At 52.4% G+C, this 57,671-nt stretch carries 39 protein-coding genes (2 of these 39 cut by a window edge); 14 read left to right on the top strand and 25 right to left on the bottom strand.

The genetic code is table 11. The annotated features are described in order from the left end of the window. Positions 1-919, bottom strand: the 5' portion of a protein-coding gene (gene cysK / locus ACIDF8_RS07460; RefSeq protein WP_412009986.1) for a cysteine synthase A. 65 nt of this gene lie to the left of the window's left edge; only the first 919 of its 984 coding nucleotides appear in the window; the start codon lies at positions 917-919; its stop codon lies beyond the left edge, outside the window. Positions 920-1,226: 307 nt separating this feature from the next. Between cysK and epsC the strand changes: the two genes are divergently transcribed. The 4 genes from epsC to ACIDF8_RS07440 all read left to right on the top strand — a co-directional run bounded on the left by epsC (position 1,227) and on the right by ACIDF8_RS07440 (position 6,442). After that, on the top strand, positions 1,227-2,129 hold the full coding sequence (epsC, locus tag ACIDF8_RS07455) for a serine O-acetyltransferase EpsC (RefSeq protein WP_412010052.1): 903 nt from the start codon (positions 1,227-1,229) through the stop codon (positions 2,127-2,129). 28 nt (positions 2,130-2,157) lie between these two features. Next, positions 2,158-3,072 carry a family 2A encapsulin nanocompartment shell protein gene (locus ACIDF8_RS07450; RefSeq protein WP_412009985.1) on the top strand — a complete coding sequence of 305 codons (915 nt, stop codon included), beginning with the start codon at positions 2,158-2,160 and terminating at the stop codon, positions 3,070-3,072. Further along, on the top strand, positions 3,059-4,957 hold the full coding sequence (locus ACIDF8_RS07445) for a family 2A encapsulin nanocompartment cargo protein cysteine desulfurase (RefSeq protein ID WP_412009984.1): 1,899 nt from the start codon (positions 3,059-3,061) through the stop codon (positions 4,955-4,957). The genes ACIDF8_RS07450 and ACIDF8_RS07445 overlap by 14 nt, the downstream gene beginning before the upstream one ends. Positions 4,958-5,116: 159 nt before the next feature. After that, positions 5,117-6,442 (top strand): TAXI family TRAP transporter solute-binding subunit, encoded by a 1,326-nt coding sequence (locus tag ACIDF8_RS07440; protein ID WP_412009983.1) that lies wholly within the window; start codon positions 5,117-5,119, stop codon positions 6,440-6,442. A 49-nt stretch (positions 6,443-6,491) separates the two neighbouring features. Here ACIDF8_RS07440 and ACIDF8_RS07435 read toward each other — a convergent pair whose 3' ends face one another. The 12 genes from ACIDF8_RS07435 to ACIDF8_RS07380 all read right to left on the bottom strand — a co-directional run bounded on the left by ACIDF8_RS07435 (position 6,492) and on the right by ACIDF8_RS07380 (position 21,427). Then, complete coding sequence (locus ACIDF8_RS07435) at positions 6,492-8,123, bottom strand: EAL domain-containing protein (RefSeq protein ID WP_412009982.1); 1,632 nt, start codon at positions 8,121-8,123, stop codon at positions 6,492-6,494. 257 nt (positions 8,124-8,380) lie between these two features. Continuing rightward, positions 8,381-10,033: a putative bifunctional diguanylate cyclase/phosphodiesterase gene (locus ACIDF8_RS07430; protein WP_412009981.1), complete on the bottom strand. Its 1,653-nt coding sequence runs from the start codon at positions 10,031-10,033 to the stop codon at positions 8,381-8,383. A 168-nt stretch (positions 10,034-10,201) separates the two neighbouring features. Further along, positions 10,202-10,480, bottom strand: coding sequence for a DUF2325 domain-containing protein (locus ACIDF8_RS07425; RefSeq protein ID WP_194747052.1), 279 nt, complete (start codon positions 10,478-10,480; stop codon positions 10,202-10,204). 79 nt (positions 10,481-10,559) lie between these two features. Continuing rightward, positions 10,560-11,567 (bottom strand): sulfate ABC transporter substrate-binding protein, encoded by a 1,008-nt coding sequence (locus tag ACIDF8_RS07420; protein WP_412009980.1) that lies wholly within the window; start codon positions 11,565-11,567, stop codon positions 10,560-10,562. A 14-nt stretch (positions 11,568-11,581) separates the two neighbouring features. Beyond that, positions 11,582-13,297 (bottom strand): alginate export family protein, encoded by a 1,716-nt coding sequence (locus ACIDF8_RS07415; RefSeq protein WP_412009979.1) that lies wholly within the window; start codon positions 13,295-13,297, stop codon positions 11,582-11,584. Positions 13,298-13,357: 60 nt separating this feature from the next. Beyond that, the gene (locus ACIDF8_RS07410) at positions 13,358-13,552 is read right to left on the bottom strand and encodes a YezD family protein (RefSeq protein ID WP_412009978.1); all 195 of its coding nucleotides are present in this window, start codon (positions 13,550-13,552) and stop codon (positions 13,358-13,360) included. A gap of 157 nt (positions 13,553-13,709) precedes the next feature. Next, positions 13,710-15,167 (bottom strand): porin, encoded by a 1,458-nt coding sequence (locus ACIDF8_RS07405; protein ID WP_412009977.1) that lies wholly within the window; start codon positions 15,165-15,167, stop codon positions 13,710-13,712. A 151-nt stretch (positions 15,168-15,318) separates the two neighbouring features. Beyond that, on the bottom strand, positions 15,319-16,857 hold the full coding sequence (gene lysS, locus ACIDF8_RS07400; protein ID WP_412009976.1) for a lysine--tRNA ligase: 1,539 nt from the start codon (positions 16,855-16,857) through the stop codon (positions 15,319-15,321). Positions 16,858-16,921: 64 nt separating this feature from the next. After that, a complete protein-coding gene (locus tag ACIDF8_RS07395) occupies positions 16,922-18,049 on the bottom strand; it encodes a sensor histidine kinase (RefSeq protein ID WP_412009975.1) in 1,128 nt (375 codons plus the stop codon). Between the two features lie 18 nt (positions 18,050-18,067). Then, on the bottom strand, positions 18,068-18,748 hold the full coding sequence (locus tag ACIDF8_RS07390) for a response regulator transcription factor (RefSeq protein ID WP_412009974.1): 681 nt from the start codon (positions 18,746-18,748) through the stop codon (positions 18,068-18,070). Positions 18,749-18,920: 172 nt separating this feature from the next. Continuing rightward, positions 18,921-19,493 (bottom strand): hypothetical protein, encoded by a 573-nt coding sequence (locus tag ACIDF8_RS07385; protein ID WP_412009973.1) that lies wholly within the window; start codon positions 19,491-19,493, stop codon positions 18,921-18,923. Between the two features lie 32 nt (positions 19,494-19,525). Beyond that, positions 19,526-21,427: an ATP-binding cassette domain-containing protein gene (locus tag ACIDF8_RS07380; RefSeq protein ID WP_412009972.1), complete on the bottom strand. Its 1,902-nt coding sequence runs from the start codon at positions 21,425-21,427 to the stop codon at positions 19,526-19,528. 198 nt (positions 21,428-21,625) lie between these two features. Between ACIDF8_RS07380 and ACIDF8_RS07375 the strand changes: the two genes are divergently transcribed. The 4 genes from ACIDF8_RS07375 to ACIDF8_RS07360 all read left to right on the top strand — a co-directional run bounded on the left by ACIDF8_RS07375 (position 21,626) and on the right by ACIDF8_RS07360 (position 28,698). After that, a complete protein-coding gene (locus ACIDF8_RS07375) occupies positions 21,626-25,480 on the top strand; it encodes a YhdP family protein (RefSeq protein WP_412009971.1) in 3,855 nt (1,284 codons plus the stop codon). A gap of 34 nt (positions 25,481-25,514) precedes the next feature. After that, the gene (locus ACIDF8_RS07370) at positions 25,515-26,369 is read left to right on the top strand and encodes a carbon-nitrogen hydrolase family protein (protein WP_412009970.1); all 855 of its coding nucleotides are present in this window, start codon (positions 25,515-25,517) and stop codon (positions 26,367-26,369) included. 94 nt (positions 26,370-26,463) lie between these two features. Next, a complete protein-coding gene (tldD, locus tag ACIDF8_RS07365; protein WP_412009969.1) occupies positions 26,464-27,906 on the top strand; it encodes a metalloprotease TldD in 1,443 nt (480 codons plus the stop codon). Between the two features lie 153 nt (positions 27,907-28,059). Then, the gene (locus ACIDF8_RS07360) at positions 28,060-28,698 is read left to right on the top strand and encodes a hypothetical protein (RefSeq protein WP_412009968.1); all 639 of its coding nucleotides are present in this window, start codon (positions 28,060-28,062) and stop codon (positions 28,696-28,698) included. A 167-nt stretch (positions 28,699-28,865) separates the two neighbouring features. On the opposite strand, the gene ACIDF8_RS07355 is transcribed toward ACIDF8_RS07360, so the two are convergent. Continuing rightward, positions 28,866-30,029, bottom strand: a complete 1,164-nt coding sequence (locus ACIDF8_RS07355) for a sugar MFS transporter (RefSeq protein WP_412009967.1) — start codon at positions 30,027-30,029, stop codon at positions 28,866-28,868. Positions 30,030-30,284: 255 nt separating this feature from the next. Between ACIDF8_RS07355 and ACIDF8_RS07350 the strand changes: the two genes are divergently transcribed. Further along, a complete protein-coding gene (locus tag ACIDF8_RS07350) occupies positions 30,285-30,545 on the top strand; it encodes a DUF2934 domain-containing protein (protein ID WP_412009966.1) in 261 nt (86 codons plus the stop codon). 65 nt (positions 30,546-30,610) lie between these two features. Here the strand turns inward: ACIDF8_RS07350 and ACIDF8_RS07345 are convergent, their stop codons facing one another. The 6 genes from ACIDF8_RS07345 to greB all read right to left on the bottom strand — a co-directional run bounded on the left by ACIDF8_RS07345 (position 30,611) and on the right by greB (position 35,602). Continuing rightward, positions 30,611-31,588 (bottom strand): trypsin-like serine peptidase, encoded by a 978-nt coding sequence (locus ACIDF8_RS07345; protein WP_412010051.1) that lies wholly within the window; start codon positions 31,586-31,588, stop codon positions 30,611-30,613. Positions 31,589-31,701: 113 nt separating this feature from the next. Next, positions 31,702-32,181: a hypothetical protein gene (locus ACIDF8_RS07340; RefSeq protein ID WP_412009965.1), complete on the bottom strand. Its 480-nt coding sequence runs from the start codon at positions 32,179-32,181 to the stop codon at positions 31,702-31,704. A 220-nt stretch (positions 32,182-32,401) separates the two neighbouring features. Further along, positions 32,402-32,962 carry an elongation factor P gene (gene efp, locus ACIDF8_RS07335; RefSeq protein WP_018986563.1) on the bottom strand — a complete coding sequence of 187 codons (561 nt, stop codon included), beginning with the start codon at positions 32,960-32,962 and terminating at the stop codon, positions 32,402-32,404. 214 nt (positions 32,963-33,176) lie between these two features. Then, positions 33,177-34,304 carry an elongation factor P maturation arginine rhamnosyltransferase EarP gene (earP, locus tag ACIDF8_RS07330; RefSeq protein ID WP_412009964.1) on the bottom strand — a complete coding sequence of 376 codons (1,128 nt, stop codon included), beginning with the start codon at positions 34,302-34,304 and terminating at the stop codon, positions 33,177-33,179. An 86-nt stretch (positions 34,305-34,390) separates the two neighbouring features. Further along, positions 34,391-34,894, bottom strand: coding sequence for a hypothetical protein (locus ACIDF8_RS07325; protein ID WP_412009963.1), 504 nt, complete (start codon positions 34,892-34,894; stop codon positions 34,391-34,393). Positions 34,895-35,119: 225 nt separating this feature from the next. Beyond that, positions 35,120-35,602 (bottom strand): transcription elongation factor GreB, encoded by a 483-nt coding sequence (gene greB, locus ACIDF8_RS07320; RefSeq protein ID WP_412009962.1) that lies wholly within the window; start codon positions 35,600-35,602, stop codon positions 35,120-35,122. A 274-nt stretch (positions 35,603-35,876) separates the two neighbouring features. On the opposite strand from greB, the gene ACIDF8_RS07315 reads away from it, so the two are divergent. Continuing rightward, a complete protein-coding gene (locus ACIDF8_RS07315; protein WP_412009961.1) occupies positions 35,877-38,414 on the top strand; it encodes a methyl-accepting chemotaxis protein in 2,538 nt (845 codons plus the stop codon). Positions 38,415-38,512: 98 nt separating this feature from the next. Here the strand turns inward: ACIDF8_RS07315 and ACIDF8_RS07310 are convergent, their stop codons facing one another. The 3 genes from ACIDF8_RS07310 to ACIDF8_RS07300 all read right to left on the bottom strand — a co-directional run bounded on the left by ACIDF8_RS07310 (position 38,513) and on the right by ACIDF8_RS07300 (position 47,196). Continuing rightward, entirely contained in the window at positions 38,513-38,881 is a 369-nt protein-coding gene (locus ACIDF8_RS07310; protein WP_412009960.1) for a hypothetical protein, read from the bottom strand. 123 nt (positions 38,882-39,004) lie between these two features. Further along, positions 39,005-41,200, bottom strand: a complete 2,196-nt coding sequence (gene pbpC / locus ACIDF8_RS07305) for a penicillin-binding protein 1C (protein ID WP_412009959.1) — start codon at positions 41,198-41,200, stop codon at positions 39,005-39,007. 5 nt (positions 41,201-41,205) lie between these two features. Continuing rightward, entirely contained in the window at positions 41,206-47,196 is a 5,991-nt protein-coding gene (locus ACIDF8_RS07300) for an alpha-2-macroglobulin family protein (protein ID WP_412009958.1), read from the bottom strand. Between the two features lie 231 nt (positions 47,197-47,427). Between ACIDF8_RS07300 and ACIDF8_RS07295 the strand changes: the two genes are divergently transcribed. The 4 genes from ACIDF8_RS07295 to ACIDF8_RS07280 all read left to right on the top strand — a co-directional run bounded on the left by ACIDF8_RS07295 (position 47,428) and on the right by ACIDF8_RS07280 (position 54,596). Further along, positions 47,428-50,199: a PD-(D/E)XK nuclease family protein gene (locus tag ACIDF8_RS07295; RefSeq protein ID WP_412009957.1), complete on the top strand. Its 2,772-nt coding sequence runs from the start codon at positions 47,428-47,430 to the stop codon at positions 50,197-50,199. After that, positions 50,196-53,573 carry a UvrD-helicase domain-containing protein gene (locus ACIDF8_RS07290; RefSeq protein WP_412009956.1) on the top strand — a complete coding sequence of 1,126 codons (3,378 nt, stop codon included), beginning with the start codon at positions 50,196-50,198 and terminating at the stop codon, positions 53,571-53,573. The genes ACIDF8_RS07295 and ACIDF8_RS07290 overlap by 4 nt, the downstream gene beginning before the upstream one ends. Before the next feature lie 9 nt (positions 53,574-53,582). After that, the gene (locus tag ACIDF8_RS07285; protein ID WP_412009955.1) at positions 53,583-54,242 is read left to right on the top strand and encodes an NAD(P)H-dependent oxidoreductase; all 660 of its coding nucleotides are present in this window, start codon (positions 53,583-53,585) and stop codon (positions 54,240-54,242) included. Between the two features lie 159 nt (positions 54,243-54,401). After that, on the top strand, positions 54,402-54,596 hold the full coding sequence (locus tag ACIDF8_RS07280) for a hypothetical protein (protein ID WP_412009954.1): 195 nt from the start codon (positions 54,402-54,404) through the stop codon (positions 54,594-54,596). Positions 54,597-54,710: 114 nt separating this feature from the next. Here the strand turns inward: ACIDF8_RS07280 and ACIDF8_RS07275 are convergent, their stop codons facing one another. Further along, positions 54,711-55,328, bottom strand: a complete 618-nt coding sequence (locus tag ACIDF8_RS07275; RefSeq protein ID WP_412009953.1) for a DedA family protein — start codon at positions 55,326-55,328, stop codon at positions 54,711-54,713. Then, a protein-coding gene (gene mfd / locus ACIDF8_RS07270) for a transcription-repair coupling factor (RefSeq protein ID WP_412009952.1) crosses the window boundary here: on the bottom strand, positions 55,328-57,671 show its 3' portion. 1,049 nt of this gene lie beyond the right edge of the window; only the last 2,344 of its 3,393 coding nucleotides appear in the window; its start codon lies beyond the right edge, outside the window — the gene reads right to left on this strand; its stop codon occupies positions 55,328-55,330. The genes ACIDF8_RS07275 and mfd overlap by 1 nt, the downstream gene beginning before the upstream one ends.

Genomic DNA, 57,671 nt, shown 5'->3' with positions numbered 1-57,671 from the left:
GCTCGCCGGAATCCGGCAAAATCACCACGATATTTTTACCCGCATGCTCAGGCAGGGAAGCGTATCTCACGGCTACCGCAACGGCCGCCCCGCAAGAAATGCCAGCCAGAATGCCCTCTTCGCGCGCCAGTCGTCTGGCGAATAAAATGGCCTCTTCATTTGTCACTTGTGCGATGTCATCTACCAGACTTAAATCCAGAATATCCGGCACGAAGCCTGCGCCTATGCCTTGGATTTTGTGTGGTGCTGGCGCGAGCGCTTCACCCGCCCTAAACTGGGTCAATACCGGACTGGCCGCGGGTTCTACTGCAACAGAGAGGATGTTCTTACCCTGAGTCTGTTTAAAATAACGCGAAACCCCGGTAATGGTACCGCCAGTGCCTACGCCTGATACCAGGATATCCACCTCGCCATTGGTATCGCGCCAGATTTCTGGGCCTGTGGTTTGCGCATGAATGGCCGGATTGGCCGGATTTTTGAATTGCTGCAACAACACATAGCGCTCAGGATCTGATGCAGCAATTTCTTCGGCCTTGGCCACGGCGCCTTTCATGCCTTTGGCGCCTTCAGTCAGCACCAATTTGGCACCATATGCAATCAGCAATTTACGCCGCTCAAGGCTCATGGTCTCCGGCATGGTTAAGGTAATGGGGATGCCACGTGCCGCAGCCACAAAGGCCAGCGCGATACCGGTATTGCCGCTGGTAGGTTCTACGATTTCTTTTCCAGGACCCAGCAAGCCTTTTTGTTCTGCATCCCAGATCATGGCCGCACCGATGCGGCACTTGACGGAATATGCCGGGTTACGGCCTTCAATTTTGGCAAAAATGGTGGCCTGACCAGGGGCGGTCAGGCGGTTCAGGCGCACGAGCGGCGTATTGCCGATGGATTGTGCGTTATCGTTAAACCAGTGTGACATAAAGGACTCTTTAATTAAAACAGTGACTTTAGTTTAAAAAGCGCCGAAGTAATTTAAAAATAATTTTTTAAGAGATAAATATATTTAATAGTTATATGAAGCTGGCTAGGGCCTGCTAATAACCGAAACACATAATCAATAAGCAACGATTCTAGTAGCCACCCTGTTCATTTGCTGCGGATTATTCTATAGTGGAAAGAGATTCATGCTGACCAGACAACTGGAAGCCAGTGACCCGCCAGGGCCACTGGCTTTTTTTTCGCCTGTCGTCAGCGATCGCGTACTTACTATGACTAAGGAATCCACGATGCAAGAAATTGCCATCGAGCACATCGTGCAACAACTGGCGGGCATCCGCGAACATGCATTGCAACAACGCCAGCGCTTGACACAACCACCCAAGCTGCCTTCACGTAAAGTGCTGGCCAGATGCGTGGAGGGCTTGGCTGCGGCGCTGTTCCCCAACCGGCTGGGTGATTCTGATATTCAGCCACATGCCATTAACTTTTATGTGGGGACCACGCTGGATAAAGCGTTGCGTGAATTACAACAGCAAATCCGGCTGGAACTGGCGTTTAAGGCAGCAGGCACGCCTGCTAGCGAATTTAATGAACAGGCGCATGCCCTGACGTTCACCTTTGCTGAACAACTGCCGGCGGCGCGTTTGCAACTGGATACCGACCTTGAAGCGGCTTACCAAGGCGATCCGGCCGCGGACAGTGTGGATGAAATCCTGGTCAGCTACCCTGGCATTCTGGCTTTGATTCATTACCGGCTGGCGCATGTTTTGCATCGCTTGGGCTTGACCATTACAGCACGCCTGATCACCGAAATCGCCCATTCGCAAACCGGTATTGATATTCATCCTGGCGCCCGTATCGGCGATTACTTTTTTATTGATCATGGCACTGGCGTGGTCATTGGTGAGACGGCGATTATTGGTAATCACGTCCGCCTGTACCAGGCGGTGACATTGGGTGCAAAAAATTTCCCCAAAGATGCCAATGGCCACCTGGTGAAGAAATTTGAACGTCATCCCATTCTGGAAGATTACGTGGTGGTGTATGCCGGGGCCACCATTCTTGGCCGCATCACCATCGGCAAACATTCGATTATTGGCGGCAATGTCTGGGTCACACGCAGCGTGCCCGCCAACAGTCACCTCACACAAGCGCATTCGGATGCCAAACCGATTCCGGCTGCGGCTTGATTTTTAACTATTGCAATAAGGAGACCCTATGTCAGAACAACCTTTTCAGAGCGCCTTAGGCGATGTCGCCGCACGAACGCTTGCTAACGCGACCAAATCGGTGCCCATGCTCAGCACCATCAGCCCGCGCTGGCTGGTGCATCTGCTTAACTGGGTGCCAGTAGAGGCCGGTATTTACCGCGTCAACAAGGCCAAAGATCCAAACGCGATTACGGTCGATTGCTCTAACAAAGATGAAAAAGAGTTGCCAGCCACCTTTGTGGATTATGAAGAATGGGGCCGCGAGTATGTGTTGAATGCGGTGAACACCGTGGTTGATGTACATACCCGCGTGTCTGACCTGTATAGCAGTCCGCATAACCAGATCAAAGAGCAATTGCGCTTGACCATTGAAGTGGTGAAAGAGCGCCAGGAAAGCGAACTGATCAACAACAAAGAATACGGCTTGCTCAACAATGTGGCCAAGTCACAAACCATCAAAACCCGCAATGGCTTCCCTACACCGGATGACCTGGATGAGTTGCTGACCAAAGTGTGGAAAGAACCCGCATTCTTCCTGGCGCACCCCAAAGCGATTGCTGCCTTTGGCCGTGAGTGCACCCGCCGTGGCGTGCCACCGCCAACCGTTTCGCTGTTTGGCTCACAGTTTCTAACCTGGCGTGGCGTTCCACTGATCCCAAGTGACAAGCTGCCTATCGTGAATGGCAAATCAAAAATCCTGTTGTTGCGCGTCGGCGAAAGCAAGCAAGGTGTGATTGGCCTGTATCAGCCAAACTTGCCTGGCCAACAAACCATGGGCTTGTCTGTGCGCTTTATGGGGATCAACCACAAAGCGATTGCGTCTTACCTGGTCTCGCTGTATTGCTCACTGGCGGTATTGACCGAAGATGCGATTGCCGTACTGGAAGATGTAGGAGTTGACCATTACTATGACTACAAGTAATTCTATAGACTTAGCCAGCTTTGAACCTGAAGCCATTTTGGCCTCACTGCCAGGTGAGCACCCTAAGATGACTGCTGCGCTGAGCGTGGGCCGCGAGCTGGAAAATACCGGGGTCCTCGATACTGCCACCCTGACGCAGCTGGTGAATGATCTCTATGCCGAAGGCTTTCCGGCTACCGCCCCGTTTGCGGCGGCAGACTTTGCGCAATCACTATCGGCGACGCATACTCCACAACCGACTGTGCCGCCTACAGACTCCCTCACTACGCAGTTAGTGCATGTGGGCGGCGCGGGCGGTACTGCGTCGCCAAGTTTTGCCCAAGCAAAGGCACAGCCAGTTAGCCAGCAGGCACAAGCCCAGCAATTGACGTATGCCCCTGGCATCGAAGCCTTGGGCAGTGACCCATTGCACAATCACCCTGCCCACCTGAATGTATTGCAGCCCGAGGCTGCTTTTCTGACCCCTGGCTCATTTGCCGGGACGGGCATTGAGATCCCTTACCAGCAAGAACTGGATCGCTGGCTGGGTGCGGGCGCAATTCAATCCCCTCCGTCTGCCGCCTCCTCCCAAACTGCGGCTAAACCGCCAGTAGCCAGCGCGCAATCGTTTTACTTTTTGCAAGCCGAGCCTGGGTTGACAGGCAGCCTGCCCGCTTCTGCGCACCCAGCCTTTGATGTGCATGCGGTGCGGCGTGACTTCCCTATCCTCAATGAGCGGGTGAATGGCCGTCAGTTGGTTTGGTTTGATAACGCGGCGACGACGCAAAAACCGCAAGTGGTGATTGATCGCATCAGCCATTTTTACCAGCACGAGAACTCCAACATTCACCGTGCCGCCCACGCCTTGGCCGCGCGCGCGACAGATGCGTATGAAGAAGCACGCGAAACCGTACGGCGCTTTATTAATGCGCCCTCGGTGAATCAGGTGATTTTTGTACGCGGAACCACGGAAGCGATTAACCTGGTTGCCAAAACCTGGGGCAAAAAGCATCTGGGTCAAGGGGATGAAATTGTAGTCTCGCATCTGGAGCATCACGCCAATATCGTGCCCTGGCAGCAGTTGTGCCAGGAAACAGGGGCAGTCCTAAAAGTGATTCCCGTAGATGACAGCGGCCAGATTTTGCTGGAGGAATACCAGAAACTGCTGACAGCAAGAACCAAGCTGGTGTCATTTACCCAGGTATCTAATGCCTTGGGTACGGTGACCCCCGCCCAGGAAATGATCGCCATGGCTCACAGGGCAGGTGCAAAAGTGCTGCTGGATGGCGCGCAATCGGTGTCACATATGCGGACCGATGTGCAAACGCTGGATGCTGATTTTTTTGTGTTTTCCGGGCACAAGATTTTTGGCCCCACGGGCATTGGTGCCTTGTATGGCAAAGCCGACGTATTGCAGGACATGCCTGCCTGGCAAGGTGGCGGCAATATGATTCAGGACGTGACATTCGAGAAAACGGTGTATCACGCCGCCCCGGCCAAATTTGAAGCGGGTACCGGCAATATCGCCGATGCGGTTGGACTAGGTGCTGCCTTGCAGTATGTAGAACGCCTGGGCATCGAGAATATTGCCGCCTACGAGCATGCCTTGCTGGAGTATGCCACGGCAGCCATGTGCCAGATCCCCAACCTGCGCCTGATCGGGACAGCCAAACATAAGGCCAGTGTGCTGTCCTTTGCGCTCAAGGGTTATCAAAGCGAAGAGATTGGTGCGGCGTTGAATGAAGAAGGCATTGCGGTGCGTTCTGGTCATCATTGTGCGCATCCAATTTTGCGCCGTTTTGGCGTAGAAACCACCGTCCGTCCCTCGCTGGCGTTTTACAACACCTATGAAGAAATTGACCGCATGATTGCAGTACTGCAGCGCTTAGCGTCTTATCACGCCTAGTGCCAGCCTAGAGCAGCCCCAGTCTTTGTTAGCTTTGTGTGGCAACGGCTGGGGCTACTTTTCATTTGATCAGGCTGTGACATTCGTGGCAAGCCTCTGTAGAATCAGCATGCCAGCCAACGTGCTCGCGATTCTTTAATCTCAAGACGCTTGAACCTCATGAAATTTGACCCGCGCAATAACAAATTTACTGCCATTTTCACGCGTGAAATGCTGGAAGCCACGCTGCCCTCCTTCCTGCTCATTTGCCTGGCGCTCTTTTTTGCCTATAAATTCATAGACCCTGCCCCCCCACGTAATATCGTGATTGCCACCGGGGAAGCCGACCTCAACTACAATGCGTTTGCCGCAATTTATGGGGTCTACCTTAAAAAAGAAGGCATTACTTTAGAGATCCGTAAAACGGCAGGCGATGATGAAAACCTGCGTTTGCTCAAGGACCCGGACTCGAATGTGGATATTGCTTTTATCCAGGATGGGGTTGCGCATAGTGAAGGCGCGGGTTCACTGTTGTCACTAGGCAGCTTGTATTACCAGCCAGTGTGGATTTTTTGCCGGTGTAAAACTGAAACCACGCATTTATCATCACTCAAAGGTAAACGCATCGGCATTGGCTATCCTGGCAATGGCACCCATTTTTTGGCCAATACCTTACTCACCGAAAGTGGCATCAACGCGACCAATAGCACGCTGGTGACCATCGGGGCAGAGGAAGCAGTGGCGGCGCTGCAGGCAGGCAAGCTGGATGCCGCTTTTTTTGTCGATGTCGCCAACTCCAGCGTAGTACGTGAATTGATTGCCGACAAGCACCTGACCATGGTGAGCATGGATACTGCAGAGGCCTTTTCACGCAAGTTTGCCTTTATGCATCATCTGGTACTACCTGAAGGTGCCATGGACCTGGCGCGCAATATTCCCAGTCATGATGTGCATCTGGTGGCGCCAACCGCGACGCTGGTGATTAAGGACAGCATGCATCCGGCACTGATTTATCTGATGATGAAAGTGATTGCTGAAGTGCATGGCGGACCCAGCATGTTTAACAGCAAAGGCGAGTTCCCTTCTGCCAAAGACACGGATTTTCCGATCAGTACGCAGGCATTGAATTTCTACAAGTCCGGCCTGCCGATTATTGATAAGTACCTGCCATTCTGGGCGGCAACATTCGTCAACCGCACCCTGATCGTGATCCTGCCATTGCTGGCTTTGCTGATCCCGCTGACCAAGATTATCCCGATGGTGTATGTGTGGCTGGTCAAGCGCAAACTGTTCCGTTATTACGGTGAGTTACGCTTTCTGGATACCCAGCTGCAAGAGATTAAAACTGCGGAGGATCTACGCCAGTGCATGGATAAGCTGAATGACATTGAAACCAAGGTGGTGAATGTCAAACTGCCGGTGCCTTTTTCACAGTATGCCTACGAGTTGCGTGCGCATATTGAGCTGGTACGTTCCAAGCTGAATCAGCGTAGCTTTGATAGCTAGGTGTTTGATAGTAAGGCGTTTAATTGCAAGACGTGTGAGGCGTGATGGCTTAAACAAGGGCCTCCCGTTCCGCTACCCAGGCTTGTAGCGCCTGTGCAGTCATCGGTTTCGCATATAAAAATCCTTGCACCAGGTCGCAACCCAGCGACTTCAGGTAGTCAGCCTGGGCTTCGGTTTCCACGCCTTCGGCCACAATCTGGTAATGCAGGTTTTTACCTAACACCACAATGGCACTGGTCACCGCCTCCGAGCGCTCTTTGCCTGGAATATCATTGACAAAAGAGCGGTCTACTTTCAAGTAATCGCCGGGAATATCCCGTAAATAAGACAAACAGGAATAGCCTGTCCCAAAATCATCAATCGCCAATTTAATGCCATGTTGCTTGAGTTTTTGCAGACGTTCGCTACGCGTGCAATCTGCATGGATAAAAGCACTCTCAGTCAGCTCAATCACTAGTCGCTCTGGTGCCAGCCCCGTTTCTTGTAATACCTGCAACACATATTCTGCAAAACACTCGGTATTCAACTGCAAAGGCGAGACGTTGACCGACACCTTGGCCTGGCTCAATACGCCTGTTGTCCAAGAGGCTACTTGCGCGCAGGCGGCTTTCAATACCCAGGCGCCCATAGGGACAATCAATCCGGTCAGCTCGGCCACGCCGATAAACTGGTTGGGCGGCACAGTGCCTTGCTGCGGATGCTGCCACCGAATCAGGGCCTCTACCCCAATCAGCTGACCCGTTTTAAAATCCAGCTGCGGTTGATAAACCAGGTAAAACTCTTCTTGTGCAATGGCAGACTCCAGTTCGCTGGCAAAAGCCAAATCTTCCGGCGGCAACACCTGCTCGTGCATCACGCCTTTGTGGTAATAGGTCAATGTCATGATACTCATGATGCAAATCAAGGCCAGGGTAATGAGTAAAGGCGTCAATCGCGGATTGTGTCCAAAAAACACGCCTAACGCGCCCAAGCCGATGGCGCAGAGAAACAAAATACAGACAATCCATCGCAGATGTTTGCCAGTATCATCCAGCAACAGCAGGTAACTCATGGGGGTAGAGGTAATTTGTTTAGCCAACAGCGCCGCCGCACATAAGGAGCCGCCAATCGAAGATAACAAGGAAATTTGGCCGTACGCATTGGGGATGTGGTATGCCAAGGCAAGCACGCCGGTGACCGGCATCATCACCGCGATACTGAGTAGCGCCTGACTGGAGCGGTTGAACTGGCGACGATGTAGCAGGCAGGCGAGTAATACAAACAAAGACATGACCAGGTCAAAAAGTGTATTGCCGCCGGGGAGTAACAAAGCACTTAGGGGCAGCGGCTCTACATCCGATGACAGGAGCTGGCTGCGCATGGCATAAAGTTGCAGTAGAAAGCCTGCCATTACCACCAGCATCAACAAGCTGGTTAGCCGCTTGTGATGCCAGGTGCGGTGCACCACCGCCAGGCTGGTGGCGATAAAGATCAGATACGCGCAGCTTTGTAGCAAAAACAGACCGGCCACAGGCTGTGCCGGCAAAAAAGGTAAGCCCCATAACACCGTCACAATACTGATCACCGCCAGCCAAGGTGAAAACTTTTGCACGGTTCTTAAAAACCGGTGACGCATATACAGCTGCTGCGTTGAAGATGCGTGATGACGCTCAGTAGACCAGTCAACACTGGAAACTGACATAGTGCCTCCCTCTCGTGATCTTTTCGGCGCCCATGCTGGCACAGGCGATGACATTTACTATATGCGAAATAGATTGGCACCAAAGCAAAATAAGATGGCAATTTTCCACTCTTTATATCAAATTAATTGATATAAATAATAGATTCGCTATAAAATATAGAGATTTTATAGCAGAGTTAACAGCGCCTAAACGAGGGAAAAAGTCCTGACCATGACTGGTATCAGGAAAAGAGGGTAAAGAGTGGAGTAGGGAGAAATCAGACCTTGGGATCAGCCTGCGCGGCTGAAACCCACTGTGGCAATGCTTCGGCTTCCAGCGGTCTGGCATATAAAAAGCCTTGCACGATATCGCAGCCAATGGCTTTGAGAAAATCGGCTTGTGCCTGGGTTTCTACCCCTTCGGCAATAATGCGGTAGTCCAGGCTTTTGCCCAGGCTGACAATGGCCTGAATCACTGCTTCAGCTTTATTGTGGCCAGGCAGCTCCAATACAAACGAGCGGTCTACCTTGAGGTAGTCGCCAGGAATATCGCGTAAATAAGACAGGCAGGAATAACCGGTACCAAAATCATCAATGGCCAGTTTGATGCCCGCTTCTTTCAATTGATGCATCAAGCGCGCGTTTTCACCATCGTCTTGTACAAAAGAACTCTCGGTTAATTCGACGACAAGACGCTCAGGCGCTAATCCGGTCTCTTGCAAAATATGCAGGATATCTTCAACCAAAGTGCCAGATTTAAGCTGTAGTGGGGAGACATTGACTGAAACCTCAATTTTGCCAAGAACGGGATGATCATTCCATTGTGCCGCCTGCAGACAGGCCGTACGCATGATCCACTTACCCAAAGGCACAATCAGGCCCGTCAGCTCGGCGACACGGATAAATTTTTCCGGCGAGATAATGCCTTTGTCAGGATGACGCCAGCGGACCAGCGCCTCTACACCCTTGAGTTTGCCAGTGTTAAAGTCCACCTGCGGCTGGTACATCATGAAAAACTGCTGACTGTCCAGCGCCGTTTCAACCTGGCTGGCGAAGTCCATATCGGTCGCTGGCAGAATCTTTTCACTGACCTGCCCTTGATGATAGTAAGTGACCGACAAAGTATAAATAATGGCAATCAACGAAACCAGTACGACCAGCGGTAGGCCACGCATATTATCGCCAAACATAACCCCTGCCCTGGCCAGCAAAATAGCGCAAATACTCAACAATAAAATACTGGAACGGATCTGCTTGCCGGTGTCATCCATCAGCAGCAGGTAACTCATGGGCGGATGCGACGCATGCCTGGCCAGCAAACCAAAGGCACAAAGCATACCGCTTAAAGTGGTCAAAGGCGACATGACGCCATAGGGATTAGCTATCCCGCACAGCAAGCCTAACAAGGGGATCAAGGGGATCATTACGGCAATACACAACACCCCTTGGCTCGCCGCCACATACTGATGGCGCTGGAAAAGGTAAGAGACGGCAATCAGGCAAGCCAACACACCGCCGGCAATAAACTCCCAGCTGCTGGAAGTAGCATGCAGGCCGTTTTGGCCAGCCGCGCGCAAAATAGTGGCGGTATCGTTAAAATCAGCCGCATAGGGCGACAGTTGCACCACAAATAAACTAATGGTGACCAGAGACATGGTGAGCATGGCCAAATTATTACGGCCATTTTCGAGCAACAGATTGTAGCTGACCAGAATAAACGTCAGGTAAGTCAATAACTGCGCCAGCCAGATATTGTTGTCTACATCGAGCAGATAATGCGGAAAGCCCAACAAGCCACACACCATGCTGGTCATCGCCAGAAAATGGGTATTTTCTTGTACCTTTCGGACAAGACGATGCCGCATAAACTGCCGCTGTGTGGTGTTTTCATTGAGTGGCGCTGACTGCTCGCCAATCCCGTTCTGACTCATTATTAACCCTTAAAAACCTTAATTACTCCATTTTGTGCGCTTGTCACAAAACTTTCTTGAGCAATGTCATTAAACCTTAAATCCCTTGAGGCTTAACGGTCAAAAAAGGGCATAAATTTAGATCAGACTTTAAATAAGCGTTGCATTTGGCAAGCAAGCACCGGCAGATTACGCGGCCTCTAATACGCGCTGCATGCCGTCTGCACTATTCCGGGTATACACGACTTTGAGTCCACGCTTATGCGCCACATGCTTGATGCGGTACATCATGGAATGATTGAGCCAGCCAGTCACCAGCACAATCACGTTCACATTCACAGGCAACTCACGTTTGACATCGCCAGGTTTCCTGCCCGTCCAGTGATCAATTTTATCGATCCCCTGCGCGTGCAACACCTGCTTGATGCCTTCAATGCGGTCACCACCAATCACTAATGCTTTTGACATAAAAACTCTCCTGTTGTAGAGAAAGAAAAAGGCATTGGGTAAATGCCTTTTTCTCAAATGCACTGCTGACTCTGAATCCTTACTTCTGGTAAATCTCGTCGAACACACCACCATCGGAAAAGTGTGTCTTCTGTGCTTTCTGCCAGCCGCCAAACGCTTCGTCAATCTTGATTAGATTAGCTTTAGGAAACTGTTTTTCGTATTTTTTAGCCACAGATTCCAAGGTTGGACGGTAATAGTTTTTAGCTGCGATTTCCTGGCCTTCTTCACTGTACAAATATTCCAGGTAGGCTTTAGAAACCGCCTCGGTGCCATGACGCTTGGCATTTTTGTCCACCACAGTCACCGGTGGCTCTGCCAGAATTGATAACGAAGGCACCACCAAATCAAACTTGTCCGGGCCCAGCTCTTTTAAGGCCAGGAAGGCTTCATTTTCCCAAGCCAGCAACACATCACCAATGCCACGCTCCACAAAAGTCGTAGTCGCGCCACGCGCACCGCTGTCTAATACCGGCACGTTTTTAAACAGTTTTTTCAAATAATCTTTGGCTTTCGCCTCGTCATTATTGTTTTGCTTGAGCGCATAACCATACGCAGCCAGGTAATTCCAACGCGCCCCTCCAGAAGTTTTGGGGTTAGGCGTAATCACCGAGATGCCAGGCTTAACCAGATCATTCCAGTCCTTGATGTTTTTCGGGTTGCCTTTACGCACCAAAAACACAATGGTCGAGGTATAAGGCGAACTGTTGTGCGGAAGACGTTTCTGCCAGTCCGGGCCAAACAAACGGCCTTTTGAGCCAATCTCGTCAATGTCATAAGACAAAGCGAGTGTCACCACATCGGCCTGCAGGCCATCAATCACAGAACGAGCCTGTTTACCGGAACCGCCATGTGATTGCTTGACGATGACGTTGTCCCCCGTCTTGGCTTTCCAATATTTGGCAAAGGCTTCGTTGTAGTCTTGATACAACTCACGTGTCGGGTCATAAGACACATTGAGCAGGTTGACGTCGGCGGCCCAGACTGAAAATGGTGCAGCCAGTGAGGCGATTAAATATAACTGCCTGATTTTTTGTTTAAAATTCATGTGCATCCTTTGATCTAGAAACCTAATAGGGTTAATTCTGTGTAGAAAAAGTCAGAGCTTAGTGAACGCGTAGGATCATTGTTATTTGACGCAATCTTGATCGCATTTTTGACAAAATCGCCGGCCCAAAAATGGGCGTAGCCTAAGTTAAGTGAGGCATACTGATTCAACGGAAAGCGAACTCGCAGATCGACCTCTTTGCCTAAATCTGTCCCCGACCTACCCGTGATATCCACCAAGTTGCTTCCAGCCGCCCATCGGTCTGTTGCACTGTCAAGCCGATACCAGCTAAAACCAGTGTCCACTTTTACATTGTCCCAAAAGGGCACTTTAGGGTCGAACTCTGCCCGCACTTTAGTCGCGCGAATGTTGTTCATTTGAATGTAGTCGTTATTAGACCAAGGACGTGCAAAACCGAACAAACGATCAAAGCCCTGATTCGCTGATGTATCTGTGCTTGCGCTGCCACTAGAAACATGGTCGCCACTGGCTACCCCATAAAAACCACTAAATCGTGGTTTCCACGCATGCTTGTTAAACGTGTAGCCAACTTCTGCGTTATAGGCAAACGCATCGTGATCAACGGTAATATAACGGCCAGAAGCTACATTTGATCCGATAAATCGCTGAACGTGGCCCCATTGTTTGATGTAGCTAGCGTCAAAATCCCATTGTGTATTCGGAACAATACCGAAGACTCGAATCCCTCCTGTATTAATCTCACGATCGACTTCCGCTTGGGCCTGTCTTAACGCACTGTAAACGCTACGGTCGTTATAAGAGGCTCCATTACCATCAAACTGAACGCGGTCACCATTCTGTTTGAGATAAAAGTAATACGGCTGTATCGTCAAGTATTCAGACCAACCACGCCAATCGCCGACTAAACCATAAAACTTCTGGGCATGGTCAACCTGATCCAATTGGTTTGCAAAGCGTTGCACAGGTTGAACTGCAAAGGCTTCCAACTGCCAGTCATTTTTCTTCTCACCAATGTTGGCACGTATCCCTTGGAATGAGTTTGTCGTGTTACGCCATTCGTTACGGGCGATCAAACGTCGATCCAAATCTTCCCAGGCCAAGCGGCCCCCACGTACCCAAAATGGGCGGCTATTGCCTAAATCATCTTTGCCAAAAATGCTGTCTTTGAAATACAACTCCAAGTAGCCCTGGATAAAGTCTGCATGATCAATATCTTTGGGGTCATTGGAGATTCTAGGGTCACTAAAGCCATTGTAATCACTGTGATTCCGGCGTGAGTCCTGCACCTCAACCGCAAAACGGAAAGGATCCAAGATATTCTTCAGACCAAGATAAGCGCGTGTACGCAATAGAATCGGATCATCAATGTTTTCTTGCGCACGGCGAAAGTCATTTTGACGGCTTTCAAAACGGGCGCGATGCTCAAAGCCGATATCCAGCCAATCCACATCTGCGAAGGAATCGTAATCTTTGAGCCAGGTTTTATTCAGCTGTTTAACATAGCGCGGTGGCTCGGTTTCTTTTTGTGTCCCGTAGCTGCGACGCTCTACGTAATAACCATTCGCAGCTTTGGCAGCGGCCTTTTCTTCTGCCTTGATTTCAGCAAGACGTGCCTTGATTTTATTTTGTTGCTCAGTATCCTCTACTTGTGTCTCTGCAAGCGGTGCCTCTTCTGCCCAGGCCACGCCCCCTCCCAACCACCACAAGCTTGCGGTCGCCAGTGCGAGACTCATTTTTTTTAACTGCATGTAATTCTCCCGAAATTGAATGACTTCCAGCGGCCTGGTCAGTGTTTGCTAAAGACTTGCTTACTTTTTGAATTTGCTTTGATAATCAAAGCGGACTTTTTCGCGTCGCTCGATTTGTGTCACCCGGCCATCATGCACAGTGATCTCTATGGAGCCGTAGCCAGTATCCTTCTGTACCGCAGCAATGGCGGAAGCAACAGCAGCTAAAACAGCCGCATCCGTTGCACTCTCAGATTTATATTGTTCTGTAGACATATTGCCTCTCACTGCATTGAATGAACGGCATTATTTCAAACTATTTATAGTTTAAAAAATAATTATTTGTTATTTTTATATTTCTTTTAACTATATAGGGATTAAAAAAAATCCCGCACGTATGCGGGATTTGAGTTTGAGATTCGTAAAAACTAAATTAGAAGTTGTACTGCACCTGCACACGCAACGCGTCAGCAGTAAAGCTTTGGTAATCTTGGGTGCCTGTGCGGTTACCGGTAACCAAATTGTTACGCTTCATACGGTGGTATTCGGCCATAATTTCCACTTCTGGTGCCAATTGCCACTCTAGACCAAACTCCCAATCGTTAACATGGTTTTCTGGAGCGTTAGTTTCAGCTTTGTTATAACCATCAAAATATTGCCATTTGATAAATGGGATCAAAGTACCATTGGTCTCAAGGAACTGGAAATTATCAATTTTATACATGGCCTGAACATAACCGCCTTGCAAGTGTTTATCTTCAATTCTGTTCTGTGCTAAATCCAAGCCTGGTGTATTACCCCAGTTCCACTCTGCTTGTAGACCAAACGGTTGTGGATACATAATAAATGAAACACCTACGCGCTGATCTTCATACCCTTTGGCATTTTGAGCGCCAATAACAGGCTGAGCAGTAGTTGTGCCAGCTACAGTTGATCGACCTGTTGAACTACTAAGTGCACTGGAAGAGGACCCTGTACCGAAAGCTGAGTTGTAACGACCAATCGTAGGAACATATTGTCCATGATAGCCTTGAATACCCGCCTCATAAATCTGGCCAGTTTCAGTTTTCCATGGATATGTAGCCCGAGCCACTACATGATAATTATCGTTCGCATCGCTACGGTTTGCACCTTGACCATTATAGAGACCTAAAGCCAACATACCGTAATTACCTGAGTGCTTAAGCCCTTTGTCATTAATCTCTTTAAACATAGCTTGAACGTTCTCTGGGGTATAGTAATAGAATGCACCCGTATCGCGTTCGTCGCGAACCGCACTGTTCAATGCATCAACACGATCCATCGCTAAACGGTTTGAAGAGGACTGCAAGTTCTCAAAACCATAAGGCACTTTAGATTGACCGACACGAACCCGGTGTACTTTGGCTTTATCAATATTGATGTCACCGTACGCATCACGCAATTGTGCGATGTTGTTAGTACCACTGGCTGATGAAGCAAAATCTGGTTGAATGTAGTAGCTTAAATGATCACCATAATCGCCAAAAACAATGATACGTGCTCGGCGAATCAGAAAATTCTTGTCCGCATTAATAGAGTCATCGGTACCTACAGAACGATCAGACCATAAATCAACAGGATTTCTTGGGTTATCGCCGTCATCACCAATCATTTTAGTTACACGGTTCTGTACATAACCACGAATATTGACGCGACTTGTCCAACTTTTGCTCTCTTTTTTCTTTTGGACTTCTACTTCATTCGTACGGCCTTTCATAAGCAAGGCACCTTCTTCTTCAGTGAGTACGCCTTTTGCAACTAAAGCCTGTACGAGATCAATATTGGAATCTGCCATTGCGGTCAGTGATAAACCTGCAAGCAAGCCACCAGCCAACGCCGCAGACAAAATGCGGTGTAATTTTGAATTCATAAATTTTCCCTGATTGAATATTTCTATAAACAACGGGGCGTATTTTGAATAACAAATATGACACTTTAATGACAAACCTTACATATTTCTTACAACGGACTAGTATAAAAAAAGCCACCTTTAAAGGTGGCTTTTTCACATCATCTCTGAGTTAAGTTTCAGCACGCATGTGTGGGAACAGAATCACATCACGAATGCTGGGGCTATCAGTCATCAGCATGACCAACCGATCAATGCCGATACCACAACCGCCTGTCGGTGGCATGCCATATTCCAAAGCGCGGATAAAGTCGGCATCGTAATACATGGCTTCCTGGTCGCCCGCTTCTTTTGCTTTTACCTGGGCCTGGAAACGTGCAGCCTGATCTTCAGCATCGTTTAACTCACTAAAACCATTGGCCATTTCACGCCCGGTAATAAAGAGCTCAAAACGTTCGGTGATCTCAGGATGTTTATCGGATGCACGTGCCAGTGGTGACACCTCAACCGGGTAATCAATAATATAGGTTGGTTGCCACAATTGGCTTTCTGCGGTCTCTTCAAACAAGGCCAGCTGCAAAGCCCCTAAGCCGGCATGATCAAATGGTTTGACGCCAAACTTTAAAAGCTCTTTACGCAAGAACTCTGCATCGTTCAGTTGTTCCAGTGCGTACTGCGGTGCGTATTTCTGTATTGCACCAACGATAGTTAAACGCTCAAACGGCTTGCTTAAATCGACCTCTTTACCAGCGTAACTTAGCACGGCAGTGCCACGGGCGGCCATCGCTGCGGCACGGATACATTGCTCAGTAAAATCCATCAGCCATTGGTAGTCAGTGTAAGCAGCGTAAAACTCCATCATGGTGAATTCAGGATTGTGACGTACGCTTAAACCTTCATTACGGAAGTTACGGTTGATTTCAAACACACGTTCAAAGCCACCCACAATCAAACGCTTCAAATACAGCTCGGGTGCGATACGCATGAACATTTGCATATCCAGTGCGTTGTGATGGGTAATAAATGGTTTGGCTGAGGCGCCCCCTGGAATCGGGTGCAGCATCGGCGTTTCCACTTCAAGAAACTCATTTTCGTTCATGAACTGTCTGATCGCAGCCACTACTTTAGAACGCGCCTTGAACGTTTCGCGGGTTTCTTCTGAAGTGATCAAGTCGACATAGCGCTGGCGGTATTTGATTTCCTGGTCTTGCAAACCATGAAATTTTTCTGGTAACGGACGCAGGGATTTGGTGAGCAAACGCAATTCTGTCACATGCACAGACAACTCACCGGTACGTGTTTTAAACAATCGGCCCTTGGCACCTAAAATGTCACCCATGTCCCAATGCTTGAACTGGTCATACAAGGCTTCACCGATTTCGTCACGGGCAATGTACAACTGGATACGCGCAGAGCTATCCTGGATTGTGGCAAAACTGGCTTTACCCATCACCCGTTTGAGCATCATGCGCCCTGCCACCACGACTGGGATTTCCTGTGGATCAAGCGTTTCCTTGTCTGTCTCAGCATAGCTGGCTTGCAAGACAGCCGCTTTATGTTCAGGCTTGAAGTCGTTGGGGAAAACGGCCGCTTGGGTGCTCTGCGCCTGTTCGCGCATTAAACGCAACTTCTCACGACGTTCTGCAATCACATGATTTTCATCCACTGCGATCTCAGTGGCGTTATCTAGGTTGGAGTGTTGTGCTGTCATAGGGTATCCGGCATGCGCCTGCTTAATCTTAAACATGCTATTTTAGCATTGTTAAGGCTGATTTTCAGAGCATAGTCTGCGACGTTTCTTGCTGGAGTGGTAAATGAATACGGATCATGAATCCGTCTGGACTAAGATTCGTCGCTTTAACAAAGCCGCCATGGACTTCCACAATGTGCTTGGTCATGGCGAGTCCAATGCCATGCCCTTCAACTTGCGAGGCACGGCGACCACGGACAAAAGGCTTGAATATCTGTTCCAGCTCTTGCGGCTCTACGCCCCGGCCCTGGTCTTGAATTTCAAGAATAATCTCACCGGTACGGGCACTGTGCTGTAATTCAATGGTGACTTCACCATCGACCGGGCCATATTTAAGCGCGTTACGGATCACGTTATCAATCGCACGTTGCAATAACTCAAGTTGCCCAGCGAGAATCACAGGCTCATCCGGCATCAACAGCCGGATTTTGGCATCATGTTTTTCAAACATGACATCGCCAACGATGCCGGTCAGTAAGGCCTTTAAATCGACATCTGCTTTTTGCAACTTGTGGATGTCAGACTCAAAACGGAAAATTTCAAGCAGCTCGGAAATCATGCGCTCCATGCGCACCGCTTCAAGTTCCACACGTTGCAAAGAGCTTTGAATCTTTTGTGGATTTTGCATCGCCAAACCGACCGCCATCTGGATTCTGGCTAGCGGCGACCGCAACTCATGCGACACATGATGCATCATTTTAGACTGGCTTTTGATCATGTTATTCAAACGGATCGCCATCAGGTCAAAGGCTTCACCCAAGCCCGAGAACTCATCATGGGTGGCAGTGATTTTAGGGCTGACGCGCACCAGAAGATCGCCTTCTGCAGCACTCTTGAGATGGATTAGCAATAGTTTGATGGGATGTGCAATTGCCCAGGCAAGCACACTGGCAAAGAACAGATTTGCCAGAATACCCAGAATAAAAACTGGAAGAGGTAAGTTAAACACCATGGGCGCGTGTTCGTGCGCCAGTGTTTTCGCCAGAACTTCAGAAGGCTGTGTTTTGAGCCGTTCAGCGGCAGTGTGCAAGCTCTCGTGATGAGCAACGAGTTCGCGATTCAACGCCCACTGCGCAATATTGCCAACAATAATATCTGTTGAAACGAGCGCCAGAAAAAGTGCTGCAAATAACTTCCAGAACAGGCGCCCCATAGGCTTCGCAATAAGTGGTTATTCCCTAACCAGTTGATACCCAACGCGGTAAATGGTTTGGATCACATTTACCCCACCGGAAACTTCAGAAATTTTTTGACGGATACTACTTAAATGCACATCAATACTACGGTCATATTTAACCAGTGGGCGCCCCAGGGCTTTCACTGACAAATCTTCTTTACTGACGATAGTCCCGGCATGCTTGGCAAGAATCTCAATCAGGCTAAACTCAGTACTGGTGAAAACGATAGGCTTATCTGCCCAAAATACTTTTCTGCGCTCACTGGAAACCACCAGTTGACCGACAACAATATCGTTCCCTTTGGGACTGTCACTGGTATGGCGGCGCAAAATGGCACGTACACGTGCGACAAGTTCGCGTGGCAAACAGGGTTTTTGCACATAATCATCCGCACCCGCTTCCAGCCCTTCAATGCGGCCTTCGTTGTCATCTTTGGCGGTCAGCATCAATACAGGAATATCAGAATGCATACGGATATTGCGCAGGGTTTGCAAACCATCCTGCCCCGGCATCATCACATCCAGAATGACAAGGTCAAACTTTCCAGCAAGGACATATTGCTCGCCAGTTAACCCATCGTGTGCAGTTGTCACGGTGTAGCCTTCCTGCGTCAGGAATTCCTTTAGCATGTTGGCTAGTTCAACATCATCGTCAATCAACAGCAGCTTGCTCATTTATGTCCTTTTTGAGATTTACATTAGGCTCAATGTACTTTAGCCACGGAATCTTAGCGAACAAACAAATTCAATAACAAGCGTAAGTGACACATTTTTACCCAAGTTTTCAAACTGAATCGAAAATGTTAAATCAAATTAAAGTATACCGCAATTTTGTTTGATACAAAATTTAATCCGCAGTGAATGCTTCGCAGAGCTGGCTAAGTAATTGACCAAACAAGGGTAAAACGTCCTCCGGGCCATGCGGGCTGTCATCGTCGGTGCTGGCAATCAGGTAACTAATGGTCACTTTATCCAGGTTTTCACGGTAGGTCAGCCAGTGCTCAGAATCGGTTTCTGCAATCAGCTGGAATTTGTGAAATCCGGATTCGATAATTTCTGCCAGCATTTCTGGCGCCAAGCCTGCAAACAGCGTTTTAGCAATCGTGACTTGCGCCCTAGCATAATCCGGCTGATGCCCATCTTGCGTTAACGGCATCAATAAAAAAGCGTATAACATCAACGCAAAACATTGATACACACCCAGCATATCGAAGTCAGTTTGCAACTCATCTGCCGGATGACGTTCTGCAGCACGGATGGCTTGAAAAGTGAGAAAGCTGGCCAGGTAATGTGCTGAATCTTCTACGTCAGCACTGGCAAGGGCAGACTTCGCCTCCTCTACAGAAAGCGGCGTAGTGTCGGCTTGTGCCTGGCATAGTTGATGTAACAGCTTCAGGCGCGCTTCATAAGTCATTTCCATAAATATTCCTTTTATATATATTGTTGTGATAATCAGTCTACCTCTGGTAACGCCTCTAGGGCTTCCTGAAGTGACAGCCATTCACTTTCTACGCTATCCAGCTGCTTCTGGTTTTGCGCTTGCGTAATCAGTAAGTCCTGCAATTTTTCGCGCTGTGCGGCTTCATAGATGTTACTGTCAGCGAGTTGCCCTTCAATCGATTGCTTGGTTTGCTCAAGCTCAGCCAACTGCTTCTCTAATGCTGCCAGACTCTTGAGTAATGGCCGACGCGCTTGCAACCGTGCCTGCCGGTCTGCTTTTTGCTGATGGTAAACATTCTGTTTGTTAGCAGTAGTCTCTTGTTCAGCCAAGGCAGCCGGCGCAGCTTGCAGCAAAGACTGTTTGTAATCTTCAAGATCGCCATCAAAAACGGCTACCTGGCCTTCAGCGACCAGGACGAATTTTTCGCAGCACGTAGCCAGTAATGTCCTGTCGTGCGAGACCATCACCATGCCGCCTTCATACGCCTGCAAAGCCATCGACAGGGCATGGCGCATCTCAATATCCAGATGATTGGTGGGTTCATCCAGCAGAATCAGGTTGGGGCGCTGCCAGATCAACATCGCCAGCGCCAGCCGGGACTTTTCGCCGCCAGAAAAGGGGCCACATGGGCTTTTTGCCATCTCGCCCCTGAAATCAAAACCACCTAAAAAGTCCAACAGCTCTTGCTCCCTGGCCTTAGGGTCCAGGCGCTGCAAATGCATGAGCGGGGAGTCTTCGGCAATCAATTGCTCCAACTGGTGCTGCGCAAAATAGCCAATCCGCAAATCCTTGCCTTCAACCCGCTCACCGGCCAGCAAGGTTTCCGATTGGGCCAATGCCTTGATCAGGGTGGATTTACCGGCCCCATTTTTACCCAGCAAGCCTATGCGCTCACCAGGCCGGATCGCCAGATGCGCCAATTTGACCAGTGCTTGTGCGCTATAGCCCAACGCCGCTTGATTCATGACCAGCAAGGGGTCTGGCGCGGCGCCTAGCTCACGGAAACTAAAGCTGAAAGGCGAGTCCACATGCGCCGCACTGATCCGTTCCATCCGCTCAAGCGCCTTGATTCGGCTTTGGGCCTGGCGGGCCTTGGTCGCTTTGGCGCGGAATCGGTCAATATATTGCTGCAAGTGTGCAATTTGCTGTTGCTGTTTTTGATAGCTGGCTTGTTGTAACACCAACTTCTCGGCCCGTTGCCGCTCAAAATCGCTGTATCCGCCACGGTATAAGCTCAGTTGCCGCTGTTCGATATGCAAGATGTGATTCACCGTGTTGTCCAGGAACTCACGGTCATGTGAGATCAGCAACAAGGTACCGCGATAGGCACTGAGCCAGCCCTCCAGCCAAATCACCGCTTCAATATCAAGGTGGTTGGTTGGCTCATCCAGTAGCAGCAGGTCCGAACGGCACATCAGCGCACGCGCCAGATTCAAGCGCATACGCCAGCCCCCGGAAAAATCACTCACAGGCCGGTTGAGCTGCGCCTGCGTAAAGCCCAGTCCTGCCAGCAAAGCACTGGCACGCGCCTCTGCGCTATAGCCTTCAATATCAGCCAGCCGTTGATGCCACTCAGCGATCAGGATAGGATCTTGCGTACCTTCAGCCTCAGCCTGCGCCAACTTTAATTGCAGCGCATGCAGCTCTTCATCGCCTTCTAGCGTATAAGACAGGGCAGACTGGGCAAGCGCGGGTGTTTCTTGCGCCACATGGGCAATCACCCATTGCGGCGGAATGAGCAATTCACCCGCCTCTGCCACCAGCTCGCCCCGCAACAGGGCAAACAGGCTAGACTTACCGGCACCATTTGCCCCGGTTAACCCCACCCGATGACCTGGATGCAACTGAAAACTGGCCCCTTCGACCAAGGGCTTGCCTGCCCGCGAAAAAGTCAGCTGCTTAAATTGGATCACGCTTGAATACCTTTGAACGACATCGAACAGCAAAAGAATCGCATTTTAAACGAATCATGCCCAACCGGTGGATAAATCCCAGCAAACAGGGCTTAAGAAACAGCAATCTAGGAAGAAGGCTGAAGGCGGCGCAACTGTTTTCGAGTAAAATAGTCACACAAATAAATAATATCTTTTTTGTCCTGCAAAACCCCTAATATGCCTCTGCAAAAAATCAAACGCTGGCTGCTCTCTTTATTGATCGGCCTCCTTATCCTGTTGGCAGGCATCGTAGGCGTCATCCAATTTTATGTGTTTCCGCACATTGACGATTACCGCGGACAAATTGAGCAAAAGCTCAGTGCATCGCTGAATCAGCAAATCACCATTGCCAGCATTGCCATCCGCTGGCGCGGGCTGGCACCGCAAGTGACATTGGGCAAAGTGACCCTGTTTGACAGCCAACACCGCCCGGCGCTGGAGCTGGCGCAAGTCACCACCCGCCTATCCTGGAGCAGCCTGGCATTACTCTCCCCCTCCTTGGTGAGCCTCAGTATCGACGCACCTACCTTGGTGATCAGGCGGACGGCCAGTGGCGAAGTCTTTCTTGCCGGGATGTCTATGTCTGGGCAGGGCAATCCGGCTTTTGCAAACTGGCTGTTGTCTCAACGGCGGATCAAAGTATCTAATGCGACAGTGACCTGGCTGGACGAGCAACGGCAAGCGCCGCCTTTGCTGCTCAAGGATTTGAATATTGAGATATTGACACCGGTGTGGCAACGGTTGTTACACCGTCACAGCATCCATATCGACACGCTGGTTTCAAGAGGCACCCAACAGCGTATTCATGTTGAAGCGGTTGCGGTTGGTGATGATGTTGCCAAACCTGAAGCCTGGCATGGTGAGCTTTCGTTACGCCTTCCAGAAACCGATCTGGCCGCATGGCGGCCCTGGATAGACCTGCCGATAGACCTGACTGCCGGCAAAGGGAACCTGACCACCACGCTGGCCTTTGATAAGTTGCAACTGCAACGCCTGGCTGCACAGGTGGCGCTCAACAATGTTGCCGTCTCGCCTGCGCGCACGTCACAGACTTTTATTGCTAAAACGCTGAGTGGGGAAGTACGCTGGCAGCGTGTGGAACAACGGCAGATGCTCACCCTCAAGCACTTTTCTGCCGACATTCAGCCTGGGTTGACCCTTGCTGATGCCAACGGCGAACTGCAATGGGACCAGCATGGTCATGAAGCCACACTCACCCTCAAACAACTGGGCCTGAGTCAAAGCGATCTGCTGGCACAATGGTTGCCGGCGGATGCAACACTGACCCGTTATCTTGAAAATATGGCGCCTGCCGGTAACGCGACCCAACTAAAGGCCCGCTGGCTTTACCATGAAAACCAGTGGCAAGACTATGCCATTACGGCAGGCTTTAACCATTTACACGCCAAAGCCTATGAGCAACTCCCCGGCTTGCAAAACTGGGCTGGGCAACTCTCGATCAAGCCGAATGCAGGCAGCCTGGAGCTGGACACCCGTGATGCGGTGATTGAACTCGCTGGATTGCTGCGCTGGCCATTACCGATAGACCAATTGCAAGGTGAAGTTGAGTGGCGTAATAACGGGCAGAAAATGCTCATTACCACCCACAATCTTCACTTTGCCAACCCCCACCTCGCTTTACGGACCAACCTGGAATACCAGTTGGGTGCCACCGGTGGCGACACCATACAACTACATAGCCAGATAGAACGCGGCGACGCTAAATTCGCTTCGTTTTACTACCCGCTGCTGCTGGACCAGACAACGTTACATTGGCTGGATACCTCTATCCTGAGTGGCCAGATCAGGCATGGTGAAGTCATAGTCAAAGGCAAGGTCAAGGACTTTCCGTATGTGAATGCCGCATTTCATTCCGATCCCGCGCTGGGCCTGTTCAGGGTCACCGCACAGCTGGATCACGCCAAGCTTGAATACGGCACTGACTGGCCGCAGGTACAAGATATAGACGCCTTTCTTAAATTTGAAGGCAAGCGCATGGATATTACGGTTAAAAATGCCACCACCGTTGGCCAGCACATTACACAAGCCCAGGTAGAAATCCCCAGACTGGATGCGGACGACCCCATTCTGAGCGTAAAGGCTGCCGCAACCGGCAGCTTGGAGCAAGGCATAAAATTCGTGAATACCAGCCCGGTCAAGCAAGTGGCCATGGGCTTTACCGACACACTCAAAGCCACCGGGGCCGCAGACCTTAAACTGGCCTTGCAAATCCCGCTCAACAACGTGGATGCCAGCCAGTTCCAGGGTGACTATGCCATCAAAAACGGGCATATTGCGGCCAATACGCAAATGGCCATGCCCGAAATGAGCAATATCAACGGCCATCTCAAATTCAATGAAAAAGGCCTGCAAGCGCAAGGTATACAACTCAATTTGTTTGATAACCCTGCCATGCTCAGCCTAACGACGCGCCCGGACAAGTCAGTGATTATTCAGGGCAGCGGCCGTATCACTGATGCTGCGCTCAAAAAGTTGGATAACAATCTGTTAACACGCGCGCTGCACGGCACCACAGACTGGAAAAGTAATTTGCTGATACAGGCCCCTAACCTGAGGCTGGATATCCGTTCCCAGCTGATTGGCATGGCCATTGACTTGCCCGAGCCCGCGAAAAAAAGTGTCGACACCCCTGCCAACCTGATCATACGCGTACGCCAGGAAACCAACCAGCCTGACAAGATTGCGGTTGATTACAATGAGTGGCTACATGCCAACCTGTTCCGGCAAGTGAATGGCGATACGGCCACTATCACTGCCGGTGAAATCGCCATTAACACGCCTGCCAGGTTACCTACGGGCAATGGCATTAACCTTAGGGCGGATTTTCCCAAGCTTAACCTTGACGAATGGTTGCCAACGCTTACCCAGGCTGGAAACACGCAAAGTGGCAGCCCTTCTTCACTTGCACTCAATCAAGTGGAGCTGACGGCTGGCACGCTGCATATATTTGACCGTAACCTGCACCAGATCAAACTGAATATCACGCCCGAAAGCGAACGTCTCAAGCTGCTGATTCAAAGCCAGGAGCTGGCAGGCGAAGCCAACTGGTTATCTGGCAAACCAAACAAGCTGGTCGCGCGCCTCAACTACCTGCGGGTACCACGCACGCCGGATAACGATAATATTGCGCCGCTTTCCGAAGCACGCAAGCTGGACATGACTTATCCAGAACTGGACATTACCGCGCAAGACTTCCAGTTTGGCGACAAACAATTAGGCAGCCTGGAGTTGAAAGCGGTAAACAGCAGTGAGAGCTGGGTCATCCAGCGCATGAACATCACCAATCCAGACAGCCAGCTGACCGCAGATGGCACTTGGCGCAACTCGGTGCGCAGCCCGCAGACACAGCTCAAATTCACCCTGAACTCCAGCAACCTGGGTAAAACCTTGCAGCGTTTTCAGCCAGGAGGAGGAGAAATGGTTAAAGGCGGCACCGGCAGCATGAACGGTCAATTAGGCTGGCCAGGTAGCCCGCATGAGTTTGCTGTCGAACGCCTGGACGGCAACTTCAGCATGCAGCTTGAAAAAGGCCAGATTTTAAAAGTGCAACCTGGCGTGGGACGCTTGCTCGGCCTGTTGAGCTTGCAGAGCTTGCCGCGACGCTTGACGCTGGATTTCCGTGACCTGTTTAGTGAAGGGTTTGCCTTTGACAAAATCACCTCCACCGCCAATATCCGTGACGGCATTTTGCACAGCGACGACTTGTTTATGACCGGCCCGGCTGCGGAAGCCAGAATCAAGGGAGAAACCAACCTCAAGACTGAAACACAGCGCCTCAATGTGCGTGTCGTGCCGCATATTTCCGACTCGGTCTCACTTGCAGCGCTGGCGGGCGGCCCCATAGTCGGTGTCGCCGCCTTTGTTGCGCAAAAACTGCTGAAAGACCCACTCAACAAAATCAGTGCCAGTGAGTATATGATTACAGGCACCTGGGATAATCCGCAGGAGGCAGACGGGGATAAAAAAACGCCCTCCAGCCCTGCTGTTCAGCCCTTAAAAAATCTGCATTAATGTCAATATCAAGCTTTTAAACCGGGAACTTGCCATGGCCGACAATAAAACCAAAAAACTCAAATCCTCAGCCAATGATGATATCGTCAAAGTTGCGGCGATCCAGATGGCTTCCAGCCCGAGTGTTTCTGCCAATCTGGTTGAAGCCAAACGCCTGATTGAAATGGCCGCCAAAGCAGGCGCCAAATTAGTGGTCCTGCCCGAATACTTTTGCATCATGGGCTTAAAGGACTTTGACAAGGTCACCATCCGCGAAAAACCGAATGCCGGCCCTATCCAGCAGTTTTTAAGCAAAACAGCGAAAGCCTACAAAATCTGGATTGTCGCTGGCACGGTGCCGCTGGAAAGCCACTACGCCAACAAAGTGCGCAACAGCTGTCTGGTGTATAACGACAAAGGCGAACAAGTCGCCCGTTACGACAAGATTCACCTGTTTGGCATGGATATGGGCACCGAGCATTACCATGAAGAAAACACTATTGAACCTGGTGATACCGTCGTCACCGTAGACACCCCTTTTGGCCGGATCGGGCTATCGATTTGTTACGACTTGCGCTTTCCCGAGCTGTTCCGTGCCATGGGCGACGTCGACATGATTGTCGTGCCCTCAGCCTTTACCGAAACCACCGGCAAAGCACATTGGGAAACCCTGGTACGTGCACGCGCGGTAGAAAACCTGTGCTACGTGGTTGCGTCTGCACAAGGCGGCTACCATTTATCTGGCCGCGAAACCCATGGCAACAGTATGATTGTCGACCCGTGGGGCGTAGTGCTTGACCGCTTACCACGCGGTTCAGGCATTGTGATTGCCAATGTTAACCGCAACTATATTAAAAACCTGCGCGAAAGCTTGCCTGCGCTTAAACACAAAACGATTAAAGCACTTTAATGAAAACCCTGAGCAGGATGGCGGCACTCTTAAGCCAAGAGTCACTCAAACCTTAACCCACTTGCTCACCAGATGCTGAAAGTAAACTAGACCCATGACGCAAACACACCTGACCACGGCCAACGATTTACTGCTCCGCCCCGCCGGACTGGATGCTGAAGCACTGACCAATGTGCTCTCAGGCATGATGACGCACAACATCGACTACGCCGACCTTTATTTTCAGTATAGCCGCAGCGAATCCTGGGGCCTGGAAGAAGGCCAGGTCAAATCCGGAAGTTTTAATATTGACCAAGGCGTTGGTGTGCGCGCCGTGAGTGGCGAAAAAACCGCTTTTGCCTATTCGGATGACATTCATCTCGACGCCCTGCAACAGGCTGCCAGCGCGACCCGTGCTATCGCCAGCCTGGGACAAGAAAAAACCGGCCATAGCATCGTGACACGCAGCCATGTGCCGCTTTACCTGCCACAAGACCCCATCGCCAGCCTAAGTGCTGACGCCAAGGTCAAGCTGCTCGAAAAACTTGAGCGTTACGCCAAAGCGCAAGATCCACGCGTCACGCAAGTCATGGCCTCCATGGCTGCCGAGTATGAAGTCGTGATGGTCGCCCGCAGCGACGGTGTCATGGCTGGCGATGTGCGCCCGCTGGTAAGGGTCTCGCTGCAAGTCATCGCCGAGCACAATGGCCGTCGCGAACAAGGCTCTAGCGGTGGCGGTGGCCGTTTTGATTACAGCTACTTCACCGATGAAGTGCTGCAAGACTACGCACAAAAAGCCGTGCATCAAGCCCTGGTCAATCTAGACGCGCGCCCTGCCCCTGCGGGCAGCATGACTGTCGTCCTCGGCAGCGGCTGGCCTGGCATCTTGCTGCATGAAGCCATCGGTCACGGCCTCGAAGGGGACTTTAACCGTAAAGGCAGCAGCGCCTTCAGCAACATGATCGGCCAACAAGTGGCCGCCAAAGGCATCACCATCGTCGACGACGGCACTATCAAAGACCGCCGCGGCTCGCTGACCATGGATGACGAAGGTAACGCCCCGGAAAAAACCGTCTTGATTGAAGACGGCATTCTGCGCGGCTACATCCAGGATACGCTCAACGCCCGCCTGATGGGCATGAACCTCACCGGCAATGCCCGCCGCGAAAGCTACGCGCATATCCCCATGCCGCGTATGACCAACACCTACATGCTCAACGGCGACAAAGACCCGCAAGAGATTATCAAATCAGTCAAAAAAGGCCTCTACGCAGCCAACTTTGGCGGCGGCCAGGTGGATATCACCAGCGGAAAATTCGTCTTCAGCGCCGCTGAAGCCTACATGATTGAAGATGGCCAAATCACCTACCCGGTGAAAGGTGCAACCCTGATTGGTAACGGCCCGGACGTACTGACACGTGTCAGCATGGTCGGGAATGATATGGCGCTGGATAGTGGCGTGGGGACTTGCGGCAAGGAAGGTCAGAGTGTGCCTGTGGGGGTAGGACAACCTACGTTGAGGATTGACGGGTTGACGGTGGGTGGGACTTCAGCCTAGTTAATTTTAATTAGCTTTTGATATCTAAACTCTTGGATAAGCTAGCTATTACAATAGTCTGAGATCAGTATACAAACAAATAGTAAATTTTAATGCTCATTTTAATTGCCGCTTTAGGTCGCTAATTTGCGAACATAATTAGGTAGAGTTTATATGGACTACATTACCGTTCTCACGCATATTGATCGCCTGAAGAGTTCCATAGGCGTGATAGGGAAGGGAGAGCAATCTGCTCGTCTACGTGGAATTCAGGCACAAATAATAGAGTTCATGATCCAAGTAGTAGGTCCCAAAAGCTCTTTTGTTCGTATGGCCGAGAATGCTGGTGGCATCTCTGAATACTACGCATCAATTCTGAATTCCTCGCTAGACTCACTGCGGTCGCACATAGAAGCTGGTTTGCTTGACGAAATTTCACCTACTCGTCGAGCACAACTTGATGTTGTATCTGACTTTCTGGAGCAGGCTCAGTTGCTACTTGGAGCTAAAGGAGTTCATCCGGCGGCCCCGATCGTTCTTATAGGCGCATCTCTTGAAGAGTTCTTACGCACATGGATTGATGAGGCTGATATTTCCTTAGGCCAGCGAAAACCATCTATAGACAGCTACACTCAAGTATTGTTAGCAGAGAATCTAATATCCAAACAAGATGCAAAGGACATTACTGCATGGGCTGGCTTAAGAAATCAAGCAGCCCATGGTGAATGGGAGGAAGTCTCAAACAAACAACGAGCATACCTCATGCTTGAGGGTGTCAACCTTTTCATGCGAAAGTATAGTAACCCCAAATGAACTCTATAATTTAAGACTTTAAATACGCATATGGAAGCCTTGTAGGGTGGGCAATTCGTTGCCCACGCGGCCAGTAATTCCTGAATAGATCTGCACCCAACCATCTCCATCACATTTGAAGTTACCTCGCGTGGGCAACAAGTTGCCCACCCTACGGCCTTATTAGTTTATAACTTCAAATTACGCAGACCAAACCAAGCGATATACGCATAACAAATCACTGGTAACACAAAGGCATGATGTATTCCCAAGCGATCAGCGAGCAAGCCGGTCAAAAGTGGGATCACTGCGCCGCCCACAATCGCTGTTGCGAGCAAGCCTGAGCCTTTTTTCTCTTGGCCTGCTTTTAAGCCTTTAATGCCGAGTGTGAAAATAGTCGGGAACATAATGGAGTTACACAAGCCGACCAGCACCATGGTAGCAATCGCCAGATTGCCTGTGCTTTGCATGGAGACCAGAATAAACATGACTGAGAGCAATGCGTGGGTGATGAGCACCTTGGCGGGGGCGAATGCCTTGAGGGTGAAGATGCCGATAAAGCGGCCGACCATGGCGCCGCCCCAGTACAAAGCCACCAACGGTGCGGCCTGGGTTTCAGCGACATGGCTGATTTCCATCACATAGTTGACCAGAAAACTGCCTATAGACACTTCAGCACCCACATAGGCAAAAATGCCGATTACGCCCAATAGCAGGCCTTTTTCTTTTAATACTTCAGACCAGCGGCTCTGGTCCGCTTCTGCGCTTTCCATGCCTGACAGGTTGAGTTTGGAGAGCACCAGCGCAATCACAATTAAGACGCCTGCAATCAGAAAGTAAGGGTAGACGACGCCTTCCGCATACACGGAATTGGTGAGTCCAGAGAGGATGAAATAAGCGCCAAAAAACGGGGCGATAAAGGTGCCGAGTGAATTAAACGCTTGCGCCATGGTGAGCCTGGAAGAAGCGGTTTCTTTAGGGCCGATGATGGAGACGCATGGATTCGCGGCCACCTGCAATAATACGATGCCGGACGCGAGCACGAACAAGGCGCCTAGGAACAAGGCGTAGGTATGCAACAACACCGCCGGGTAAAAAAACAGGCAGCCCAGTGCAGCCAGGGCAAAGCCGATCACCATGCCCTTTTGGTAGCCGACTTGCTCAATCAACTTGCTGAAAGGAATGGAGGTCAGGCCATAAGCGGCAAAAAAGCAGAACTGGATTAAGGCCGCCTGGGCATAGCTCAGGGAAAAGATGGCTTTGAGGTAAGGCACCAGAATATCGTTCAGGCAGGTGATAAACCCCATCATAAAAAACAGGATGGTCAGCGAGGTGAGTGCTTTTTTGTACATATTTATTTTAAAAAATAATGAATTGCCGTCACTACACCATAGATGCGCAGACTTTGGAAGAGCCTCCATGATTTTGTAAATCCAGTGAACTTGCGTGGGAAAACTGCTTCAAACAGCAAAAATAGCTGACACATATCAAATTCCCTGCATATTCAGGAAGTTAGCCGCTTGACCATGACGGGTTGCAGTTTGTAATATGACTAAGACAAGGCCACAAGCTTTATTTTCATTCATCTCTAGACCAAGGAGTTATGTATGGCAACCAGCAAGACCACTGATATATCTGCAAAAAAAACCAGCGCCAAAAAAGCGGCCCCTAAAACTGACACCCCAAAAACCAAATCTGCCAGCCCCCGTAAAAAGTCTGTCAAACCTTCTATTATCACCAGCGAAGAGCGTTACAAGATGATTGAAGTTGCGGCTTACTATATTGCAGAGAAAAACGGCTTTGGTGATAGCCACATGGATTATTGGCTACAGGCTGAGAAAGAAATTGACCACAAGCTGAATGCCTGATGACTCGATCGCCAGGCTTACATCGTCAACTTATTAAGATGCATTCAAAGCCTGGCTATCATCGGTTAATGCTTTTGCGGTGCATTAAACGAACGATAAATTGGATCTTTACGTGCAAACCGAATATCGGCTCCACTGTGTTTAACGTATTCAAGATACGAAACAATCACCGGATGACTCAAACGTAGTCCATAGGCAATATAGGGATAATCCGACAGGGGCACATCCCGTTCAAAAAATTTCCAGTGAGGGCTTTTGTTATAAAAGCGCTCCACCAGACTAGTGACAGCCACCAGTTGGTATTGCCCCCGTGGACCAAGTGCAAGCCACGGACCTCCAGAATCACCCACAGTAGGCATGGGTAAGTGCTGGTCATATTGCTGGGTTTTGACGTTTAAGCGATTTACAGCAAGCAATACATTATCCAGATGCGCAAGCTCTTTGGTATATTCGAATTGTGCACGCGACTTGAGATGCAGCATTTCGTCCTCTAACTGATAAGGTGCTGGCAGGATCTCTGTGAAATCTTTTACCGTTTGTATGATTAATCGCTCGCCACAACGCGGTTGTCTTGTATCAGGCTCAAGATAACCTCGCCCATATCCGCAAATCATCAACTCATCCGGTAAGGGCTCATCCTGCATAATTTCTAGAGGCTGAATATTCTCGGGGACAGTGGCCTCAAATACCAACACGGCAACATCAAGGGTGATATCTTCGGAAACTTCTTCATAAGGCCGATAAAATGTCTGCCGAATCTTCACATCCTGAAGACCTAATTGATCTGCCTGCGCAATTTTGACATCAGGCAAGCCGTCAGATGCTCCCAATTTAGCTTCTCGCAAGCAATGGGCGGCTGTGATGAGGGTCAGAGGCTTGACCCCAACGACAATCGCACTACAAACCGAATCGTAATACTCCCAGGTATCTGTGGAGTGTAAAAAATGTGCATGTTGAATATTGATTTTAACCGTGGAGATCGCCTGGGCAGGGAAGGTTTCACCGTGTATCAGTGCCCATGTCGAACTAGGCCATGCAAACATCAACAGCCAAAGCCATGTTCTGCACAGGCATCTGACACACAATGCACTCTTCAATACTCTAGCCATAGCGCGTAGCCTCGATGACGGACTCACCCCCATACTACGCCCCCAAATTATTGTGGCAAGTTTTTTTGTGCGTTATTTCTTAAAACAATGGGACCAAAACAGGTTTCAAGTGCTGGATCATCGTCATCGCATGAAATAAATGAATATCCATCAGGCCGGAATAGTAAATAGGAGACCACCTCTTTATTTGTGTCAGTGACTTGCTTGGTACAGTCTTTTGCTTTGTTGCTCTGTGTGACTCGATGCGTCAGCTTAAAAAAACCATGCTCATCTGGTTGAGGTGTCACTTCATATTTGGCTTCAAGTTGCTCGTCACCACTGGTAAATGCCGCAACCCCATCTTCACGAAACCAGTAAGTTTCCATACATTCAGTTTCTGGCACCTTGGATTCCCAATAACCGATCAAAGGGTGTTTAAGAGAGCGTGGATCCTCAGCATACGCTGAGGGAATATTTAATAAAGAAGTTACTCCCAGGCTCAAAGATAGCAAGCAAAATAAAGCCTTTTTGTTTTGTATGACTGTCATGATTTTCTCCTGATGACCTTGCACGATTTACGTGATTGTTTAATTTTTTCAAAGCAAAGGTACGTTAACGATGCCCCACAATCATCCCAAACAATCCACAGCCCATTAATGATTGTCACGAACATCGCCTCTGTGACTTGAACGGACAAAAAAAAATCCCCAACGCCAGTTGGGGATTTTTATATCAGGAATAACTAATAGCAGTATTCGTGAAAAAGTCTTATTTCATCACGCGGTTACGGTATTCACCAGTACGGGTATCGATCTCAATTTTGTCGCCCTGGTTTACAAACAGAGGCACTGGAATTTCGAAACCGGAAGCGATTTTGGCTGGTTTCATGACTTTACCTGAGGTATCACCTTTGACTGCTGGCTCGGTGTAAGTGATTTCACGCACTACAGTGGTTGGCAGTTCGATAGAAATGGCTTTGCCTTCATAGAAACGCACTTCACATGGCATACCATCTTCAAGGTATGGCAGTGCATCTTCCATAAACTCAGCGTCTACATCATACTGGTTGTATTCAGCGTCCATAAATACGTAAGTTGGGTCTGCAAAGTAAGAGTAAGTCACTTCTTTCTTTTCCAGCACGATGACATCAAACTTGTCCTGTGCGTTGTAGACGTTTTCGCTAGGCGCTTCAGTCAACAAGTTTTTCATTTTCATTTTAACCACAGCCGCGTTACGGCCGGATTTGTTGTATTCAGTTTTTACAACCACCATCGGGTCGTTGCCAATCATCACTACGTTGCCAACGCGGAGTTCTTGAGCGATTTTCATAATAAGCCTTAATTTGTATGCGGGATTTGAAAACGCCGGATTATACCCGATATGCATGACATTTCTCAAGAAAACAAGGCATTAAGTAGTTACGTATGCAAATGACTGTGTTGGTCGCTACGCAGCAGCGAGTTTGACTGCATATAGGGCCTTGCTGCCTGCGCTAGATGCACCTTGCACCTGAATACGCCTACTCACTTAAGCCCATGTTTTCTTAATAAATTTTCTCAATAAAATTGACCAACTGCGTGGCGAGATCGGACTGCTGTGATTGTTTTGATTTAAACGCCTGTGCATGGCTGGCAAGCGCGGGCAAGGCCTCCAGCAATGATGGCCATAGCGCTGGGCTCCATTCACCGCGCGCCCAAGCCAGCATGGCTAGGCGCAACAGGTCAGCCACCGGCAAATCCGCCTGCGCCAGATAGTGATCGAGAAAGGCATTGAGTTTAATCAAGTGCGTTTCTTCGCTTTGTTGATAGGGCAGCCAGATCATGGGTTTGCCCGCCCAAAGTGCCCGTATCCAGCTATCCTCACCGCGCACAAAATTGAAATCACACAGGTAAAGCAAACGATCATAATCCGCTTGTGATAAAAACGAGATGACTAAAAACGTGCACTGTTGGCGCTGGATTTGCTCGCCCACACGCAATGCAGCCACCCCCAGCACATTTGCCAGCATGGGGGCCACCGTTTCTGGCACCAGCACACGCACTGGTTGCGGGGAATGGACAAGAGAGGCCACCAGCGCCGCCAGCGGGGCATGCGCATAGCAAAACAATGAGAGTGTGAGTGACTGCGGTGCAGCGGTCAGCATAGGTGCAAATTCAAATGCGGACCAGTCTGCGGTGGCCTGCCATGCAGGCAAGCTGGCCTCACGTAACAAGCCACCCGTTTGTGGCGTAAAGCCAGGATAAAAGAAATAACGAATCAAACCATTGGCTTGCGGTGAGGGGTGGGCATGAAAGCCCTCGACCCAGCGTTCTGCGGATAAATAATCCACATTGACCCAAGTAACCTGAGCGCCCAGCATGGCCTGCTGGTAAGCCTCTGGCAAGCCGCAGCCAAAGGTTTCAATGACGACGTCGGCGGTTTGCGAGAAATCTGCATCCGCGGTCCAATGTTGTAACTGGATATGCGCATGCCCTGCCCTGGCAAACCGCTCGGCCAAGGCAAGGTCATCTACCCATAACCGTAAGGCGATACCGTATTCCTCAGCCAATTGCCTGGCCAAGCGCCAGCAGACGCCAATATCACCAAAGTTATCCACCACCTTGCAAAAAATATCCCAGCGGCTGTGTTTAAGCGCAGAGGGGATGGCGTGAGCTGGAGATGAAGCAAGCATGGGAATAGGAAAAAATGTGAGAGAACCCACACAAGGCAGAAAACGCGTAGTCTACCCGATCTTGCCCGCTACGGGCAGCGGGGAGTTTATGCCGCAGAGGCTGTGGTCATTTCAGCAGTTTCCAGCCAAGTCAGTTGCAACAACTTGGCATCGGTAGAGGCACGATGTGGCTCCAAGGCCATTTGTTCACGCAGGCGCTGCTTGGTGTCATGCCAGATGGCTTTCTGCTCCATGGTGAGCGTGAGACCCAAGTCTTCAAGCTTGAATTGCGGGCTCAAATCAGCTGCCTCATACAAGCGGTGTAACCAGACAAAATCCTGATACCAGCCATCGGTATATACCGTTTTGCCATTGAGCATATGATTTAAATGCAAAGCAATTTCGCGTGCTGTCGCGCCATCGCTCTCCAGCGACTGGCGGGATTGGTGATGCAGTTTTTCCGCCTCATCATCCCAATGCAGCCAGTCAGCATGCGGCTGGACTTGTGCACTCCAGGTCTGCCCACTGCGATCGACATAGCCGATCTCTACCGGATAACTACCAGCGCCAAAGCCGGAGGCTTCAATGTCCAGGATGATAGGTGGGTTCATGGCAATTCTCTGCATTGTTTTTCTAATGTAGTCATCGTCAAAAAGACGGACTTCTTTAATCAACCAGAATTATACGCAGGAATGTGACGTGCAAATGAATTAAAAGCATTTGTTTTCAACCGCTTATTAAAACTTAGCCCAACACACTTAGCTGGACATTTTACTAGCTGACTATTTTATCTATTAGTCGGTAAACACTGTGGAATGTCCGGCGACTCCTTGCGCTCAGGCATAACGGATATCAATAATTTCATATTCGGTTTCAGCGCCTGGCGTCACCACGCGGATGGTATCCCCCAGATTTTTGCCCAACAGGGCCTTCGCCATCGGCGAAACCCAGGAAATATACCCCTGCGAAGGATCCAGTTCATCCTGGCCAACAATCCGTATGGTTTTTTCGCTGTCATCGCCAAGGTTAAACAAGGTAACCCAGGCGCCAAAATACACTTTCTCGGTATTGGTCTGAGTCTGGCTGTAGACAATCTCGGCAGCATCCATGCGTTTGGTTAAAAAACGGATGCGTGAATCAATCTGCCGCAAACGGCGTTTACCATAAATATAATCACCGTTCTCGCTACGGTCACCGTTACCCGCCGCCCAGCTCACCACACGGACCACCTCTGGCCGGTCCACTTTAATCAGGTATTGAAACTCTTTCTCCAGGGCGGCATAGCCCTCGGGGGTGATGTAATTTTTTTGTTCAGCCATTCCACTTCGTATCCATTTTTGCGATATCCATTTTTCAGCGACGGACGCGGTTTCCAGCAGCGATATGCTTGTCGAGCATACCATACAACGGTTTTTTGGTGCTGCCAGCCTGGGTAGAAATGCTTACGTCGCCTGACATTTATGAATCTTTTGTGAAGTTTCGATTAAAGTGCTTTAGTAAACAATTTGTTTTACGTAAATGGCTTGAAGCGTTGCAATCCGCACGCCTGTGCTGGCCAAAGGCTAGCGGTTTAGTTTGTCCCTGAGGAATTGCATGAAGAAGTCTCTCTCTCATTTGAATGTCGGCACCCGTTTGTTTTTAAGCTATGCCGTGCTGATTTTATTTACTACCTTTATTTTTGTGATTGCTTGGCGCGGGTTTAGTCATATCCACCAGACCTGGCAACAGTTTGAAACCGTCCAATTGACCAAACGAACCCAGATCGAAAACGCCAGCAAGGGCTTGGGGGATGCGGTACACCACTTTAAAAATTACATCCTGAGAGGGGGCCGCGAAGCCCGCAAATTTGAACAAGGCCTCAATGATATTGAACAAGCCATGCAAGCCTATGCGGCCACCGGCGCGCTCAATGCCCAGGAAAAAGAGATTTTAGGTAATATTGCCCTCGCCCTGACCACTTATCGTGATGCAATGAAGCGCAGTGAAGCACTCAAAACAGAAGGCATGGGCGTGACGGAGATTGATGCCACGGTCAAAGGTGCAGATAAGCCCTTGAGCCACTCGCTCAGGCTGTTGATGGATATGAATATCGCAGGCGTGTCGGATGCCTCAGCGAAATTTGCATCCACCATCGCCAGTGCAAACAAGCAAATCGAAATCGCCTTAGTGGTCGCCATCGTCATGGCCATGCTGATTGCCTGGAAAATGACCCACTCCATCACCAGACCGCTAGATCAGGCACTGAGCATGTCGCAGCATATCGCCAATGGTCAGTTTATTGTTCATGCAGCGGCACAAGGGAGCGACGAGACTGCCCGGCTGTTAAACGAAATGCAGCGCATGCAAGCCAATATTCAGAACATCGTGCAATCCCTGAATGAAATGTCCAGTCAGCACCGGGCCGGCATGATTGATTACCGTATCGACAGCAGCCAATTTGCAGGCGCCTACCAGCAACTTACCAGCGGCATCAACCAAATGGTTGAGGAGCATATCCAGGCACAAACACAGTCTTTGCAGGTGGTGACCGCTTTTGGTGAAGGCGATTTTAACCAGCCACTCGCCACCTTCCCTGGTCAACGCAGCTATATCAACCAAAGCATTGAGCAAGTGAGACAGAATTTCAAACGCCTGATGGAAGATGTGCATACGCTGTCAGCGGCGGCGGAACAAGGCCAGCTCTCGACACGCGTCGATGAATCACGTCATCAGGGTGAATTCAGGCAAATTGTGGCCGGCTTTAACCAGACTCTGGATGCCGTGGTCACGCCCTTGCAGACCACGGCGCATTATCTGGACCAGATGGCTGCAGGCCATATTCCAACCCAGATTGACACCCAGTTTTCCGGTGACTTTAACCTGATGCAAACCAGCCTACAGCACTGCGCACAGGCGATTCACCAGTTGATCAGCGATGTTCACCACCTGGCCTCGGACGCACAACAAGGCAAACTGGATACACGGGTAGACGTTGAAGCACACGCCGGGGATTTCCGCCAGATTATCCAGGGCATCAACCAGACCCTGGACGCGGTGGTCTCGCCGCTACATGTGGCGGCAGACTGCGTCAAACGCATTGCGGCAGGAGATCTGCCAGCGCCTATCCATAACCAGTACCATGGCGATTTTAAGGTGTTGATCAACAACTTGAACACCTGCATTCTGTCCGTGAAGCGACTGGTAGCCGATACGCGGCAGATTGCCGATGAGGCACATAAGGGCCAACTTTACAGCCTGGTGGATGTGACGGCGCATGCCGGTGATTTCAGGCTGGCTTTGCAAGGCTCGCAAGAGATTCTGCAGCGAATGGTGGCGCCGGTGAGCACCGTCAAACAAGCGGCTGAAACCATACAGGTGGCAGCCGCAGAAATTGAAAAAGGTAATAATGACTTGTCACGCCGGACCGAGACACAGGCCAATGCCTTGCAAGAAACCTCAGCCAGCCTGGAGACACTGACCAGCCATATCAAGCAAACCGCCGACCACGCCCGTCAGGCGCGCCAGCAGGCCAGCCAGGCCAACCAGATGGCGCTGCAAGGTGGCGAGGCCTTTAAAGCGCTGTCGACCACCATGCAAGGCATTAATGACACCTCAGACCAGATTGCCCAAATCACCAGCGTGATTGACAGCATCGCCTTCCAGACCAACATCCTGGCACTGAATGCCGCAGTAGAAGCTGCGCGGGCCGGTGAGGCTGGCCGCGGCTTTGCCGTCGTGGCGGGCGAAGTACGCAACCTGGCCACCCGCTCGGCCGCCTCAGCCAAAGAGATCAAGGAACTGATTGCCGCCTCAGTCAGCCAGACCAATATCAGCGCCAAACAAGTGGGGCAAGCTGGCCGCACCATGCAAGATATTGTGTTGGCGGTGCAACAGGTCTCCAGTAGCATAGGCGCCATCTCCGAGGCCGCCGGTCAGCAAAGTGACGGCATGCAGCAGATTTATGCCTCCATGACCGCCATAGACGAAACCACGCAGCAAAATGCCGCCCTGGTAGAAGAGGCTGCCGCGGCCGCAGAAAGCATGCTGGAGCAAGTACATACCCTGGTAGCCTCCGTCAACCAGTTCAAACTGGAACAAACACCAGCGGACACACTAGACCTGCCGCATCAGAGGTGGCGCTTAAGTGCCTAAGTGCCTGAGTTTGCCTCCCAAACACTCTCAAAAAGTAGTCATAAAAAATGCTCCCATCTTGGGAGCATTTTTATTGGCATATAGGGTTCTGATAATTTTTACTGATGGTCGTCGTTGACCTTCAATACGTTGTGGACATAATAACTCGTCTCGCCAAAACAGCTGGATGGGACGCCCTTGTGCTCTTCATATTGCAAGCGGACGCGATCTCCCGACAAAGCATTGATTTTGGTAATCACGCTCGGATCGCGCACCGTGAAGTAAAACTTCTCAGCCTGGGTGCCAGGTACGGTGACCAGCACCAGCTCGCCTTCCCAGGTTTTGCACAGCCAGCCTTTATTCGAGAGTTTTTGCACATAGCCGACACGGTCCCCCGATGAATACACCCAACTCAAACTGGCCCAGGTATACAGTGCAAATAAGGCCAAAGGCAACAGTAACCATAGTAGCCACTTCAATACACGCATGTTTAAAATCCTGCTCTTCCGTTAATGATGAACTGTATGGCTGAATCATAAGGGATGAATCATTGTTTCAGCCATCTTTATTGTAATCCTGAATGCAAGTCTTGCGGCCGCGAGGCCACTGATTTAAGCCGGCGCTTTCAGGGCAATCGCACGCACTTCAAAGCGGTGCTGATCCAGCATCTGCCCATGCTTGTCGCGCAGGCTCAACACATGGGGCCCCGGCGCTGGCAAAGAAACCGTCAACGCCGATAAACGGCATTGGTTAATCAATTGCTGATCCAGATAAAGACAGCCCTGCCCGCTTAAGGCGGCTTGTACCAGCAAGACCTGCTTACGGTCAGGAATATCCGGATCTGGCGCAATGACGGCGCCGGCCGGTGGCGCAATCAGCTGGGCCCGTACTGGCGCCAGATGGATTGTGGCAGCAGCAGGGATCGCAGCATCAGCCACGACCCATTCCTGCCGCGGTGCCTCAATGGCTGGCACATAATGCACGGTTTGCGCCATGACACCAGCTGGCGGCGCTGGCGGCATGAACGCGCTATCCCGGTGCAGATATTCCATGATGTCACGCCAGACTGGCGCTGCACCTGTCACACCGGACACATCCCACATCGGCTCGCCGGAAAAATTACCCACCCAGACCCCTACTGTATAGCGCTGACTGTAGCCGATGGCCCAGTTGTCGCGCATGCCTTTGCTGGTGCCGGTTTTCACTGCCGCCCATCCCCGCGTTGATAGTGGGCTGGACAAGCCAAAAGTCATGCTACGCGCCACCGGGTCAGACAAAATATCGCCAATGATAAAACTGGTTTGCGGCGTAAACACCCGGTGCGTTGGGAGCATGTGTTTGCTGCTTGTTTGAAAACGGAAGGGCTGCCACTGGCCACCGTTGGCCAATGCCCGATAAGCATTGGTGAGCTGAAGCAAGTTGGTTTCTGCGCCGCCCAAGGCAAGGCCAAAACCGTAAAAATCGGCATCCTGTTTCAAATCCTGCAAGCCCAACTGCTGCAGGGTGTGTAAAAACCGGTCCACACCGACCAGGGTTAATGCACGCACGGCAGGCACGTTTAACGAAGAGGCGAGCGCAGTGCGCACACTGACCGCGCCATGAAAATGGCGGTCATAGTCTTGCGGAATATACAAGCCGCTGGGCGTAGTCAGTGCCAGTGGCGAGTCATCCAGCACAGAGGCGGCTTGCAACCAGCCCTGATCTATCGCCAGTGCATACAAAAATGGTTTGAGCGTAGACCCTGGCTGCCGCAACGCGGCCACGCCATCCACCGCTGCAGCCCCGGATAAATCGCCGCTGGAGCCAACATAGGCCAGTACCTCGCCACTGGTATTGTCAAGCACCAGCACCGCGCCGTCGGTCACATGCTGGCTGGCCAGTTGAGCCAGATGGGTTTGCAATGTTTGCCGGGCAAAACGTTGCACACTGGCATCCAAGCTGCTGCGGTCACGCTGTCCGGCCTGTGTGAGCAACCGCCTGGCCACATGAGGCGCATCATCCTGCCCGGCCAGGGGGAAAGGCCGTTTCGGCAACAAGGCGGCGCGTATCCACAAGCGCTCGCAGTCTTTGTGTGCATCCTGCGTGTGCGTATGCGTCAGCACATCGCAAGCGCGCCTGGCCAGACGCGAAGCACTGGCGGCTGGCGCCCGCACCAGTGCTGCCAGCAAGGCCGCATCCAGGCGATCCAGTGCCGCCGGGCCTTTGGCCAGCAAGCCACGCGCGGCCGCATCGATGCCCACCAATTCGCCACGAAACGTCACCCGATTTAAATACGCCTCAAGAATCTGGTTTTTTTGCCAATCATGATCCATGGCCAGAGCCAGACGAATTTGTGCAAGCTTGAAGCGCCATGGCGAAGTGTGTGAAAAGCCGGGCTGGGTGTCTTGCAGCCATAACTTGGCTAACTGCATGGTCAATGTACTCCCGCCGCGTCGATGCGGGCGATGCAGGTTATCCCAGATGGCAGACAACAGGGCCCACGGATCCACCCCTGCATGCTGATAAAAGCGCTTGTCCTCGGCCACCAGGATGGCTTGCTGCAAGCGTGGGGAAATTTGCGCCAATGGCACCCAATCCAGCCGGCGGTAATCATGATTCAGGCGCAGGCGTTGCAGCGGTGCACCATGCCGGTCGAGCAGCCAGGCCTCAGAGCTCTGGCTGTGTTGCTTAAACTGGTTGAAGTCCGGCGCCCTCACCGTCGCCACCCACAGCATCAACAGCAGCATCCCGGCCAGCAAGGCGAGCGCTGCAAGGCGCAGCGGACGCCTGCGCAGGCTGGACCACAATGGCAGCAAGTAACGGCGCATGTATCTCACTGCACCTGCATGGCGGGCACAGGCAATTCGGCAAACACTTCCGGCGCATACATGGCCTCTACCCGGCTGCCAGGCAGGCTGAATTGTCCGGGCTGATTGAGTCTGACCGTATACTCGACCGTGAATTTACCTTTGGGCACGTAGGCATAATAAGCCCGGAAGCCATCCAGTGCGCGCTCTTCATAGGCCGGTCGTTGCCAGCCCAGGCGTTGCTCATGTTGCGTCAGTTGCTGGCTGTCTCCGCCCAGGCCACTGCCGAGGATGGTCGCGCCACTGGGCACCGGGTCATTGATGACCACCCAGGTCATGTCGGCTTGCGCCTCAACTGTGAGGCGGACACGGTAGACATCGCCCCGTTGCCAGCGGCCAGCCGTTTTTTGCGACACTGGCGTGACCTCACGTTGCAAGCGATAACCAGCGAACAGAGGCGCTTGCAAAGGCAACGCGGCTTTAGATGTGACAAATGCCCAGGGCTTACCTTCACCCTGCTGCTGGATTTGCAGTGGAGCTGCCGCCTGCGGCCAGGCATACTGCGTCAGCAATCCCCCCGCTTCGGCCCATGGCGCGAGCTGGTTGGCGGCAATGATACCTTTAGCAGGCTTGGCACTGGCGGCGCGTGACCAAGGCAAATGCTGGCTTTGCCCCGCCAGGCTGAGCTCGACCTGGCCAGTCACGGCCGTCTGTTCATGGGCTTTCTGGAAATGCCGCAACGCCAGAACGCCCCAGGCATTGGCCAAAGTGGTCCGCCAGTGGCCAGCCTGTTGGCGTGACAATAGGCCACGTGCGAGACGGCCTGCATCCTCAGCAGGCAATTGCGGGTCTGCCGCCAACAGGTCCAGCGTACGCGCCGCATTGACGTCGGGCGACACCATCAACCACCACAGGTCATCCTGTTTCTCGGTCGAAAACGTGAACTGGGTGCCTGAAACCATCCAGCGCGATTGCAGCACCTGCATGGCCTGGGCGCGCTTTTGCTCAGCCTCTGGCACCGTTGGCATGCGTTTAAGAATCGATAACCAGTCAATCACGCCTGAGGTCGGCCACAGTTCAGGACGAATCTCTAATGCCTCCAGCATTTCTGGTCTGGCATGATCATAGCGCGCCAGGGCGTCAATGGCAGCCAGCTTGCGCAACACGACATCCGCGGTTTGAATGCTGCCATAGCGGTGAATGCGGCCAGCGACAAAATCTTCCAGGCCTTTGAGCATGCGCTCACGCGCGTTCTCCGGGATGTCGTAGCCTGCAGCATCGGCGATTTGCAATAAATAACTGGTCAGACTGTCATCGCCTGGCAGCCAATCCATGGGGAAATAACGCGCCAGGCCATCGCCATCGAGGTGCTGCCCCAGACTGAGCATCACGCTATTCCAGCGGGCCTGATCCTCCAGCGTCACCGCCACCGAGGCGCGCTGTTCCAAACAGATATAGGGATAGCGCTGCATCCATTCGCGCACGCTAGACAGGCTACCAACCAGCGAGCGGTTAAGCCGCACGTCTATGCCGCCACGGCCCGGCACCGCCTGCGCCGGGGCTTGTACCGTCATCTGCCAGGGCTGACCGGCTTGCAACTGCTGTATGGTCTGCTGGTAGACACGGACCGGATAAGCGGCACCAACCTGCTGGTGGACGTTTAAGCGGTCTTTGATCTGCAAGCGATTTGGCGGTTGCGCGGTAGACTCGCCGACTACCGCCGCGTCTATTTGCCAGTCCAGGCCGGTCACGTTGTAAGGCACGCGGACCGCAAACGCCAGCGTCGCCGCCTGACCAGCGGCCAGCTTGACGCGCTGCGGTTTGGGTGCCCCCTCAACGCCTAACGGAGTAGCAGTCACTTGCGTGGTGAGGGGCCGCTGGCTGGCATTGCGCACGGTCACCATCGCCTGCAGCTGGTCGCCTTCACGCACAAACGGCGGCAATCCAGAAAACAGCATCAGCTCTTGCGTGGTGCGGATCAGCGCGCTGCCAGAGCCAAAGCGGGATGCACCGGCATGGGCAATCGCAGCAATGCGGAAACTGGTCAGTGCATCATTGAGCGGGATGCTGACACTGGCCTGGCCATGTTTATCCAGCTTGATCACCGGCTTCCACAGCAGCAAGGTATCAAACAGCTCACGTGCGTTAGCGCCTTGTCCGCCACCGCCGCCTGGCGCGACTGCTTTTTTACCAAAGTGGCGTTTACCGATTACCTGCGATTGTGCCGTTGACGTATAGACCTCAATCGGCCGCCGCTGCATCATGGCCTCCAGCAACTGCCAGGAATCAGGCTTGGCCAGTTGCAGCAAGCCTTCATCCACTGCAGCCAGTGCCACCTCAGCATTCGAGAGCGGCTTGCCTGCCGGGTCTGTCACCGTCAGTTTCACCTTGGCCTGCTCGCGCACCCGGTAAACCGTACGTTCAGGCTCCACTTTGACCTTGAGGGCATACCCCTGCCAGCCCACCTTGATTTGCGTCATGCCCAGCTTGAAGGCAGGCTTGCTTAAATCGACCAGCGCCGTTGGCCGCGTATCCACTTCAACCGGCAAATGATCGACCAGACCGAAAAACTGGCCCACCTGATAGACCATGCGTTTGAGCCAGGCAAAGCGTCCGGGCGCTTGCGGATCAACCCGGCCACGCACCACCATCACCGAGACATAAGCATTGGGCCCATACTCGGCAGCGATCGGCACCTTGACGATGGGCGACTTCATGCTGATCTTGCTGACAAACGAAGCCAGTACGCCTTCACGCTCCACCGTCACCAGGGCTGTCGCTTCGCGGAAAGGCATGCGCACTTCAAACTGCGCCGTCTCGCCTGGCGCATACTCACGCTTGTCGGCCAGAATATCAATGCGGTCGCTGGCACCTGCGCTATACCAGCCGTCTTCATCGGCGACGTACACTTCCTGGCTGGCGATGGCAGGCTGTTTTTTGCTGTCTTTGGTGGTTGCCACCAGAATCAATTCGCCACTGGCTGGCGCTGCCCCCTTGCAACTGAGCAAACCCTGGCCATCGGTTTGCCCGTCGCACACCGCGCCCACATGCTTTACCTCAGCAGTTTGTTCATAGGCATAAAACCCGCCTAGCAACCGTTTGCGGTAAGCATAGGTATGCCGCTGGTAGGCCTCGACGGCTACCGGTTGCCGCACCAGCGGTTTACCTGTGCTATCCAGCGCCAGCACCTTGAACGCCAGACTCTGCTGCGTCGCAAAATAACTGTCCATTTTAATGCCGAGATTCACGGCCGAGGGCAGCAGCAGCGCTTGTGTGGCTGCCGTCAATATCTGGCCGTTGGGGTCGGCATATTCCATCTCCACCTGCAAGGCATGGGGGGTACGTACACCAGGTAAACGGTCAAAGGTGACACGCGCACCGCCACTGCCATCCAGCGTCACCGCCTGCGTGCGGGGCGGGTAGCGCTTGTCACCGTCAGCAGACGCTTGATCCGAGGATTGCCCATCACTCCAGCCTTCTTCCGGATCATAAGAAAAAGGTTGTATGGCGTGCAGCCCTTCCTGTGGCCGCTCGCCGCCAAAGCGAAACGCCTCATACTGGCCAAACTGCAGGGTATAAGGTTCGAGCCGGCTGCGGAATTTGACCGGCAAGCCTGCCGCAGGCCCGCCCGCCAGATAGTTGAGTTGCACATCGACCTGCAATTGACGCTGGTTGATCACGGGTGCGGCAGGCGGTTTGAGGCTGGCATGCATCAAGGGTACGCGGTATTGCTCAACCCGGAAATGCCCCATCGTTACCTCCATGCCATCGACATTCATGGTCACGACATAGGTACCCAGCTTGGCCTCTTTGGGGATTGCCCAGCTGGACGTCCCGGCCGCATTGGCCCAGCGCACCGCGCGCGTCTCGGTTTCGCCGCTGCCCTGATGCGTCAGGGTAATTTCATCCGGCAAACGCTCGGGCAGACGCAGTCCCTTGCCAGTATGCATGCGCACAAAGTGTTTCATGGAGACGGTTTCACCGGCGCGGAACAAGGGGCGGTCAAACACCGTATGCGCCAGTACTGGGCCTGCGGTCTCGCCGCCGCCCAAGTTAAATTGCCAGGGGCTGAGGCCATCATCCCACTGTGAAAACATAAACGACAAATCATCGTCTTTGCGTGCCGTGACCAGATGACCATAACAACTTTTGCGGTAGCTGTCTTCAAGGGCCTGTGCAATATTTGCGCGGCCCTGGCGGTCGGTTTTGCCTTGCCAGAGCAACACGCCATCACAGGTGGATACCCTGACTTCGGCCCCTGAAACCGGTTTGGCATTATCCAGCCGCGTCACCCACACCAGCGAGGATTCATGGCCTTTTTTATAATGCACGGCCAGGTTGGTGACCAGCGCACTGGATGAGACAAAATAAGGTTTTTGCTCGCCATGCAACGCCGCCCCCAGGCGGTCACTGGCAAATTCGACCACATAAAATCCAGGCTTTTGCAGCAGAATACCTAGCACCTCAAACGTTTTCTGCCCTTGCCTGCGCGGCAGGCGGATCTCACTGGAAGCTACGTCGTGGTTGCCTATTAGCAGGGGGATTTCTCCCTCGCGCGGGTAACGGTCATGCGTTTTCAAAAAGGCGTCAGACTCCCCACTGCCATAAGGATGCTGGGTGACTTTAAAATACCAGGCCGCCAGTTCGGCATCATTCTCGGGTTGCAAGCGGCCCACACGGCCAGATTGCTCGGCATTGGCGCCGGGGGTGATGCGCGCGCCTTGCAAGGTGACCTCGACATTACGCACCGTCACCGGCAAGGCAGGTTGCGCATACCGCTCCAAAATGCCAAATTTTGCCGGGAACTTGATCAGGGGCGGATCGACATCCATTGTCATCGCCAACGGGAAAGCGCGCGCATTGACCGGCACACGCCCAGCATCGTCTTTAAAGTCACCTGGCAATTGCAGCACCACCCGGCTATTCGCGGTAAACGGTCCTTTAAATTGCACCGACTCCAAGGTCTCACCTTGTGCATAGTCTGCAATCACCGGTTTTTGCGTGCTGCCATCCGGCAGTTTGAGGCGGATGGCCTCAGCCAGGCGGCGGCTGACAGGCGCATTAAACTGCACCTGGATCGGCAACACCGGAATACAGCCGGCCTTGGCATTGGTGCGTGTACAGCTTGCATTCACCCTAAACGCATCGCGGACTTTAAACCGCAGCACTTGCGGCTTCTTAGCAACCACACCACTAACCGAGGTGATGCCTGCATCCCAATGCAAACTCACCTCACTGCCCGCTGGCAACGGGCGGCTACATTGTGCGACCACAATGTTTGCCTGCTGCATACGGCGGTCTTTGACCGAGAGCAGACCTTGCTGGGCATTTTTAAACAACACCGAAAACAACTGGCTGGCGCGGTCTTTTTGCTCACGCAGAATCTGCTCGCGGGCCTGGCCCGTGATCAACTTGAGCGGAAATAACTCGCCCACCCCTTGTATGCTGCAAGCCGCATGCTGCTTGACGCTGTCCTCATTGACGGGGGCATCCAGCCCCAGCAAAAACACCTGCGACTCATCGATATATTCGATGCCCTCTTCCGGCAGCGAGGTGACGATGGCTGGCCCACCGGTTGAAAAACTGAAAGATTGCGACGAAACAGGGGTACCCGCGATAGTCTGCAACCCTTTTTTAACAGAAAAGCGGCATTGCAAACCGGCTGGCAAATCTGCCTCAAAGTCATACACCCACTGCCTGTCATCCAGCCAATGCCCCTGCCCTTTGGCCTCGCATTGAATGTCAAACGGTGCAGGCAGACGCGGATCGCCAAAAGCCACCATGGGCAGCGAAAACCGGGCGCTGACTTGTCTGACCGCCTTGACCTCACCTTGCGGTGCAAAGGTCACGCGCGCTTCGGTGTCAGCTTCGGCCGCCCATACATGTCCGGCCAGCAACCCTAGCCACAGCACACAACAGGCAGCCAGCCAACTTGCAGTCATCCAGCCGCTGGCAAAGCGCTCAGAAAACCGCGCCTGTTGTGCGCAAACAGCGTGTGTCAAAAAACGGGCCAGCATAGCATGATCCTTCATATGGCAAAAACGCGGACGAAAGGGCACCTCTGATCATTCAAATGGCTCAGCCAGACAAGGCATGATTAAAAAGTTAGACCTCACATATCGTTGCTATGTGAGGAGAAATTTTTTTATAAGCAACGCCGTATCGCGACGCAAGTTGAATGATTAGAGCTGCCCGAAAAGGACATTATCTTATAAAATGGGCTGTTGGTTAATGACACTTTGCTGAACATGCCTAGCGCTTTCCTCCCTCCCTCATCCACACCAGCGGCGACCATCCTCTGTGCTTCGGCCCGCCTGGCGCAAGGGATCCGGCAATGGTTATCGTCCAGCTATCAGCAGCAAGGGCTGTCGCAATGGCAGGCGCCACAGGTGTTCCCGCTGCAAGACTGGCTGCACCAGCTCACGGAGCAAGCCATTTTATGCGGCCGCATTGCCGTGGCAGATGCCCCGGCAGGCATGCTTTCCTCAACCCAGGAAGCGCTGCTGTGGGAACAAGCGATTCAGCATTGCCTGCGTCAGCATGACCACCTCGATTTATTAAACACCAATGGCCTCGCCAGCGCGGCGATGGAGGCGAACCGCTACCTGATTGAGTGGAATATCAGCCTGGATATGGACACGGCCAGTGAGGAAACCCGCCAGTTCATGCAGTGGCGCCAGCAATTCCAGGTGTTATGCAAACAAAGTGGCTACCTGGAGGGCGTGCGTTACCAAGCCTGGCAATTGTCACAACTGCAACAGGGTTTGTTGCAGTTGCCAGCTCGTATTGCCCTGGCCGGGTTTGACCGCATCAACCCGCATTTGCAACGCCTGATTGACACGCTGCAAGCCGCAGGTGTGACTGTAGAGCCATTTGAGCATCGCGTTAGCGCGCAGCAGGTGCAACGCATGGCTTTTGCTGAAAGCCTGGACGAAATGCGCGCTGCCGTATATTGGGCCAAGCAGATACTGAGCAGCCACGCGCAGGCGAGGCTGGCCATCGTGGTGCCAGACCTGGAAGCCGTGCGCGATACGCTGGCGAACCTGCTGGATGACACCTTTCATCCTGAAGCCTTGCATCCTGCGCATGCTGAAATGCCCCGCTGTTATGAGTTTTCGCTGGGCACCCCGTTGACGCGCTGGCCACTGGTCACGACGGCCTTAAGCCTGTTGCGGCTGGCGTTTCAACACACGCCGCTGGCACAAACCGAGCTGTCGGCACTGCTAGCGGATGTGTATTGGTCACAAGCGTTGTTTGAAGCCGATGCGCGCGCCGCGCTGGACGCCGAGATGCGCCGCCAGTTGCCGTTGCAATTGAAAACCAGCACCTTTGCGCGGTTTATTACCCGCAAGCAACAAGATGAATACGCCATTCACAGTCCGGCCCTAGTCGAGGACTTAAACACTTTGCTGACCACAGCCAGGCAGCTGCCCGCCAAGCAACTGCCTTCAGCCTGGGCCAATAGCCTGACGGCCCTGCTCACCGCCACCCACTGGCCAGGCGAGCGCACCCTGTCCAGCCATGAATACCAGTGCCAGCAAGCGTTTTACAAGGTCATGGCGCAACTCGGCGCGCTCGATGCCTGGCTGGGACCTATCCCGGCCACCACCGCTATCCAGCGGCTGACACAATTATGCCAGGCGCAGATTTTTCAACCACAGACGGTGCGCCAACCCAACCTTACTGTCATGGGCATGCTGGAAGCCAGTGCCAAGCCGCTGGACGGGGTGTGGGTGATGGGCATGAATGACCATGTATGGCCCCCGCTGTCGCGCACCAATGCTTTGATCCCAGCCGAGCTACAACGGCAGGCAGGCACGCCGAATGCCAGCAGCGAGGTACAAATCGCCTTTGCCAGCCAGATTCATCAGCGCCTGTTAGGCACGGCGCACCAGGTCATTTTTTCTTATGCACAAAAAGAAGGTGACCGCCTGTTGCGCATCAGCCCACTGATTCAAGACATCACCGAAGCCGCTGCCAGTGCCGGGGTCGCCACCCTGGCAGAAACCCTGGCCACCAGCCAGCCCGAGCACTGGCAATGGCTGGACGACCACCAGGCCCCGCCCGTGCAAGAAGGCGAACATGTGAGCGGCGGCACCGGCCTGCTGCGTGCGCAAGCCATTTGCCCGGCGTGGGCGTTTTATCAATACCGACTCAAGGCCCGCAAGCTGGAGACGCCGCACAACGGGCTGGATGTCATGCAGCGCGGCGACCTGATCCACCGCGTGATGGCGGCCTTTTGGCAACAGCCGCGCGAGGACTGGCAAAGCTGCACTGAAGAAGCTTTGAAAAGCCAGCTGGACGCCCTTGCTGCACAAGTCATGGCCGAGTTCAATGCCGAGTTTTCACAGCCGTTTACAGAGATTTTTTGCCAGCTGGAAGCCGAACGCCTGAGCAAACTCGCCCTGACCTGGCTGCTGCAAGTCGAACGCGAGCGCATGCAACCGTTTACCGTATCACTGGTTGAAAAAACCTTTAAGCCGCTGATTGAAGGCATCCAGGTCAAACTGGTGATAGACCGCGTGGATACGCTGGCAGATGGCCGCCTGGTGGTGATTGATTACAAAACCGGCAGCATGCCTGACACCAAAAACTGGGCCAGCGATAAAATCACCGAACCACAACTGCCGATTTATGCGGCGTTTATTTTGCAGGATGCCGAAATTGCGGCCGTCTGTTTTGGCAAATTGCGCCTGACTGATGCTGGGTTTGCCGGCGTCGCCGCCGAAGAGGATATTGTGCCCGGCGTCAAAGCTTTTAATCACGAAAAAAACAAATTGTTTGACCCGGCAGACTTTCCCGACTGGCCGTCGATTCTGCAGCACTGGCACACGCAAATCACGCTGACTGCGCAATCGCTCAAGGCGGGCGAGGCGGCGGTGCTGTTTGAGGCGGAACAAGATCTGGATTATTGCGATGTGTTGCCTTTGCTCAGGTTACCTGAGCGGCAACTGCAGTTTGAGCACTTACAATCTGACCTCTTGCAATCTGGCCTCTTGCAATCAAAAGGTGCCGCATGATGCCAGCAGAAACTGTTTTATCTGAGGCGCTGGCATTGGATGCCGCCAACCGTGAACGCGCGCTGGCGCTGGAGTCCTTTATCGTCGAGGCCCCGGCAGGCGCGGGCAAAACCGAGTTACTGACCCAGCGTTTTCTCAAATTGCTGCAAACCGTACAAGCGCCCGAAGAAATTATCGCCATCACCTTTACCAACAAGGCAGCCTCAGAGATGCGTGTGCGGATTCTGGATAGCCTGTTGCTGGCGGCCGCTGGTGTAGCCCCTGAAGCTGCGCATAAGAAAATCACCTTTACCCTGGGCCAGCAGGCTTTGCAGCGCTCGGCCGCACTCAATTGGCAATTACTGCATAGTCCGGCCCGCTTGCGTATTTACACCATAGACTCCTTATGTGCCAACCTGGCGCGGCAAATGCCTTTGCTGAGCCGCTTTGGTACGCAACCGGCAGTGACGGAAGATGCCTGGCCTTATTACCGCGAAGCCGCCGGGCTGGCGCTGCAAAGCATGGATGAGCCTGAGCTGGGCGAACCGGTGCGGCGAGTGTTGCGCTATATGGATAATGACCAGTCCAGACTGGAAGCACTGCTCATGTCCATGCTGGCTAAACGTGAACAATGGCTGCATCACAGCCAAACCGGCCATACCCTGTCGGGGCAACTGGCACTGGTCCATTTGATTGAAACCGAGCTGGCACAGATTCACCAGTATCTGCCAGCCCGCTTGCAACAGGCGCTGATGCCGATTGCACGCTATGCCGCCAGTCAACTCCCAGACACGCACCCCCTCGCACCACTAGGTGATTGGCAAATAGCCTTGCAACCCAGCCTGGCCGATTTGCCAATCTGGCGCGCCCTGGCCGAGTTGTTATTGACCAGTTCGGGTGGCCTACGCAAACGACTGGATAAAAACATGGGCCTGCCCGCCACCGACGAAGCCAAGCCTTACAAGGAGGCCTTGACCGAGATTCTGGACGGCCTGGCACAAGCACGCCGCGCAGAAACCAGCCTGGCGCGCATCCGCATGCTGCCAGACCCCAATGCCCGTGACGAGGCGCTGATTGCAGACTTAAGCCAGCTGTTGAATATTGCCGCGGCCCAGCTCTGGCTGCACTTTCAGGCGCAAAACGAAGTCGACTTTGTCGAGATCGCCCAGCGCGCCTTGCAAGCGCTGGTGGAAGGTGGCGAAGCAACCGAGCTGGCCATGCGGCTGGACTACCGCATTCAGCACCTGCTGGTGGATGAGTTTCAAGATACCAGCCCGATGCAGATCGACCTGCTCAAAGCGCTGACCCGTGGCTGGCAAGCCGGGGATGGCCGCACCCTGTTTACCGTGGGCGATCCCATGCAGTCGATTTACCGCTTCCGCAAAGCTAATGTCGGCCTGTTTTTGAATGCGGCTGAATTCGGCATCGGCGATACTCCACTGACGCCGCTCAAGCTTTGGCGCAATAACCGCTCGTGTCCGACCGTGGTCGAGTGGATCAACCAGACCTTTAAAGGCATGCTGCCGTCTGAGGATGCCCCGCAGCAAGGCGCGATTGCTTACCGGCCCTTTGTCGCTACCCGCCCCTCTCTGACTGGCGAGGGTGTGTTTGTGCATCCGCTGATCCAACCAGTGAGCGAACATGAAGAGGAAGAACCGGCAGACCTGCGCCGCCTCGAGGCCGAGCAGATTATCCGCATTATCCAGCAGACACGGGCCGAACAACCAGATGCCACTATTGCCGTGCTGGTACGTGCGCGCAAGCACTTGCATGCACTGGTCACCGAAATGCGCCGCAACCATGCCGAATTGAGCTTTCAGGCAGTAGAGATTGAAGAACTGGCGAACCGCCAGATTGTGCAAGACCTGCTGACCCTGACCTACGCCCTGCACCAGCGCGCTGACCGTGTGCATTGGCTGGCTTTGCTGCGCGCACCGTGGTGTGGGCTGACCCTGGCCGACCTGCATGCCTTGATCGGCCAGGACGGTCAACGCAGCGTCATGAGCCTGCTCGAAGATCCGCAGGTCATGGCTCGCCTGAGTGCGGATGGCCAGACCCGCGCCCTGCATGTGCGCGAGGTCATGCAAACCGCCCTGCAATGGCGTTCCCGTAGCAGCACCAGCCGCTGGGTGCACAATACCTGGTTACGGCTAGGCGGCGCACACTGTTTATGGAACGAAAACGATGTACAGGACGTGCAGGCATTTTTTGCCCGTATTGCCTCGCTCGAGCAACATGGTCAGTTCAGCCCGCAAAGCCTGGCCGAAGATGTGAAAAAACTGTATGCCGCGCCGGATGCCAAAGCCGATCCCCGCTTGCAATTCATGACCATCCACAAATCCAAGGGGCTGGAATTTGACACCGTGATCCTGCCTGGCCTGGATGGCAGCAACCCGCCCGATGACGCCAAGCTGGTGATCTGGGAGGAAGTCACGACCGCAGACGGAGACATCGCGCTGGTCGCGGCGCCGTTTGTGCCCACAGCCCTCAAGCGGCAGCAAACGGGTGTCACACCCTACGACTACCTTAACGACCTCGACAAAACCCGTGCGGCCTATGAAGACGCCCGTGTGCTGTATGTCGCCGCCACCCGCGCCGAGCGGCAGCTGCATTTACTAGGCATTGCCAAGCCGGACAAAAATGGTGACCCGCAACCCCGTAAAAATACTTTTTTACAGTTGCTCTGGCCAGCCGTGAATGCGCACTTTAATCACGAACAAGATATCGTGGTCCGTTACCCGCAACAAAGTCAACAGGCCGATATCCGGCAGTTTGTGCCCAAGCTGATCCGGCTGACTGAGGCTGCCAGCCCCGCAGTATTGAAAAGCACGACAGAAGGCATGACGGTAGGCTATGCGCCTGCCGCCACGGACAGCACGGTCAGCAAACTTGAAGCAGAGATTGGCACGCTGGCCCACCTATACCTGCAACTGATCGCAGAGCAAGGTTTGGCGGCTTGGGCAGCCCATGTCAGCACGGGCTGTCAGTCATTGCTGGCAGCCATGCAACGCTGGTTTGCACAACAAGGTTATCTGCCGGCCGACGCCGTGCCAGCCAGCCAGCAAGTGGCTGCGCTACTCACCACCACGCTACAATCAGAAGCAGGACGCTGGGTACTCACGGCGCATCCACAAGCAGCCTCTGAACTGGCGATTGAGCAACTGGCCGCCAGTAAAAGAGTCATAGACCGTACTTTTGTGGCTAATGGCGTACGCTGGATCGTCGACTATAAATCGGCCCCCGTCAGCGCGGATGATGACTTATCCAAGTTAGCCGCAGTCTTCAAACCGCAACTGGCTGCTTATGCCCAATTATTTGCGAGCGAAGGCTTGCCGATCAAAACAGCCATTTTATTTTTAAGCGCAGGCCAGCTCGTGCCTGTGGAAACCATTTAAGGAAAGACGATGATAGAAAAACAAGCCATTCTCGATGCCTTTCACTTCCGCCATGCCTGTAAAGAATTTGATGCCAGCAAACAGATTCCTGCAGAAGAGTTTGAATTGATTCTCGAAGCTGCCCGTCTCTCACCCAGCTCATTCGGGTTTGAGCCCTGGCATTTTATTGTGGTGCAAGATAAAACCCTGCGCGAAAGCCTTAAGCAGCATGCCTGGGGCGCGCCGCTCAAACTGGATACCGCTAGCCATTTTGTCTTGTGCCTAGCGATGAAGTCGCCATTTCTGGACGCCGACAGCCCGTACCTGCCACAATTCATGCGTGAAGTGCAGCACCACCCGGATGACATCGCCAAGATGCGGCTGGGCTTTTACAAACAGTTTCAACAATCTGACTTCGACCTCACAGATGAACGCAAACTGTTTGATTGGGCCAGCAAGCAATGCTACATCGCGCTGGCCAATATGATGACCGTCGCCGCTATGCGCAGCATAGACAGCTGCCCGATTGAAGGCTTTAAACAGAAAGAAACCGATGCCTTGCTGGCCGAGCAATTTGGTGTCAACCTGCAAGAATACGGATTAGCGTATATGGTCGCCTTTGGTTACCGCAAGCTTGAGCCCAAAGCAAAAACACGCCGAGCCATGGCGCAGGTAGTCACCTGGAAGTGAGCCTACTTGGAGCGTTGGATACCCCTGCTGAACAGTACGCATTGACACCTTGATTGTTCACGCAGGACGACGCTTCAAGCATTGGCCTTAAAGGGCTATTTAAATGACTTGCCACCCTTTGATACAGTCTGATTTCAAAATAAATCAAAGGGGTGACGGATGAAATCAGTATTTAAAAATATGCTCGCTTGCAGTGTGTTCATGTTGGCAAGCGTGGTTGCGCACGCGACGACAGATTATTTGGCTTTTGAGCGTGTGGTTGCGCATGCAGACCTGACTGTCACACTGGACACGATCGCTTCTGCGGAGGATGATCAGGCTGACAGTTCGGACGCAGAGACCATGCTTGCATGATCTGGCTTGCTTAATCTGTTAACCATACAGTTAAAATAAAAGGCCGGTAAACGGCCTTTTATTTTTAATCATGCTCCCAAAACCGCCGAGTCATTTAGCTCAGCAGGTGACGGATTACGCCGCCTCGTTTTTAAAGTGTCTACGCACATACCAAGCTAAAAACACCACGCCCAGGGCCGCAATCACGTAGTGGGATTCATGGAAGTACACTTTCAAATCCTCCCAATGTTCACCGGCTTTCATGCCCACATACCCCAGCACCCAGCACCAGATCAGTGAGCCGACAAAAGTATAAGCCACAAACCGCGTCATGTTCATACGCGCCACCCCGGCCGGGAAAGCGATAAATGTGCGCACGGCGGGCAACAGGCGGGCAATAAAAATAATGATTTCACCATGATCTGCAAACCAGCGGTCCGCCATGTCGAGGTCTTTTTTGCTGATCAGCACATATTTGCCAAATTTTTCAACCAGCGGACGGCCGCCATACATGCCGAGGTAATAAGCGGGGATCGAGCCGACGACGCAACCGACAGCGCCTGCCAGCGCAATACCCCACAGCGTTAAATCGCCCTTACTGACCAGGAATCCGGCAAACGGCATAATGATTTCAGAGGGTAACGGGATACAAGCGGACTCAATCGCCATCAGCAACACAATACCGCCATAGCCCATGCTGGCAATCACGGCAATAATCCAGCCCGCCACGGCAGCAACAAACTTTTCTAACATTACATAAATTCCTTCAAAAGGGTTTTCACTAATTCTACACGGTGATTGAGGTTACCAAGTTGCACGGTGACACGTAATTTATCCGGCCCGTTCATGCGGCAGCGTTTATCGCGTTGCAATAGGTTGATCAGTTTCAGCGGATCAAGATCGGCTTTGACGTTGAATTGCAATTGTATCGCTGCATCCGAGGCATCAATTTTGATGATGCCCAGCGGCTTGGCGGCAATGCGCAGGCGGTGGCAGGCAATCAAGGCCTCGCCAGGCTCAGGCAGCAGGCCAAAACGGTCGATCAGCTCTTCTTGCATGGCATCCAGTGCATCGTCGTCTTCGCAGTTGGCCAGGCGCTTATAAATCACCAGCCGTTCATGCACATCCGGGCAGTAGTTGTTGGGCAGCAAGGCGGGCGTATGCAGGTTGATTTCGGTGGTCACCCCCAGTGGCGCATCGAGATCGGGCTCTTTGCCGGCCTTGAGCTGTTTGACGGCGTGATTGAGCATCTCTGAATATAGGTTAAAGCCTATTTCCTGCATTTCGCCACTTTGGCTGTCACCCAGCAACTCACCGGCCCCACGGATTTCAAGGTCATGCATGGCCAGGTGAAAGCCTGCACCCAGATCTTCGAGCAGCTGAATCGCATCCAGCCGTTTTTGCGCTTGCGGTGTGATATTGCGGTGCGGATCCGTCAGCAGATAAGTGTAAGCCTGGTGGTGGCTGCGGCCGACGCGGCCACGCAATTGGTGCAATTGCGCCAGGCCAAACATATCGGCCTTGTTGATGATCATGGTGTTGGCAGTCGGCACGTCGATGCCGGTTTCGACAATGGTGGTACACAGCAAAAGGTTGGCGCGTTGCTGGTAAAAATCGCGCATCACATGCTCCAGCTCACGCTCGCGCAACTGGCCGTGGCCGATGGCAATACGGGCTTCGGGGACGATTTTTTCCAGTTTTTCCTTCATCACATAGATGGTATCCACCTCGTTATGCAGGAAATACACTTGGCCGCCGCGCTTGAATTCACGCATCACCGCCTCGCGGATAATGCCGTCCGAATACGGCGTATGGAAGGTTTTAATGGCCAGCCGTTTTTGTGGCGGCGTAGAAATCACTGAGAACTCACGCAGACCTTCCATGGCCATGCTGAGCGTACGCGGAATCGGCGTGGCGGTCAGCGTCAGCACATCCACCTCGGCACGCAGGGCTTTCATCTGTTCTTTTTGCCGCACGCCAAAACGGTGTTCTTCATCGAGAATCGCCAGGCCCAGATTCTTGAATTTGACGTCTTTCTGGATGAGCCGGTGGGTGCCAATGATGATGTCTATGCTGCCATCGGCCAGCCCCTTGAGTGCTTCGGCCTGCTCTTTGGCAGTACGGAAGCGCGAGATTTCGGCAATCTTGATCGGCCATTCGGCAAAACGGTCGACAAAATTCTGGTAATGCTGCTCAGCCAGCAAGGTGGTTGGCACCAGCACCGCTACCTGGCGGCCGCCCATTACCGCAACAAATGCAGCGCGTAACGCTACTTCGGTTTTGCCAAAGCCAACATCGCCGCACACCAGCCTGTCCATGGGGCGGCCAGATTGCATGTCTTTGATGACCGCTTCGATGGCATCCAGCTGGTCTGGCGTCTCTTCAAACGGGAAGCCCTCACAAAAGGCTTCGTAATCATGCAGCCCTAAGGTAAACGCATGGCCTTTGCGCGCAGCGCGTTGTGCATATAAATTAAGCAACTCAGCCGCAGTATCACGGATTTGCTTAAGGGCTTTTTTCTTGGCTTTGTCCCATTGTCCACTGCCAAGGCGATGCAAAGGCGCACTTTCAGGCGGCCCGCCGGAGTAGCGCGAAATCAGGAATAATTGCGAGACAGGCACGTACAGCTTGTCATCGCCAAAATATTCAATCAGCAAGAGCTCGGTTTCGCCCTCACCAAAATCAATATTCACCAGGCCCTTGTAGCGCCCTACCCCATGCTGCTCGTGTACCACGGGATCATCAATACGTAACTCGGATAAATCTTTGAGCATGCCTTCGGCATTGCGCGCTTTTTCCTGGTTGCGACGGCGCTGCTGGCGTACCGTGCTGGCATACAGTTCAGCTTCGGTAATGACTGCCTTATCAGTATCCACCAGACCTTGATGTAAAGGCGCCACGCCGAGCATGACCGGAAAATTGGATTGCGCAAACCCGGCCCAATCTTCAGCCAGTGAAAAGCTCAGGCCGTGATCGCTGAACAGTTGTGCAATGGTCTCACGCCGACCCAGGCTCTCGGCGGCAATCAATACCCGTCCGTCAAACTGTTGGATAAAGGCTTGCAGCTTATGCAGAGGCTGCTCGGCGCGGCGGTCT

The organism is Methylophilus sp. 3sh_L (assembly GCF_046766015.1).
GTDB lineage: Bacteria > Pseudomonadota > Gammaproteobacteria > Burkholderiales > Methylophilaceae > Methylophilus.
The sequence above is the reverse complement of the archived record's forward strand: the minus strand, read 5'-3'. Positions and strand labels throughout refer to the sequence as shown.

Coding starts and splice junctions, on each gene's coding strand:
- ACIDF8_RS07405 (WP_412009977.1), bottom strand. CDS start 15,167: ATGAATTCAAAATTACACCGCATTTTGTCTGCGGCGTTGGCTGGTGGC.
- ACIDF8_RS07415 (WP_412009979.1), bottom strand. CDS start 13,297: ATGCAGTTAAAAAAAATGAGTCTCGCACTGGCGACCGCAAGCTTGTGG.
- ACIDF8_RS07375 (WP_412009971.1), top strand. CDS start 21,626: ATGCCTCTGCAAAAAATCAAACGCTGGCTGCTCTCTTTATTGATCGGC.
- ACIDF8_RS07425 (WP_194747052.1), bottom strand. CDS start 10,480: ATGTCAAAAGCATTAGTGATTGGTGGTGACCGCATTGAAGGCATCAAG.
- tldD (WP_412009969.1), top strand. CDS start 26,464: ATGACGCAAACACACCTGACCACGGCCAACGATTTACTGCTCCGCCCC.
- ACIDF8_RS07435 (WP_412009982.1), bottom strand. CDS start 8,123: ATGTCAGTTTCCAGTGTTGACTGGTCTACTGAGCGTCATCACGCATCT.
- lysS (WP_412009976.1), bottom strand. CDS start 16,857: ATGACAGCACAACACTCCAACCTAGATAACGCCACTGAGATCGCAGTG.
- ACIDF8_RS07385 (WP_412009973.1), bottom strand. CDS start 19,493: ATGGAAATGACTTATGAAGCGCGCCTGAAGCTGTTACATCAACTATGC.
- ACIDF8_RS07295 (WP_412009957.1), top strand. CDS start 47,428: ATGCCTAGCGCTTTCCTCCCTCCCTCATCCACACCAGCGGCGACCATC.
- ACIDF8_RS07350 (WP_412009966.1), top strand. CDS start 30,285: ATGGCAACCAGCAAGACCACTGATATATCTGCAAAAAAAACCAGCGCC.
- ACIDF8_RS07290 (WP_412009956.1), top strand. CDS start 50,196: ATGATGCCAGCAGAAACTGTTTTATCTGAGGCGCTGGCATTGGATGCC.
- ACIDF8_RS07430 (WP_412009981.1), bottom strand. CDS start 10,033: ATGAGTCAGAACGGGATTGGCGAGCAGTCAGCGCCACTCAATGAAAAC.
- ACIDF8_RS07390 (WP_412009974.1), bottom strand. CDS start 18,748: ATGAGCAAGCTGCTGTTGATTGACGATGATGTTGAACTAGCCAACATG.
- ACIDF8_RS07395 (WP_412009975.1), bottom strand. CDS start 18,049: ATGGGGCGCCTGTTCTGGAAGTTATTTGCAGCACTTTTTCTGGCGCTC.
- ACIDF8_RS07345 (WP_412010051.1), bottom strand. CDS start 31,588: ATGTTTGCATGGCCTAGTTCGACATGGGCACTGATACACGGTGAAACC.
- pbpC (WP_412009959.1), bottom strand. CDS start 41,200: ATGCGCCGTTACTTGCTGCCATTGTGGTCCAGCCTGCGCAGGCGTCCG.
- ACIDF8_RS07445 (WP_412009984.1), top strand. CDS start 3,059: ATGACTACAAGTAATTCTATAGACTTAGCCAGCTTTGAACCTGAAGCC.
- greB (WP_412009962.1), bottom strand. CDS start 35,602: ATGGCTGAACAAAAAAATTACATCACCCCCGAGGGCTATGCCGCCCTG.
- ACIDF8_RS07420 (WP_412009980.1), bottom strand. CDS start 11,567: ATGAATTTTAAACAAAAAATCAGGCAGTTATATTTAATCGCCTCACTG.
- epsC (WP_412010052.1), top strand. CDS start 1,227: ATGCAAGAAATTGCCATCGAGCACATCGTGCAACAACTGGCGGGCATC.
- ACIDF8_RS07300 (WP_412009958.1), bottom strand. CDS start 47,196: ATGCTGGCCCGTTTTTTGACACACGCTGTTTGCGCACAACAGGCGCGG.
- ACIDF8_RS07355 (WP_412009967.1), bottom strand. CDS start 30,029: ATGTACAAAAAAGCACTCACCTCGCTGACCATCCTGTTTTTTATGATG.
- ACIDF8_RS07450 (WP_412009985.1), top strand. CDS start 2,158: ATGTCAGAACAACCTTTTCAGAGCGCCTTAGGCGATGTCGCCGCACGA.
- ACIDF8_RS07285 (WP_412009955.1), top strand. CDS start 53,583: ATGATAGAAAAACAAGCCATTCTCGATGCCTTTCACTTCCGCCATGCC.
- ACIDF8_RS07440 (WP_412009983.1), top strand. CDS start 5,117: ATGAAATTTGACCCGCGCAATAACAAATTTACTGCCATTTTCACGCGT.
- ACIDF8_RS07370 (WP_412009970.1), top strand. CDS start 25,515: ATGGCCGACAATAAAACCAAAAAACTCAAATCCTCAGCCAATGATGAT.
- efp (WP_018986563.1), bottom strand. CDS start 32,962: ATGAAAATCGCTCAAGAACTCCGCGTTGGCAACGTAGTGATGATTGGC.
- ACIDF8_RS07315 (WP_412009961.1), top strand. CDS start 35,877: ATGAAGAAGTCTCTCTCTCATTTGAATGTCGGCACCCGTTTGTTTTTA.
- ACIDF8_RS07310 (WP_412009960.1), bottom strand. CDS start 38,881: ATGCGTGTATTGAAGTGGCTACTATGGTTACTGTTGCCTTTGGCCTTA.
- ACIDF8_RS07275 (WP_412009953.1), bottom strand. CDS start 55,328: ATGTTAGAAAAGTTTGTTGCTGCCGTGGCGGGCTGGATTATTGCCGTG.
- ACIDF8_RS07325 (WP_412009963.1), bottom strand. CDS start 34,894: ATGAACCCACCTATCATCCTGGACATTGAAGCCTCCGGCTTTGGCGCT.
- ACIDF8_RS07340 (WP_412009965.1), bottom strand. CDS start 32,181: ATGACAGTCATACAAAACAAAAAGGCTTTATTTTGCTTGCTATCTTTG.
- ACIDF8_RS07360 (WP_412009968.1), top strand. CDS start 28,060: ATGGACTACATTACCGTTCTCACGCATATTGATCGCCTGAAGAGTTCC.
- ACIDF8_RS07410 (WP_412009978.1), bottom strand. CDS start 13,552: ATGTCTACAGAACAATATAAATCTGAGAGTGCAACGGATGCGGCTGTT.
- earP (WP_412009964.1), bottom strand. CDS start 34,304: ATGCTTGCTTCATCTCCAGCTCACGCCATCCCCTCTGCGCTTAAACAC.
- ACIDF8_RS07280 (WP_412009954.1), top strand. CDS start 54,402: ATGAAATCAGTATTTAAAAATATGCTCGCTTGCAGTGTGTTCATGTTG.